Annotated in this window: 45 protein-coding genes and 6 pseudogenes (1 of these 51 running past the window's edge); 27 read left to right on the top strand and 24 right to left on the bottom strand. The window is 69.5% G+C overall.

Annotated features, from left to right (window positions below; all coding sequences use genetic code 11):
- A partial coding sequence (locus F1643_RS13530) for a TIGR02302 family protein (RefSeq protein ID WP_194913707.1) occupies positions 1–2,393 on the top strand: 2,393 nt, incomplete at its 5' end.
- A gap of 27 nt (positions 2,394–2,420) precedes the next feature.
- Here the strand turns inward: F1643_RS13530 and gloB are convergent.
- Positions 2,421–3,189 (bottom strand): annotated as a pseudogene (gloB, locus tag F1643_RS13535) (hydroxyacylglutathione hydrolase).
- Between the two features lie 54 nt (positions 3,190–3,243).
- On the opposite strand from gloB, the pseudogene F1643_RS24790 reads away from it, so the two are divergent.
- A pseudogene (locus tag F1643_RS24790) lies at positions 3,244–4,054 on the top strand (class I SAM-dependent methyltransferase).
- A gap of 348 nt (positions 4,055–4,402) precedes the next feature.
- Here the strand turns inward: F1643_RS24790 and F1643_RS21745 are convergent.
- A pseudogene (locus F1643_RS21745) lies at positions 4,403–5,200 on the bottom strand (methyl-accepting chemotaxis protein); the annotation flags it as partial.
- A 194-nt stretch (positions 5,201–5,394) separates the two neighbouring features.
- On the opposite strand from F1643_RS21745, the gene F1643_RS13545 reads away from it, so the two are divergent.
- Both F1643_RS13545 and F1643_RS13550 read left to right on the top strand, forming a co-directional pair.
- Entirely contained in the window at positions 5,395–5,955 is a 561-nt protein-coding gene (locus F1643_RS13545; protein WP_194913708.1) for an alpha/beta hydrolase, read from the top strand.
- A gap of 77 nt (positions 5,956–6,032) precedes the next feature.
- On the top strand, positions 6,033–7,106 hold the full coding sequence (locus F1643_RS13550; RefSeq protein ID WP_255542755.1) for a 4-(cytidine 5'-diphospho)-2-C-methyl-D-erythritol kinase: 1,074 nt from the start codon (positions 6,033–6,035) through the stop codon (positions 7,104–7,106).
- Here F1643_RS13550 and F1643_RS13555 read toward each other — a convergent pair.
- The 4 genes from F1643_RS13555 to F1643_RS13565 form a co-directional block, all read right to left on the bottom strand.
- Positions 7,091–7,405 carry a hypothetical protein gene (locus F1643_RS13555; RefSeq protein WP_255542756.1) on the bottom strand — a complete coding sequence of 105 codons (315 nt, stop codon included), beginning with the start codon at positions 7,403–7,405 and terminating at the stop codon, positions 7,091–7,093. The genes F1643_RS13550 and F1643_RS13555 overlap by 16 nt on opposite strands.
- A 5-nt stretch (positions 7,406–7,410) precedes the next feature.
- Positions 7,411–8,280: an ABC transporter substrate-binding protein gene (locus F1643_RS13560; RefSeq protein ID WP_255542757.1), complete on the bottom strand. Its 870-nt coding sequence runs from the start codon at positions 8,278–8,280 to the stop codon at positions 7,411–7,413.
- A complete protein-coding gene (locus tag F1643_RS23205; protein ID WP_255542758.1) occupies positions 8,220–8,507 on the bottom strand; it encodes a hypothetical protein in 288 nt (95 codons plus the stop codon). Before F1643_RS23205 ends, F1643_RS13560 begins: the two co-directional genes overlap by 61 nt.
- Positions 8,508–8,610: 103 nt before the next feature.
- Complete coding sequence (locus tag F1643_RS13565) at positions 8,611–9,843, bottom strand: Bcr/CflA family multidrug efflux MFS transporter (protein WP_194913710.1); 1,233 nt, start codon at positions 9,841–9,843, stop codon at positions 8,611–8,613.
- A 288-nt stretch (positions 9,844–10,131) separates the two neighbouring features.
- Here F1643_RS13565 and F1643_RS13570 point away from each other — a divergent pair, with 288 nt between their 5' ends.
- Complete coding sequence (locus F1643_RS13570) at positions 10,132–11,139, top strand: BMP family protein (protein WP_194913711.1); 1,008 nt, start codon at positions 10,132–10,134, stop codon at positions 11,137–11,139.
- Positions 11,140–11,157: 18 nt separating this feature from the next.
- On the opposite strand, the gene F1643_RS13575 is transcribed toward F1643_RS13570, so the two are convergent.
- A complete protein-coding gene (locus F1643_RS13575; protein WP_255542759.1) occupies positions 11,158–12,345 on the bottom strand; it encodes a pentapeptide repeat-containing protein in 1,188 nt (395 codons plus the stop codon).
- Positions 12,346–12,630: 285 nt separating this feature from the next.
- On the opposite strand from F1643_RS13575, the gene msrB reads away from it, so the two are divergent.
- From msrB to F1643_RS13590, 4 genes are all read left to right on the top strand, one after another.
- Positions 12,631–13,047 (top strand): peptide-methionine (R)-S-oxide reductase MsrB, encoded by a 417-nt coding sequence (msrB, locus tag F1643_RS13580; RefSeq protein ID WP_194913712.1) that lies wholly within the window; start codon positions 12,631–12,633, stop codon positions 13,045–13,047.
- A gap of 241 nt (positions 13,048–13,288) precedes the next feature.
- Positions 13,289–13,855 (top strand): hypothetical protein, encoded by a 567-nt coding sequence (locus F1643_RS13585; RefSeq protein WP_194913714.1) that lies wholly within the window; start codon positions 13,289–13,291, stop codon positions 13,853–13,855.
- Positions 13,856–13,868: 13 nt separating this feature from the next.
- Complete coding sequence (locus tag F1643_RS23210) at positions 13,869–14,018, top strand: hypothetical protein (protein ID WP_255542760.1); 150 nt, start codon at positions 13,869–13,871, stop codon at positions 14,016–14,018.
- Positions 14,019–14,061: 43 nt separating this feature from the next.
- The gene (locus F1643_RS13590; RefSeq protein ID WP_255542761.1) at positions 14,062–14,496 is read left to right on the top strand and encodes a hypothetical protein; all 435 of its coding nucleotides are present in this window, start codon (positions 14,062–14,064) and stop codon (positions 14,494–14,496) included.
- Positions 14,497–14,516: 20 nt separating this feature from the next.
- On the opposite strand, the gene F1643_RS13595 is transcribed toward F1643_RS13590, so the two are convergent.
- A complete protein-coding gene (locus tag F1643_RS13595) occupies positions 14,517–15,212 on the bottom strand; it encodes a response regulator (protein ID WP_194913716.1) in 696 nt (231 codons plus the stop codon).
- A 206-nt stretch (positions 15,213–15,418) separates the two neighbouring features.
- Between F1643_RS13595 and F1643_RS13600 the strand changes: the two genes are divergently transcribed.
- Positions 15,419–16,840 (top strand): PLP-dependent aminotransferase family protein, encoded by a 1,422-nt coding sequence (locus F1643_RS13600; protein ID WP_194913718.1) that lies wholly within the window; start codon positions 15,419–15,421, stop codon positions 16,838–16,840.
- A gap of 11 nt (positions 16,841–16,851) precedes the next feature.
- Here the strand turns inward: F1643_RS13600 and F1643_RS13605 are convergent, their stop codons facing one another.
- On the bottom strand, positions 16,852–20,433 hold the full coding sequence (locus tag F1643_RS13605; RefSeq protein ID WP_370540587.1) for a PAS domain-containing protein: 3,582 nt from the start codon (positions 20,431–20,433) through the stop codon (positions 16,852–16,854).
- A 65-nt stretch (positions 20,434–20,498) separates the two neighbouring features.
- Here F1643_RS13605 and F1643_RS23215 point away from each other — a divergent pair, with 65 nt between their 5' ends.
- The 3 genes and pseudogenes from F1643_RS23215 to F1643_RS13615 all read left to right on the top strand — a co-directional run bounded on the left by F1643_RS23215 (position 20,499) and on the right by F1643_RS13615 (position 23,522).
- A complete protein-coding gene (locus F1643_RS23215; protein ID WP_255542763.1) occupies positions 20,499–21,155 on the top strand; it encodes a transporter substrate-binding domain-containing protein in 657 nt (218 codons plus the stop codon).
- Between the two features lie 121 nt (positions 21,156–21,276).
- Positions 21,277–21,576 carry a hypothetical protein gene (locus F1643_RS23220; protein ID WP_255542764.1) on the top strand — a complete coding sequence of 100 codons (300 nt, stop codon included), beginning with the start codon at positions 21,277–21,279 and terminating at the stop codon, positions 21,574–21,576.
- Positions 21,577–21,807: 231 nt separating this feature from the next.
- Positions 21,808–23,522: pseudogene (locus F1643_RS13615) on the top strand (MFS transporter).
- Between the two features lie 102 nt (positions 23,523–23,624).
- Here F1643_RS13615 and F1643_RS23225 read toward each other — a convergent pair.
- Together F1643_RS23225 and F1643_RS24795 are read right to left on the bottom strand one after the other, a co-directional pair.
- Positions 23,625–24,239 (bottom strand): hypothetical protein, encoded by a 615-nt coding sequence (locus F1643_RS23225; RefSeq protein ID WP_194913720.1) that lies wholly within the window; start codon positions 24,237–24,239, stop codon positions 23,625–23,627.
- Between the two features lie 190 nt (positions 24,240–24,429).
- Positions 24,430–24,807, bottom strand: a pseudogene (locus F1643_RS24795) (hypothetical protein); the annotation flags it as partial.
- A gap of 255 nt (positions 24,808–25,062) precedes the next feature.
- On the opposite strand from F1643_RS24795, the gene F1643_RS23235 reads away from it, so the two are divergent.
- Together F1643_RS23235 and F1643_RS23240 are read left to right on the top strand one after the other, a co-directional pair.
- Complete coding sequence (locus tag F1643_RS23235) at positions 25,063–26,502, top strand: sodium:solute symporter (RefSeq protein WP_255542766.1); 1,440 nt, start codon at positions 25,063–25,065, stop codon at positions 26,500–26,502.
- A complete protein-coding gene (locus tag F1643_RS23240; protein WP_255542767.1) occupies positions 26,430–28,559 on the top strand; it encodes a NahK/ErcS family hybrid sensor histidine kinase/response regulator in 2,130 nt (709 codons plus the stop codon). Before F1643_RS23235 ends, F1643_RS23240 begins: the two co-directional genes overlap by 73 nt.
- Before the next feature lie 146 nt (positions 28,560–28,705).
- Here F1643_RS23240 and F1643_RS13635 read toward each other — a convergent pair whose 3' ends face one another.
- The 10 genes and pseudogenes from F1643_RS13635 to F1643_RS13665 form a co-directional block, all read right to left on the bottom strand.
- Positions 28,706–29,173, bottom strand: a complete 468-nt coding sequence (locus F1643_RS13635; RefSeq protein ID WP_255542768.1) for a response regulator transcription factor — start codon at positions 29,171–29,173, stop codon at positions 28,706–28,708.
- On the bottom strand, positions 29,170–29,355 hold the full coding sequence (locus F1643_RS23245) for a hypothetical protein (protein WP_255542769.1): 186 nt from the start codon (positions 29,353–29,355) through the stop codon (positions 29,170–29,172). Before F1643_RS23245 ends, F1643_RS13635 begins: the two co-directional genes overlap by 4 nt.
- A 127-nt stretch (positions 29,356–29,482) precedes the next feature.
- Positions 29,483–30,496, bottom strand: a complete 1,014-nt coding sequence (locus F1643_RS13640; protein ID WP_194913724.1) for a hypothetical protein — start codon at positions 30,494–30,496, stop codon at positions 29,483–29,485.
- A 49-nt stretch (positions 30,497–30,545) separates the two neighbouring features.
- Complete coding sequence (gltA, locus tag F1643_RS13645; RefSeq protein ID WP_194913737.1) at positions 30,546–31,877, bottom strand: citrate synthase; 1,332 nt, start codon at positions 31,875–31,877, stop codon at positions 30,546–30,548.
- A 526-nt stretch (positions 31,878–32,403) separates the two neighbouring features.
- A complete protein-coding gene (locus F1643_RS23250) occupies positions 32,404–34,152 on the bottom strand; it encodes a response regulator (protein ID WP_370540588.1) in 1,749 nt (582 codons plus the stop codon).
- A 163-nt stretch (positions 34,153–34,315) separates the two neighbouring features.
- Positions 34,316–34,381: pseudogene (locus F1643_RS24800) on the bottom strand (histidine kinase dimerization/phospho-acceptor domain-containing protein); the annotation flags it as partial.
- A complete protein-coding gene (locus F1643_RS23255) occupies positions 34,378–36,210 on the bottom strand; it encodes a PAS domain-containing protein (protein WP_255542770.1) in 1,833 nt (610 codons plus the stop codon). The gene F1643_RS23255 and the pseudogene F1643_RS24800, both read right to left, overlap by 4 nt.
- Positions 36,207–36,899, bottom strand: coding sequence for a sigma 54-interacting transcriptional regulator (locus F1643_RS24805; protein WP_370540589.1), 693 nt, complete (start codon positions 36,897–36,899; stop codon positions 36,207–36,209). Before F1643_RS24805 ends, F1643_RS23255 begins: the two co-directional genes overlap by 4 nt.
- A gap of 34 nt (positions 36,900–36,933) precedes the next feature.
- The gene (locus F1643_RS24810) at positions 36,934–37,728 is read right to left on the bottom strand and encodes a sigma-54-dependent transcriptional regulator (RefSeq protein ID WP_370540590.1); all 795 of its coding nucleotides are present in this window, start codon (positions 37,726–37,728) and stop codon (positions 36,934–36,936) included.
- A 96-nt stretch (positions 37,729–37,824) separates the two neighbouring features.
- Positions 37,825–38,595, bottom strand: coding sequence for an FCD domain-containing protein (locus F1643_RS13665; protein ID WP_194913741.1), 771 nt, complete (start codon positions 38,593–38,595; stop codon positions 37,825–37,827).
- Between the two features lie 296 nt (positions 38,596–38,891).
- On the opposite strand from F1643_RS13665, the gene F1643_RS13670 reads away from it, so the two are divergent.
- The 5 genes from F1643_RS13670 to F1643_RS13695 all read left to right on the top strand — a co-directional run bounded on the left by F1643_RS13670 (position 38,892) and on the right by F1643_RS13695 (position 45,192).
- Entirely contained in the window at positions 38,892–41,774 is a 2,883-nt protein-coding gene (locus tag F1643_RS13670; protein WP_194913743.1) for an FAD-binding and (Fe-S)-binding domain-containing protein, read from the top strand.
- A gap of 162 nt (positions 41,775–41,936) precedes the next feature.
- The gene (locus F1643_RS13675; RefSeq protein ID WP_194913744.1) at positions 41,937–42,689 is read left to right on the top strand and encodes a (Fe-S)-binding protein; all 753 of its coding nucleotides are present in this window, start codon (positions 41,937–41,939) and stop codon (positions 42,687–42,689) included.
- Complete coding sequence (locus F1643_RS13680; protein ID WP_194913745.1) at positions 42,679–44,103, top strand: LutB/LldF family L-lactate oxidation iron-sulfur protein; 1,425 nt, start codon at positions 42,679–42,681, stop codon at positions 44,101–44,103. Before F1643_RS13675 ends, F1643_RS13680 begins: the two co-directional genes overlap by 11 nt.
- Positions 44,096–44,938 (top strand): lactate utilization protein, encoded by an 843-nt coding sequence (locus F1643_RS23260; RefSeq protein WP_255542771.1) that lies wholly within the window; start codon positions 44,096–44,098, stop codon positions 44,936–44,938. Before F1643_RS13680 ends, F1643_RS23260 begins: the two co-directional genes overlap by 8 nt.
- Entirely contained in the window at positions 44,935–45,192 is a 258-nt protein-coding gene (locus F1643_RS13695; protein WP_194913746.1) for a hypothetical protein, read from the top strand. Before F1643_RS23260 ends, F1643_RS13695 begins: the two co-directional genes overlap by 4 nt.
- Here F1643_RS13695 and F1643_RS13700 read toward each other — a convergent pair.
- Positions 45,135–46,436, bottom strand: a complete 1,302-nt coding sequence (locus tag F1643_RS13700; protein ID WP_194913747.1) for a D-amino acid dehydrogenase — start codon at positions 46,434–46,436, stop codon at positions 45,135–45,137. The genes F1643_RS13695 and F1643_RS13700 overlap by 58 nt on opposite strands.
- 381 nt (positions 46,437–46,817) lie before the next feature.
- On the opposite strand from F1643_RS13700, the gene F1643_RS13705 reads away from it, so the two are divergent.
- On the top strand, positions 46,818–48,347 hold the full coding sequence (locus F1643_RS13705; RefSeq protein ID WP_194913749.1) for a sigma 54-interacting transcriptional regulator: 1,530 nt from the start codon (positions 46,818–46,820) through the stop codon (positions 48,345–48,347).
- Between the two features lie 21 nt (positions 48,348–48,368).
- Here the strand turns inward: F1643_RS13705 and F1643_RS13710 are convergent, their stop codons facing one another.
- Together F1643_RS13710 and F1643_RS13715 are read right to left on the bottom strand one after the other, a co-directional pair.
- Positions 48,369–49,139 carry an MJ0042-type zinc finger domain-containing protein gene (locus F1643_RS13710; protein ID WP_194913750.1) on the bottom strand — a complete coding sequence of 257 codons (771 nt, stop codon included), beginning with the start codon at positions 49,137–49,139 and terminating at the stop codon, positions 48,369–48,371.
- Positions 49,140–49,414: 275 nt separating this feature from the next.
- On the bottom strand, positions 49,415–51,079 hold the full coding sequence (locus F1643_RS13715) for an electron transfer flavoprotein-ubiquinone oxidoreductase (protein WP_194913751.1): 1,665 nt from the start codon (positions 51,077–51,079) through the stop codon (positions 49,415–49,417).
- A gap of 151 nt (positions 51,080–51,230) precedes the next feature.
- Between F1643_RS13715 and F1643_RS13720 the strand changes: the two genes are divergently transcribed.
- From F1643_RS13720 to F1643_RS23270, 6 genes are all read left to right on the top strand, one after another.
- Positions 51,231–52,112 carry a uracil-DNA glycosylase family protein gene (locus tag F1643_RS13720; protein WP_194913752.1) on the top strand — a complete coding sequence of 294 codons (882 nt, stop codon included), beginning with the start codon at positions 51,231–51,233 and terminating at the stop codon, positions 52,110–52,112.
- 420 nt (positions 52,113–52,532) lie between these two features.
- The gene (locus F1643_RS13725; protein WP_370540591.1) at positions 52,533–54,554 is read left to right on the top strand and encodes a lytic transglycosylase domain-containing protein; all 2,022 of its coding nucleotides are present in this window, start codon (positions 52,533–52,535) and stop codon (positions 54,552–54,554) included.
- 54 nt (positions 54,555–54,608) lie between these two features.
- The gene (moaB, locus tag F1643_RS13730; RefSeq protein WP_194913754.1) at positions 54,609–55,145 is read left to right on the top strand and encodes a molybdenum cofactor biosynthesis protein B; all 537 of its coding nucleotides are present in this window, start codon (positions 54,609–54,611) and stop codon (positions 55,143–55,145) included.
- Positions 55,142–56,248, top strand: coding sequence for an aminoglycoside phosphotransferase family protein (locus F1643_RS13735; protein ID WP_370540592.1), 1,107 nt, complete (start codon positions 55,142–55,144; stop codon positions 56,246–56,248). The genes moaB and F1643_RS13735 overlap by 4 nt, the downstream gene beginning before the upstream one ends.
- 96 nt (positions 56,249–56,344) lie before the next feature.
- A complete protein-coding gene (locus F1643_RS23265; protein ID WP_255542772.1) occupies positions 56,345–57,280 on the top strand; it encodes a hypothetical protein in 936 nt (311 codons plus the stop codon).
- Positions 57,281–57,291: 11 nt separating this feature from the next.
- Positions 57,292–57,671, top strand: partial view of a tetratricopeptide repeat protein gene (locus F1643_RS23270; protein ID WP_370540593.1) — the start only. The gene runs 388 nt beyond the window's last position; 380 of the gene's 768 nt are visible here — the first part of the coding sequence; the start codon lies at positions 57,292–57,294; its stop codon lies off the right edge, out of view.

A 57,671-nucleotide genomic window follows, 5' to 3' on the forward strand; every position in this document is an offset into this window, starting at 1 on the left:
TTCGCACCCCGGCCGAGGATGAGGCGCGACGGCGGCTGGAGCGCGACAGCGGCCTGGACCACCGTCCGCTGCACACCCTTCGCGACCGTCCGGCCGGCAACGACCCGATGGCCCAGGCCCTGTGGCGCCTGCACCAGGAGCGCGCCCGCGCCGCGATGCGCAGCCTCCGCGTCGCCTGGCCGGGGACCGAGGTGCCGTCGCATGACCGCTACGCCCTGCGGGCCCTCGTGATCCTGGCGCTGGTGGTGGCGGGGGCCGCCGCCTGGGGCGATTGGCGCCCGCGGGTGGCCGCCGCCCTGACCCCGCGGTTCGATGGCGGCTCCGCCACGGCCACGGCGACGCTCGATCTCTGGATCAACCCGCCCGAGTACACCGGCCTGCCGCCGGTCTTCCTGAAATCCGGCTCCACCGCCACACCAGCCGGCACGCCCGGACCTACGCCCCCCGGCCAGCAGCCGGCCGACCAGCCGGTCCAGGTTCCGCAGGGCAGCCTCGTGCTGGCCCGCGTCACCGGCGGCAACGGAACGCCCAGCCTGGAGGCCGGCGACCAGACCGGCCCGTTCGAGGCGGTGGATTCCGCCAATTTCCAGGTGCAACGGCCGGTGACCGGCGGCACCCGCATCTCCGTCACCCAGGGCGGCCGCACGCTCGGCTCCTGGCCGATCCAGGTGGTGCCGGACCGCGCGCCCATCATCGCCCATGCCAGCCCACCCTCGGCTGCGGAGCGCGGCGCCCTGAAGCTGGACTATGCCGCCCGCGACGATTACGGCCTGACCGAGGTGAAGGCGCAAATCCGCCTCGCCCCCGCCGTTCCGCCGGCAACCGACGCGGACAGGAAAGCCGCGGAGGAGAAGGCGGACGGCGCCGAGATGCTTGAGCTTCCGCTGTCGCTGCCCGGAATCCGCCCGAAGGAGGCGCACAGCACCGCCTTCCAGGACCTGACCGCCCACCCCTGGGCCGGCATGCCGGTGACCGTGCGCCTGACCGCCACCGACGGTGCCGGCCAGACCGGCCGGTCGGAGGACGCGGCGATCACCCTGCCGGAACGGACCTTCAACCACCCGGTCGCCCGCGCCATCGTGAACCAGCGCAAGATCCTGACCCGCAACCCGCAGGGTTCGCGGGTGCAGGTCGCCCGCGCGCTGGCCGAGATCTCCGCCCGGCCCGGCACCTATGGCGACGACATCGTCGCCTTCCTGTCGATGCGCACCGCCATCGCCCGGCTGATGCTGGATGAGAGCGCCGAGGCCATCCCCCCGCTGCAGCAGCTGATGTGGGAAACCGCGCTGCGCATCGAGGACGGCGGCCTGTCGTTGGCCGAGAAGGATCTGCGCGACGCCGAGAAGCGGCTGTCCGAGGCGCTGGACAAGAACGCATCGGACGAGGAGCTGAACCGCCTGATGGACGAGCTGCAGGCGGCGCTCGACAAGTTCCTGGACGCCATGGAACAGCGGATGATGGAAGCCCTGCAGCGCGGCGAGCAGCTGCCCATGGTTCCGCCGGAGATGGCCGACCAGATGACGGACCGCAACGACCTGCAGCAGATGCTCGACCAGATGCGCGAGATGGCGCAGACGGGATCGCGTGACGCCGCGCGCCAGATGCTGTCCCAGCTGCAGCAGATGCTGGAGAACATGCGCTCCGGCGCCATGGCCCAGATGAACCAGCAGAACGGCCAGCAGCAGAACCAGAACTGGGAGATGATGCAGCAGTTGCAGAAGCTGGCGCAGCAGCAGCAGCAGCTTCTGGACCAGAGCTTCCGCCAGTCGCAGGAGTCGATGGACCAGCAACAGCAGGGCCAGCAGGGCGAACAGCCGCGCAACCGCCAGCCCAACCAGCGCCGCAACCAGAACGGCCAACAGCAGAACGGCCAACAGAACCCCGGTAGCCCGACCCTGCAGAAGCAGGCCGAACAGCAGGAGGCCCTGCGCCGCCAGCTGGGCGAGCTGATGCGCCGCATGGGCGAGCAGCAGGGCGGCGAAATTCCCCAGCCGCTTGGCCGTGCCGAACGCGCCATGCGCGATGCCGCCCAGGCCCTGCAGCGGGGCGCCCCCGGCGCCGCCGTACCGTCGCAGACCGAAGCGATGGAACAGCTTCAGCAGGGGATGCAGGGCATGGCCGAACAGATGGCCCAGCAGATGATGATGGGCCAGGGACCGGCCATGATGGGCCAGCAAGGCCAGATGCCGCGCCAGAACGGCCGAGGCCGCGATCCGCTGGGCCGCCGCCCGTCCGGCTACGGCATGCAGGATTCCAACGACGTGAAGATCCCGGAACAGTCGGAGCTTCAGCGCGCCCGCGAAATCCTCGACGAGCTCCGCCGCCGCTCCGGCCAGTACGGCCGACCGCAGGAGGAACGCAACTACATCGACCGCCTGCTGAAGCAGTTCTGACCGGGACCTGCGGCCGAGCGACGGCTCCTACCCGCGGAAATGGTCCTTGCGGTGGCGGAGTTCGGTGAAGACGTCCACCGCCGGGGCGCCGGACATGCCGATGGCGGACTGGACGCCGGGGTCGTCGGCGCGCAGGAAGGGGTTGGTCCGGCGTTCCAGGCCGATGGTGGTCGGGATGGTCGGCTGGTTCCGCTCGCGCAATGCCGCGACTTCCTCCATGCGCTGCCGCAGGGCCGAATTGTCCGGGTCGACGGTCAGGGCGAAGCGGCCGTTGGACTGGGTGTATTCGTGGCCGCAATAGACGCGGGTCGAATCGGTCAGCGACCGCAGACCCTGCAGCGACTCCCACATCTGGGCCGGCGTGCCCTCGAACAGGCGGCCGCAGCCGAGCGAGAACAGGGTATCGCCGCTGAAACAGCGTCTCCGCCGCCTCGAACCAGAAGGCGATGTGGCCGCTGGTGTGGCCGGGAACGGCGATGACGCGGGCGGTTTGCTCCCCGAACACCGTGCGGTCGCCGTCGCCGAGCGCCACGTCGAGGTCGGGAATGCGGTGGGCGTCGGCGCGGGCGCCGATCACGGTGGCGCGGTGGCGGGTCTTCAACTCAGCCACGCCGCCGATATGGTCGTTGTGGTGGTGGGTCAGGAAGATGTGGCTCAGGGTCCAGCCGCGCCGCTCCAGCTCGGCCTGCACCGGGGCGGCGTCGCCGGGATCGACAACGCCGACCTTGCCGGATGCCGCGTCGCGCAGCACATAGATGTAATTGTCGGCGAAAGCCGGAACGAGAATGACCTCCACGGCAGCGGACTCCCTGCTGTTGCGATACGAAACCCGTGTTACGCTTGGGATACCATGTACACAGATATCGTCGATCTGAGGGAGTTCTACGAGTCCGGATTGGGCAGGACGGCCCAGCGGATGATCCGCCGCCGCATCCGCACCATCTGGCCGGACGTGCGCGACCAGATCGTGCTCGGCGTCGGCTATACCACTCCGTACCTGCGTCCCTTCATGGGCGAGGCGGACCGGGTGGTCGCCGTGATGCCGGCCAGCCAGGGCGTCAGCTTCTGGCCGGCGGAAGGGCCGGGCATGGTGGCGCTGGGCGACGAGGCCGACCTGCCCTTCGGCGACAACACCATCGACCGCGTCCTGCTGGTCCACGGGCTGGAGGGCACGGAACAGCTGCGGCCGATGATGCGCGAGATCTGGCGCGTGCTGGCCGGCGGCGGCCGGGTGCTGGCGGTGGTGCCGAACCGCCGCGGCCTGTGGGCGCGCGCCCGACTGGACGCCCTTCGGCCACGGCTTCCCCTATTCCGCCTCGCAGCTGAAGCAGGTGCTGCGCGACACCATGTTCGTGCCGGAACGCACCCGCCACGCCCTGTTCATCCCGCCGCTGCGCTCGCATTTCCTGCAGAAGACGGCGCCGGCCTGGGAAGAGGTCGGCGTGCGCTGGTTCAAGGCCTTCGCCGGGGTGACGATGATCGAGGCGTCGAAGCAGATCTTCGCCGGCGTGTCGCGCCGGGCGGCGCAGCAGCCGGTCAAGCGCCGGCTGATCGTGCCCCTGCCGGGCGGTGCGGCCCCCGCCGCGCGAAGCGGCAGCGCCCGCATCATCACCGGCCCGGGCGGCGACCCGGCGGACGGGCAACCCTACCCGCGGACCTGACGCAGGGCGTCGGACAACCGGCTGCCCAGCCCGCTGCCCAGGCTTCCCGCCCGCGCCGCGATGGTCTGGCTCAGCGTCGCCAGTTCGTCCAGCGTGCGCGTCACCTCGCCCAGCGTCTGTTCGGCGTCGCCGATCCGCTGTTCCGCCGCCATGGCGTCCCTGGCGGGAGCGGTCGAGCGAGCGCGCCACCTCGGCGGTCAGCGAGCCTGCTCGTCGATGGCGGCGGCGACGGTGCCGTTGATCGCCTGGATCGAGCCGATGGTGGAATGGATGCGGCCCCAGCGCCTCGTCCACCGCAGCGGTCTCCTTCTGGAGGTTGGCGACCTGATCGGCGATCTGCTTGGTGGCGTCGGCGGTCTGGCGCGACAGGGCCTTCACCTCGTTGGCGACGACGGCGAAACCGCGCCCGGCCTCGCCCGCGCGGGCCGCCTCGATGGTGGCGTTGAGCGCCAAAAGGTTGGTCTGGCTGGCGATGGCGTTGATCAGCTTCACCACGCTGGCGATCTGCTCCGCCGCCGAGCGCAGGGAGTTCATGACGGTGGTGGCGCGGTCGCTGTCGGACGCCGCAGCCAGGCTGATCTCCCGCGCCTTGCTGGTGTCGCCGGAGATCTGGTCGGAGGTGGAGGCCAGCCGGTCGAGCATGCCGGCGATGGCGCCGACCGACCCGTCGACGGCCCGCGCGGCACCGGCGGCATCGGCGGTCTGGCGCAGCCCCTCGGTCCCGGCGGTGCGGACGGAGGCGACCGCCGCGTCCAGCCGGCGCCCGGCATCGGCCAGATCGGCGGCCAGCCCGCCGACCTCCCGCTCCACCCGGTCGGACAGGTCGCGCATCAGGGCGACGCGGCGCGTCTCCGCCGTCTCGGCCCGCAGGGTCGCCACCGCCCAATGGCGGGCGAGCCGGGCGAAACGGCGGGCCTGATCGGCCGGTCCGGCAACGGCCAGCGCCCCCACCCGCTCCCCGTCCAGGTCGATGGCGATGGCGTATCCCTCGCGCATCGTCCCGCCCGACTTGGTCGCCTCCTCCCGGCTGACGGCACGTTCGTCCAGCCGCCGCGCGACGATGTCGGCCGCGGCCGGGTGGCCGGTACCGATCCGCTCGCGCGCGGTGGAGGCGGCGACGGTGCCGGCCTTGCCGATGAAGGACACGACGGCGTCCAGCTCACGGCCGATGGCATCGCAGAGATCCTGTGCGATGGTAGCGCTGATGTCCAAGGCGCTTCTCCCCTATCTTCGGTTGGTGCTTCCCGGCCCTGCCCCGCCCACCGGACGGAGAGCATCTGCCATGTTTTTGGTTGTCTTCCGACACTACACGCAACATTTACAAACGCAGAGTTGAAAGAATGACGCAGTCGACCGTTCTGGTTCTTCCCGGCCTGGGCAATTCCGGTCCGGGGCATTGGCAGAGCTGGCTGGAAGCCCGGCTGCCGGCGCTGAACCGCGTCGACCTCGGCGACTGGGACGCACCGGAGCCTGAGCGGTGGGTGGCGCGGCTCGACGCGGCGGTCCGCGCCGCAGCCCTCGCCGCACCGGGCCCGGTGGTCTTGGTCGCGCACAGCCTGTCCTGCATCCTGGTCGCGCGCTGGGCGGCGACATCCGACGCCGCGGACAAGGTGGCGGCGGCCCTGCTCGTCGCCCCGCCCGACGTCGAGTCGCCGGATCGCGTGCCGGCGGTCGTCCGCCGCTTCGCGCCGGTGCCGAGCGATCCGCTGCCCTTCACAGCCGTGATGGTCGGCAGCCGCAACGACCCCTACTGCTCCGCCGCCCGCGCCTGCGGCTTTGCCGCCCTGTGGGGCGCCGACTTCATCGATGCGGGCGAGGTCGGACACATCAACGACGACAGCGGCCACGGCCCCTGGCCGATGGGCGAGACTCTGCTGAAGGATCTGCTGGCGCAGCTGTGAAGCAACCCCTTGCCGCTGCGGGGGCAAGGGTGCGACACAGGGCGCGTCGTCGCGCGCCCGCCAGCGGATTGGAGCTTATGACCGGCATTCCCATCGTCGAGGCCGCCCCGGCCAAGCTGAACCTGTACCTGCATGTCACCGGCCGGCGCGCCGACGGCTATCACGAGCTCGACAGCCTCGTCGCCTTCGCCGAGCTCGGCGACGTCATCACCCTGACCGCGGGCGCCGCACGGGTGGCGCTGCGCGGCATCGATTTGCCGCCGGCCGGGCCGCGGCTGGCCATCGCCGGTCCCTTCGGCCCAGTGCTGATGGGCGAGAATCCGGCCGACAATCTGGTGATCCGCGCCGCTCATTCACTGGCCACCCGGCTGGGACGCCCGGCCGACGTGATGATCGCGCTGACCAAGGCGCTGCCGGTGGCGTCGGGCATCGGCGGCGGATCGGCCGATGCCGCCGCCTGCCTGCGGGCGCTGGCCCGCCTGTGGGGGGTGCCGGCCGACGATCCGGCACTGTTCGCGGTGGCCGCCGGGCTGGGCGCCGACGTGCCGGTCTGCGTCGCCGGACGCAGCTGCTATTTCGGCGGCATCGGCGACATGCTGGACGAGGCGCCGGAGTTGCCGGAAACCCATGTGGTGCTGGTCAACCCGAACCTGCCGGTGCCGACGCCGGCGGTGTTCAAGGCGATGGCCGCCGCAAGGGCGCAGAATGGCGCCCGCTTCTCCGCCCCCGCCCGCTTCACCCGCAAGCCGGCGGAGGCTTGTGATCTGGCCGCGCTGCTGCTGGAGCGGACCAACGACCTCACCGCCCCGGCCCTGACGGTCGCCCCGGTGATCGCCGACGTGCTGGCGGCGCTGGAGCGCAGCGCCGGTTGCCTGCTGCCCCGCCTGTCGGGCAGCGGCGCCACCTGCTTCGGCCTCTATGGCACGGCGCAGCAGGCGGAGGGTGCGGCGAAGGCCATTGCCGCAGCGGAGCCGGGCTGGTGGGTCAAGCCGACACGTCTGCGCCCCACCCCGCCCGACGCCCCGGCCCTGCCGCGCGGCATCGTCGCCGATCCTGTTGCCCGCCGCCCCGCCGCCGGCCGCTCCCTTCCCCGACACCGGCGGCTGGGGAGTCGGCTGACCGGGGGCGATGCGGCTCAGGCCCGCATGTAGCCCCAGCCCTCCGCCTGCGCCTCGGCGATGTCGAGGACGCCGGCGGGGACCACCGTCAGCCCTTGCGCCGACCGGCCGGTCTTCGCCAGCGTGTTGCCGCAGACGCGCAGAAGCCGGTCGGTCTCCGCATCCGGGCCGTCCAGAGCCGCGGCCACCGCACCGGCGTTCACCACGATCCGAACCTCGGCGTCCGGTCGCGCCTTCAGCAGGTTGCGGGCGTTGTTCCGCGCCCGTTCAAGCGCCGCCTGGGTGGGAGCATGGATGACCAGACGCAGGGGGCCGTTCGGGTGCGGGGTCATGGCCGTCATTTCCCCACGGCGGCGTCGTGGAAGGACAGGTCGAACAGCGCGTCCACGTCGACCGGCTCGGTGATCTGGCCCAATTTCTGCTGGAAAGCCTGCATCCGCTTGGTGGAGTCCAGGATCACCCTGGGGTCGTCGACGAAAGTCGTCGCGTCGGAGGTCAGCGCCGCCCGCATCACGTCGCGCTCGACCAGTCCCTTGCCGATGATCTCCGTCACCAGCTCCGCCGTGCGGTCGGGATTGGACTTGGCGAAGGCGGTCGCGCGGATGTGCAGCTTGACCAGATCGGCGACGGCGGCACGGTTGTTGGCGATGGCGTCCTCCGTCACCGCCAGGACGGCACCCGGCTGCTTGGGGAACATGGTGCCGGCCTTGGCGATGATGGCGGCGTCCGGTAGACGCGACTGAACCAGCGTCAGAATCGGCTCCAGGATCGAGGCACCGTCGATGGCGCCGGTCAGCAGCGCCTGCTGCAGGGGCTGCTCGCCCATGCCGACGATCTCGACATCGGCCGCACCGATCCCGGCAACCTCCGCCATCCAATAGCGCAGCACCGTGTCGGGCACCGAACCGGCCGGCAGCGAGCCGATCTTGGGCCGCCGGCCGTTGGCCGCGCGGAAGGCCTTGATCCCCTCCGCCGGGCTGGCGGCACCGGCCATCGCCTTGGCCAGCGGACCGCCGCCGATCAGCGCCACCTGATCGATGACGTTGGCGGCGACGACCTTCAGCTTCACCCCCTTCGACCGCGCGATCATCGCCGGGCCGATGCCGACATAGGCAACGTCCAGCGTCCCCGACGCCAGCGCCTGGATCATCGCCGGACCCGACTGGAAGCCGGTGGTCTGCAGGGCCAGCCCGGCATCCTTCGCCATCCCTCCCCCGTCAGCACATAGAGCTGGGTCATGGGGATGATCGGGATATAGCCGACACGCAGGGTCGTCGCGGCGAAGGCCGGAAGCGGCAGCGCCATCGCGGCACCGGCGGCGGCGGCGCCCAATGCCGCGGCACCCAATACGGCGGCACCCAATACGGCGGCACCGGCCAGCAGCCGGCGGCGGGCGATGGGAAGGGTGGTGTTGGAACGGCTGGTCGTCGGCATTGCGGTCTCCCTTTGCCGGGCAAAGCTAGCCTGCCCGGCCGGGAAACTCAATTCACAACATCCTCAAATGACGCATCCCGGTATTCCACAAAAGGATTCTGTCTTACTGTTCGCCATGCTGCCGGCGACGGACGGGTCTGATCAGCCACAGGTTCAGCACCAAGCTGACCAGGGCCGCGCCGCCGATCACCGCCGCCATCGGCAAGGCGGTGCCGTTGGCCATCAGCCCGACCGCCCAGCCCGATGCCGCGCCGATGCTGAACTGCATCATGCCCGCAAGCGCAGACGCCGTGCCGGCCATCTGCGGGAAGGACTGCAGCGCCCCGGCCATGGAGTTGGCGAAACAGAAGCCGGTCAGCGACATGAACAGGAACAGGCAGCCGACCAGCCCCCACAAGCCTCCCCAGCCGCTCGCCACGACGACGACCAGCAGGATCCCGCTCGCCGCCGAAAGCCAGACACCGGTCCGCAGCATCACGTCGGACCCGAAGTGCATCACCGCGCGGCTGTTCAGCGTGTTGACGATGATCATGCCGACGATGTTCAGCCCGAACAGAAAGCCGTAATTCTCCGGCTGCACCCCGAACAGCTCGATGTAGACGAAGGGCGAGCCGGAGATGAAGGCGAACATCCCCGCATAGATGAAGGACGATCCGACCGCATAGCCGAGATAGCGGCGGTTGGTCAGCAGCTTGCGGTAGGACTCCGCCAGCACCCCCGGGCGCAGGCTGGTGCGCCGCGTTTCAGGGTGGGTTTCCGGCAGTGTGGCGAGCGCCAGCATGGCGATGACGCCGAAGATCGCCTGCGCCCAGAAGATCCAGCGCCAGTTCGCCCAGATCAGGATCTGCCCGCCGATCAGCGGGGCGATGATCGGGGCGGCGCCCATCACCAGCATCATCATCGACAACACGCTGGCGGCGCGGTCGCGTTCGAACACATCGCGGATCATGGCGCGGACCAGCACCGGCCCGGCGCAGGCCCCAACCGCCTGGACGAAGCGCCACGCCGCCAGATGGCCGACATCGGTCGTCAGCGAGCAACCGACGCAGCCCACGGCGTAAAGCAGGATGCCGGTCGCCACCGGGATCCGCCGGCCGAACCGGTCGCTCAACGCCCCCCACAGCAGTTGCCCGACGCCGAAGCCCAGGAAGAAGGCGGACAGCGTCCATTGCACCTGATCCTGCGGCGCATGCAGGTCGCGCCCGATTTGCGGCATGCCGGGCAGATACATGTCGGTGCCCATCGGACCGAACGACATCAGCACGCCCAGCGCCGCGATGAAGAAGGGGCTTTCGGCAGGCAAACGGGAACGGACGGCGGCGAGGCGCGCGAGCATCAGTAAATCCGAATAAGGAGGGATGGGGAATCGGCCGGACGGAATCCGCAGCCTTTAAGCTGATCCGTCACCCGCCTTGCGCAAAGTCCCGTCTCGTCATGGCTGCCCTGATCGGCGTGCGACGAGCCGGACCCGCGACAATCCGGACTTTGGCCGGTTTGCCGCCCGATCCCTGGATGCGGCAATTCAGCCGCGGCTTGCGGCGCAACAAAATCCTGGTTCCGGCGGCGGGCCCGTGTCTAAAATTGAGTCCGCATACCGGGATTTCCACCCAGCGGAGGCAGCGTCATGCCGCACCCCAACCGCCGGTCGGTCCTGTCCTGCGCCGCCGCCGGGGCCGCCGCCGGGGCCACCCTATCCCTGCTGCCGCGACACCCGCGGGCGGCGGACATCCGGCCGGGGCTGGTCTATGCGGCGGGCCAGAAATTCGACAAGAGCTTCAACGAAGGCGCCTTTGCCGGAGCGGAGCGGTTCAAGGCGGCCAGCGGAATTCCGGTGGTCGAGTTTCTGCCGTCCAATCCGGCGCAGTTCGGCCAGGGGGTGGCATCGCTGTTGCGGCGCGGTGTGACCGATCTGGTCGCCATCGGCTTCTACTATGCGACGCCGCTGGCCCGGCTGGCCCCGGCGCACCCGGCCGTGCGCTTCACCCTGGTCGATGCGGTGGCGGAGGCGCCGAACATCCGCTGCGTCACCTTCAAGGAACAGGAGGGCGCCTTCCTGGTCGGCGTGCTGGCGGCGCTGGCGTCGAAGAGCGGGACCGTCGGATTCGTCGGCGCCGTGGACATCCCGCTGATCCGCAAATTCATCGCCGGCTTCGAACAGGGCGCGCGCCATGCCCGCGGCGACATCCGGGTGGTGGTGAACTTCGTCGGCACCACGCCAGCCGCCTTCAACGACCCCACCGCCGGAGCGGAGGTGGCCCGCAGCCAGTTCCAGCGCGGGGCCGACGTGGTCTTCGCCGGGGCGGGCGTGTCGAATTTCGGCATCTTCGCCGCGGCGAGCGAGGCGCGTCGGCTGGCCATCGGCGTCGACAGCAACCAGAACTACCTCTATCCCGGCTCCATCCTCACCTCCATGCTGAAGCGGGTCGATCTGGCGGTGGACTCGACCTTCCAGGCGGCGCTCCAGGGGCGGTGGAGCGCCGGCACGGTGGCGCTGGGGCTGGCCGAGGGCGCCGTCGATTACGCGGTGGACGAAAACAACCGGGAGCTTCTGACCCCCGCCATGCTGGACGCGGCGGAGGCGGCCCGCCGCGCCATCGTCGCCGGCCGCATTCCCGTTGCGGATGGCAGCTGAATAGAAGTCGGGGCAGGCTCAGGCCGGCGCCTCGCAAGGCTGCCATCCACGGGCGGCGGACAGGTCGGCGCCCTTAAGCGTGGCGAAACTGGTCTTGATCGCCGTCAGGTCGGTGCCGCGCAGCACCACCCCGGCAAGGCTGGCGTCGCGCAGGTCGGCGCCGGTCAGCCGCGCCTTGGCGAAACTGGTCGGCCACAGGCGGCTGCCGTCGCCGCTGAGATCCACCTTGCGGAACTTGGCCCGCCACAGCTTGGCGCCGGCCAGATTGGCGCCTTCCAAATTGCAGCCGGACAGGTCGGCGCTGGTGAAGTCGGCATCACGCAGGTCGCTGTAGGACAGGTCGGCCATCATCAGCTTGGCGCCGGAAAAGTCCGCCCCGCGCAGACCGCTGAAGCGCATCACCGCCCCGCACAGCAGCTGGTTGGCAAAATTGTAGCCGCGCAGGTCGATGCGCTGCAGCTGGATGCGCTCGCCGCCCTTCCCCAGCTTCTCCACCCAAATCTGATGCTCGGCGATCAGGTCGGTCATCCGCGCCGCGGTGGTGGTCAGGCCGGTTCCGTCCACATCGACGCCGTGCCGCTCCAGCGCCACCCGCAATTCCTCGTGCAGGCGGGCGCCGCACATCAGCACGCCGTCCAGCGTGGCCTTGCGCATGGTGGCCCCGGTCAGATCCGCCCCGATCAGGATGGCGCCGCTGAGGTCGCTGCCGCTGAGATCGGTGCCCGTCAGGTCGCTGCCGCTGAAATCGCACTGCGCCATCCGGCAATCGGTCAGGACCGCCTGCGTCAGGCTGCAGCCGACGAAGGTCGTGGTTCCGTCGCTGTTGCCGGCCGCCCGGAATTCACCCGCGTCCAGCACCATGCCACGGCGCAGGTCGGCGCCCTGCAGGTTGGCGTTCTGCAGCTTCGCACCGTCGACCCTGGCCCCGCGCAGATCGGCGCCCTGCAACTGCGCGCCGGTCAAATCGGCCTTCGACAGGTCGGCGCCGTAGAGATCGGCCTTCGACAGCACGGTGCCGACCATCCGCGCCCGCGCCAGACTGGCGCCCGTCATCTTGGCGCCCGACAGGTTGACGCGGTTGAGGCCCAGCCCGCCCAGATCGTAAAAGCTGAGATTGGCGCGGCGCCCCCCGTCCGGCCGGGTCGCGCAGCAGCCATTGCTGGTGCCGCACCAACGCGTCGCGAACCGCCCGAAGGTAGCGTTCATCCGTCATGCGGCGCGTCGATGCCCCGGCATTGCCGTCCCGGACACGCTGTCCCGGACTGTTGGCAAGCGGGATGTTACCGAAACCGATTCAATTTCGAAAGGCATGTCCCTTCGAACCTTCGCCAGACCGGCAAGATTCTTTTGTCGCAGCCTCAGATCCGGTCCGGCATAGGACCGCCGCCGTCACAGCCGCGTGATCGCCCTCCCGACCCGCTTGGGCCGGCGGCAAGTCCGACCAATATAGTGGGTCTGGAACACCGACCACCACCAACGGAGACCGGCGGCATGCCCGAATCGGACAAGACCAACACGGCCAAGAGCGAACAGGACTGGAGGCAGGAGTTGTCGCCCAATCAGTTCAAGGTTCTGCGCGAACACGCGACCGAGTATCCCGGCACCAGCCCGCTCAACGACGAGAAGCGCCAGGGCGTCTATCGCTGCGCCGGCTGCGGGCAGCCCCTCTATGCCAGCGACACCAAATACGAGAGCGGGTCGGGCTGGCCCAGCTTCTGGGAGCCGATTCCCGGAGCGGTGGAGACCTCCACCGACTACAAGTTGGCCTATCCGCGGACCGAGGTTCATTGCGCCAGCTGCAAAGGCCATCTCGGCCATGTCTTCGATGACGGGCCGCAGCCGACAGGGAAGCGCTACTGCATGAACGGTATCGCCATGACTTTCGCGCCCTCGGAAAAGTCCGGCTGACCCGCAGAACTATGACCGGGCGCCGGAGTCCTTTGCCTGATCGGCGTCTGGTCATAAACCCTCCCAAAAAAGGCGGGTTTACCCCTAATTGAGCTAAAAATGACAACCTTGGCGCAGAGCGCGATGGTATGATCGGGGCCCGTGCGGCGGGTTGTCGCGAGGGCATCGCGACCCTCCGCCGTCCATGGCACCATGCGTCGTCGAAGCGGCGCGGGCATTCGGTGCGGCTGGCGGAGGGCGAATGGTCATTTCGGCCGAGTTCCTGGGGATGCTGCTTCTGATCACCAGCGCCCGCCGCGCTTGGTCTGTCGATCGTGGGTCGATGTCGGCCGCGTCAAGCGCCGAAAAGGCGCGCGAGGCGATGAACCAGAGACAGTACGACAAGAAGCGCGCCGCGCTGGCCGAATGGCGCCAGAAGACGGAGCGCAAGCGCGTCGACGTCACCACCCTGCAAGCCCGCCTGACCGAATTTAACGGCCGCCGCCAGAAGGCGCTGACCGAGTTGCGGGCGCTGGAATTCTCCAAGATCGAACTGGTGCACGAACTGGGCGAGCAGGACTCCGACGGCGACGTCTACTGGGCGCAGTTGGCGGTCGGCCCCAATTTCAACGAGCTGGATCGCAAGGACATCGTCTTTTCGCGCCAGATCTGGGAATACCGCAACGTCGCGCACATCACGGCGCCGTCGGCCGAACAGGCGCACGGCACCGTGCGGACCAGCTTTTCCCAGCGCAACGGACTGATCAGTTCGCCGGTTGTGCCGCTGGCACTGGCCCCCGATCCCGAGGCCGAGGCGACCGCAGCATGATGGGAACGGCCTGATGACCGGCATGATGCTGTATTTCGCGCTTGGCCTGATGGTGCTGACCGTCCTGTCCAACCGCTACTGGCGCCGCCAGCTGACCCTGACCCGGATCGCCATGTCCAAGTTGAAGGAGAGGGTGGACGACGTGGACCAAGGAGGTCGCTGACGTCGCCTCCGACTATGCCCAGCTGGCCCACCACCATGCGGACATGGAAAAGCGCGTCCAGAAGGCGGAAATCGACATGCAGGCCGCCATCCTGGAGCTGGACCAGAAGAAGGGCGCCGCCATGCAGCGCTACTTCGTGTTCGACCGGAACGAGCCGCGCCCCGGCCGCTTCTGGGAGGTCGCCGTGCGCTTCCACCCGACCGCGGTCAGCTTCGCCGATCAGCGCGGCCATCGCGGCTGGTCCGGCATCCGCCGCTTCCTGCTGATCGCCGACGGCGAACGGGACGCGCGCGAGCGGGTGGCCGCCCGTTACCCCCGCAAGGCCGGCTTCGAGATCCTGGAGGTTGCCGGCTGCCGCCTGAACGGGCTGACGGTCAACCGCATTTCCGAACTCAGCACCTTCCGCAAGCCCGGCAAGCCGGAGGAGGACGCCGCTGCCGCCCGTCCGCAGCGCCGGACCTCGCCCGCCCAATCCTGACTTGAGCGCGATGGACGCGATCAGTCCACCGCAGCCTGGAACATGTACCCCATGCCATGGACGGTGACGATGCGGGTCGGGTCGGCAGGGTCGGGCTCCACCACCCGGCGCAGGCGGCGGACCAGCCGGTCGATGGAGCGGTCGTAGGGCACCGAGTCGCCCCGCAGCGTCAGGTCCAGCAGATCGTCGCGGCTCAGCACCCGCCCCGGATTCTCGACGAAGGCGGTCAGCAGTTCGAATTCGGCCGAGGTCAGGCGCGCATCCTCGCCGCCGGGATCGCGCAGTCGGCGCTTGTCGAGATGCAGTTCCCACCCGTCGAACCGCTTCACCCGTCCGCCCGCCGGCCGGGTCGGCTTGGCGATGCGGCGCAGGAGGCTGCGGGTGCGGGCCAGGATCTCGCGCGGTTCGAACGGCTTGGTGATGTAGTCGTCGGCACCCAGTTCCAGCCCGATCAGCCGGTCCATCCGGTCGGAGCGGCCGGTGATCAGGATGATGCCGATGTTGGAGGTGGCCCGCAGTTCCCGCGTCACCGCCAGCCCGTCCTTGCCGGGAAGCCGGATATCCAGCAGCAGCAGGTCGATCCGCCCGCGCGCCAGCAGCGCCGACAGCTGATCGCCGTCGCGCGCCAGCATCACCCGATACCCCTCGCCTTCCAGATAGGCCTTCAGGGTCTCGCGGGTGATGGGATCGTCGTCGACCACCGCGATGGTGTTCATTGTCCCCCGTGACGGAGTCCTATGGTCGGCGGATTGTCTGCCGGCCTCTCATACCAAAGCTATCGGTTCCGCCAACCGGATACAAGGTGGAGCATACGGGTCCTCCCAAGCGGCATCCGCTGATTGTGCGACGCACCGAGGTGCTGCCAATGGGGACAATCGCGCCGAACTTGCCAGATGGTGGGGACAATGCCACATTTGTACTCATGACAAATTGGACCCCGAACCTGGAGGGCCGCGCCGGCCCGCTCTATCGCGTCATCGCCGATGCGCTGGCCGACGACATCGCGGAGGGCGCGCTGGCGGTCGGCACCCGCCTGCCCACCCACCGCGACCTCGCCTTCCGCCTCGGCGTCACGGTGGGAACGGTGACGCGCGCCTATACGGAAGCGGAAAAGCGCGGCCTGATCGGCGGCGAGGTCGGCCGCGGCACCTTCGTGCAAGGTCAGCGCCCGCCGGCGACACCCCTGCCGCTCGGCTGGCCGCCGGCCGGAGAATCGTCCGCCGGGGAGACGGGCAACGGCTCCGCCATCGTCAACATGACGACGGTCCACCCAGAACATGCCGTCGCGGTGCAGGCCTTCGGCCAGACGCTTGCGGCCATCGGCACCTCCGGCCGCGCGGCGGCGCTGATCGGCTACGGCCCGCATGCCGGGCTGCCCGACCATCGCGCCGCCGCCGCCGCCTGGCTGGAGCGCCAGCACCGGGTGCAGGCGACGCCCGACTCGGTGCTGCTCACCACCGGGGCGCAGAACGCGCTGGCGGTGGCGCTGGCCGCCGTCGCCCGCCCCGGCGACGTCATCCTGGCGGAACGGCTGACCAACATCGGCACCAAGGCGCTGGCGGCCACCCAGGGCTACCATCTGGAAGGTGTCGCCATCGACGAGCATGGGCTGGTGCCCGACGCCTTCGACAGCGCCTGCCGGCGGCTGGGGCCGAAGGCGGTCTATCTGGTGCCGACCCTGCAGAACCCGACGGCGGTGGTGATGCCCGCCGCCCGCCGCCGCGAGATCGCGGAGATCGCCCGCCGCCATGGCGTGATCCTGATCGAGGACGACGTGTTCGGCTTCATGGAGCCCGACGCCCGGCCGATCCAGACCATCGCCCCCGACATCACCCTGTATGTGTCGAGCGTGTCCAAGAGCTTGGCCGCCGGGCTGCGGCTGGGCTTCGTCGTCGCCCCGGCGGAGCTGCGCTCCCGCGTCGAGACGGCCATCCGCGCCCTGCAATATTCCGCCCCCGCTCTGCCGGCGGAGGTGGTGGCGCGCTGGATCCAGGACGGCACCGCCGACCGCATCGTCGCCACCCAGCGGGAGGAGGATCTGGCCCGTCAGCGGCTTGCCCGCTCCATCCTGCCGGCCGGGACCGTCTACGGCAGTTCGGCGGGACAGCATCTGTGGCTGGTCCTTCCGGAGCCCTGGCGGCGCGAGGATTTCGTCGGCGAGGCGCGCCGCCGCGGCGTGATCGTCACCGGCGCCGACGCCTTCGCCGTGGGCCGCGCCAGCGCCCCCCATGCGGTGCGCGTGGGGTTGTGCATGCCGCGCAGCCGCGACGAGGCCGCGCGCGGCCTGCGTGCGCTGGCCGATACGCTGGACGCACCGGCGGCGGCGATGCTGTCGATCGTGTAGGGACCGGCTGTTTACGCCCCCTGCAGCATCCCCTGCACCGCATCCATCGCCGCAAGCCCGCGGCCGAACACCGATTCCGCGGTCGCGGCAAGCTCCTGGGCTTCGACGCGGCGGCCTTCGCGCATGCCGTCCTCCACCGCGCGCATCAGGCCGACGAAGCGGGTCAGGCCGAAATGGCTGGCGGCCCCAGCCAGCCGATGGGCGATGTCCTCGATCTCGTCGTCGGGCGTATCGGCGGCGGTCAGGCGGGGCAGCCCCTCCTGCGCCGAATCCAGCAGCAGCCCGCGGATGGTGGCGAAGCGCGCCGGGCCGAGGGAGCGGATATAGCGCTCCAGGATTTCGTCGCTCACATCCTCCTCCACGAGCAGCGGGCGGGAAGGGATCGTGACGGCGGTCTCGTCGCCGCCCGTGTCCTCACCATCGCCGCCGCCATCACCGCCGCCATCACCGCGCGAGGCGACGGCGTTGGACAGCAGGTGCATCAGCCGCTCCGGGAAGATCGGCTTTTCGATCACCGCGTCGATGCCGGCGGTGATATAGCGGGCGCGGTCGGCGGCGAAGACGTTGGCCGTCACCGCGACGATCGGCACCGCCGCCCGGTCGGCATCCGCGAAGGCCCGGATGCGGCGCGCCACCTCCGGCCCGTCGATGTCGGCAGGCGGATGTCGAGCAGCACGGCGTCGAAGCGCCGCCGGGCCGCCAGTTCCAGCGCCTTCTCCCCCGTTCGGCGACGGTGATGCGGTGGCCGGCGTCGGACAGCAGGCCCAGCGCCACCTCCCGGTTGATCGCGTCGTCTTCCACCAGCAGCAGGGCCAGCGACCGCACCCGGCTGATCGGCAGGAGCCGGCCGGGCCGCCGCGCCGGCAGGGCGGTTTCCTCCACCCGCTGCAGCGGGATGGTGACGGTGAAGACGCTGCCCAGCCCGACCGCGCTGTCGACCCGGATGCTGCCCTGCATGGCGTCCAGCAGGTGCCGCACGATGGCGAGCCCCCAGCCCGCTGCCGCCGAAGCGCCGGGCGATGGTCGGGTCGGCCTGTTCCAGCTTCTCGAAGAATGGCGGCGCGGCGTTCCGGCGGCACGCCGATGCCGGTGTCGCGCACGGCGAGCCTCAGCATTTCCCCGGTCTCACCGATCCCGGAACGTTCCGGAGCCGGTTCGATATCGACGCGCAGATCGACCCCACCGCGTTCCGTGAACTTCACCGCATTGCCGACGAGGTTCACCAGGATCTGGCGCAGCCGCTGGCGGTCGATCACCACCAGTTCCGGCACCTCCGGCGCGATGTCGAGGTCGAGGTCGATGCCCTTCTCGTTCGCCAGTCCTTCCACCGTCGCAACGACCTCTTCCAGCACCGGCAGCAGGGCGCAGGGAGCGGGGTCGAGATCGAGCTTGCCGTCCTCGATCTTGCGCAGATCGAGGATGTCGTTGACCTGATCGAGCAGCCCGTGGCCGCAGCGCATGATCGACATGGCATAGCGCCGCTCGCCGGCATGCAGCTGCCCGGTCAGCAGAAGCCGGCACAGGCCGAGGATGCCGTTCAGCGGGGTGCGCATCTCGTGGCTGACGGTGGCGAGGAATTCGGTCTTGGCGGCGTCGGCGCGCTCCGCCCGCTCCTTGGCCTGCCTCAGCTCCTCGCGCGCCCGGCGTGAGGCGGTGACGTCGTTGGCGACGCAGATGATGCGGCAGCGGCCGTCGCCCGACCATTCGAAGGGATGGCGCTGCAGGGCGAAGACGGCAGTTTCACCGTTGCGGGCGAGAACGAGCTCCTCCACACCCAGCGACCGCATGGAGCCGGGATCGCCGCCGGCCAGCGCCCGCCCGGTCTCCGGACCCAGCACCTCAGCCAGGGTGCGGTCCTCGATGTCGGCGCGGCGGGTGCCGAAGCAATCCTCCGCCGCCCGGTTCCACAGCACGACGCGGCCGGTATCGCCATCCAGCACGTAGAGCACGCTCGGCACATTGTCGATCACGGCGTCCAGGAAGGCCTGGGTCCGGCGCAGCAGTTCCTCCGCCTCGCGGCGGCGGGTGATGTCGACCACCGAACTCAGCAGCACCTCCTCCCCCTGGAATTCGAAGGCGATGCCGGACAGCAGGCCCCACAGCCGCCGGCCGGTGCGGGTCACCAACTCCGTCTCCACGTCCAGAGCCAGACCGCTGGCGAAGACGTCGCGGACGAACTCCTCCCGCACCGCCGGCACATACCAGACGGTGGCGGCCGGCCGGCCCAGCAGTTCGCCGGCATCGGCGGCCTCGAACAGGTCGGCGGCGCGGCGATTGACGAAGCGGATCTGGCCATCGGCGCGGCCGGAGATCACCAGAGGGACCGGCGCCGCCTCCAGCACCGTGCGCAGCCACTGCTCGTTGCGGCGCAGCGCCTCGCTCTTGTCCTCCGTCTCCTGGATGTAGAAGCGCAGCGCGCGGGCCAACTCGCCGATCTCGTCGGCGCCGGTCGCCGGCACCTCCGCCCTGCCCCCCCCGGTGCGGTCGCGGATCGCCTCGCTGACCGCCCACAGACGGGCCAGCACCTTGCGCCGGACATACAGCACCGACAGCACCATACCCAGCACCACCACCCCGACGGAGGCGAAGAACAGGCGGGTGTAGGTGGTCGATACCTCGATCACCTGCTGGCGGCTTTCCTCCGCCGCCTTGGTCTGCTCGACGAAGATGCCGGTGTTGAGGCCGGTGTTGACCAGCGACACCTGATTGGCGCGGTCGACCAACCCGTTCAGCGCCTCCGACGCCTGCAACTCGGCCTGACGCTGGCGGAAGACGGAGCGGTCGCCCTCCACCACCGCGCGCATGCCCTCGGCCAGACGGGCCAGCCGGTCCGATACGCCATCGACAGACACTCCCGGTACCGATGCGGCGAGGCTCTCCAGCTGCGCCGCCGCGCCGTCGGCCAGCCGGGCCAGGGCGAAGCTGTTCTCCGCCTGATGGACCGACGCGATCAGGAACAGAAGCCGCTCGGCCATCGCCAGCCAGCGCTGAACGCCCACGTCCTCGACCCCGCGCAGTCCCGGTTCCGCCAGGGCATCGGCCATCCGCCGCACGTCGCGGGTGCGGTCGGCCAAGGCGCGGCGGGCGGCGACGCGGGCGGTCACGCCGCGGTCGATGGCGTCGCGCAGCCGCAGGATCTCGTCGCGCTGCTGCTTCAGCCCGGCGATCCGCCTTGCCTGGGGGGCGTCGGACGAGTCCATCTCCGCCAGCAGTCGATCATAGCCGTCCAGCTGGTCCGCCAACCCCTGCTTGATCGTTTCACGGCCGAAATTGTCGTCCGACAGGGCCAATTGTTCCAGGGTCCGCATGATCCGCTGATGCTGGCGCTCCAGCTTGGCGGAGGCGACGACGGCCGGAAACTGCTCCGACGTCACCTTGGTGATCCCGGCGTGCAGGCCGTCGAAGGCGATGTAGGCACCAAGCCCGATCAGGAAGGCGACCAGACCATTGAAGGCGAGCGCGCCGAACAGTCGCGCGCCGACGCCGATCCTCACCACGCCCGCCTTGCCGGCTTCGGACCTGCCGGCCTCCGACTTGCTGCCGCCCGCCATTCCCAATCCCGCCAGTCCCGTCCAGACGCCCAGCCCCGACACCCCCAATCGTTTGCGCGGTGCCGTGGGCAGCGTATCATAGCGACGCCGTAGGATAAGGGAGAAGGATGGGGCTGAAGCCTGTTGCCGCCGCGCTGGGACTGATTATGGCGCTCGTCCCGGCGGTCGGCGGAACCGCCGCCGGGGCACAGCCGGATGCCCAGCTGGACGCGCAGCCCGTGCCGACCGGCGACCGCCCCGTCCTGGCGGAAATCGAGAGGCGGGGGGTGGTTCGCTGCGGCGTGTCCTTCAATCCCGGCTTCGCCGCCAACGACGACAACGGGCGGCCGGTCGGCTTCATGGTCGATCTGTGCCGGGCACTGGCCGCCGCCGTCCTGGGCAAGGCCGACGCCGTGGAGATCCGCCGCCTGTCCAAGCCGCAGGAATTCGACGCCGTCGCCGCCGGCGAGGTCGACGTCTCCTTCGCCCAGACCTCCTGGACGCTGAGCCGCGACGCGACCTACGCCGTCGATTTCGGCCCGCCGGTCTTCCATGACGTGCACGGAATCGCCGCGTGGCGCCTGCCCGACGGCCGGTCGGCGCTGGACGGAACGGAGCTGACGGTCTGCGTCCCGTCCGGAACCACAACCCAGGCCGAGTTGGAGGCGCTGGTCGCCGGCGGAAAGCGGCCCTGGAAGCTGCGGAGCTTCCCGGCTGGCCCGATGCGCTGGAGGCCTTTCTCAGCCGCGACTGCGCGGCACTCAGCGCCGACCGGGCCCTGCTGACCACCGCGCTGCATATGCTGGAGTCGCCGAAGGAGGCGCTGGAGATCGCCGACGCCCCACTCCCGTCACGCGAGCCGCTGGCGCCGCTGACGCGAATGCCGACCGCATGTGGATGGCGGCGGTGCGCTGGACCATCTATGCGCTGTTCCTGGCCGAGGATGCCGGCGTGACCGGCGCCAACGCCAATTTCCAGCGGATCACCGGCAACAGCGAGATGCGGCGCCTGCTGTCCGGCCTGCCGGAGGTCGCGGCGAAGGCGGGCCTGCGCCCGGACTGGGCCTATCAGGCGGTGGTGCAGGTCGGGAATTACGGCGAGATCTTCGAACGCAACCTGGGAAGCAGGTCGCCATACAAGCTGGACCGCGGACCGAACCGGCCCTGGACCCAGGGCGGACTGCTCTACGCCCCCGTTTTCCAGTAGGCGTCACCGTTCGGGCGGAGGCGTCGCACCTGCCCAAAAGATCACTGTATTCCAATACCGCAACGCCTGATACCCCCGACCATGGTAGGGGGTGACGCGGATAATTTGGTAAGCACACTATCGGTCAGAAAACCAAGGAGCGGGCTCGGTCATCAGTTCATATGACTGCAATGCACCGCTCGCTAAAAACCAACCGTTATGCATGACTATTCACTTGGGAGGGTGAAGACCATGGCCTATGCGGCTTCGTCGGGCGATGCCGTCCGACCGATGACAGGCGAGGAGAAGAAAGTCATCTTCGCGTCCTCGCTCGGAACCGTTTTCGAGTGGTACGACTTCTATCTCTACGGTTCGCTCAGCGCGGTTATCGCCGCGCAGTTCTTTTCCGGGGTCAACCCGACCGCGGCCTTCATCTTCGCGCTGATGGCCTTTGCCGCCGGCTTCGCCGTCCGGCCCTTCGGCGCCCTGGTCTTCGGCCGCCTCGGCGACATGATCGGCCGCAAATACACTTTCCTGGTCACCATCCTGATCATGGGCGTGTCGACCTTCATCGTCGGCATCCTGCCCAACTACGCATCCATCGGCATCGCCGCCCCGATCATCCTGATCATCCTGCGCCTGCTGCAGGGCCTGGCGCTGGGCGGCGAATACGGCGGCGCCGCGACCTACGTGCCGAACATGCGCCGCACGGCCGCCGCGGCAACTACACCTCCTGGATCCAGACCACCGCGACTCTCGGCCTGTTCCTGTCGCTGCTGGTCATCCTGGGCTGCCGGGTGTCGATGTCGCCGGAGGATTTCAACGCCTGGGGCTGGCGCATCCCGTTCCTGATCTCCATCGTGCTGCTCGGCATCTCGGTGTGGATCCGCCTGATGCTGAACGAATCGCCTGCCTTCAAGAAGATGAAGGACGAGGGCAAGCACTCCAAGGCGCCGCTGACCGAATCCTTCGGTGAATGGAAGAACCTGAAGATCGTGCTGCTCGCCCTGTTCGGCCTCGTCGCCGGCCAGGCCGTGGTGTGGTACACGGGCCAGTTCTACGCCCTGTTCTTCCTGACCCAGACGCTGAAGGTCGATGCCCAGGCGGCCAACCTGATGATCGCGGCGGCCCTGCTGATCGGCACGCCCTTCTTCGTGATCTTCGGCACGCTGGCCGACAAGATCGGCCGCAAGCCGATCATCATGGCCGGCCTGCTGCTGGCCTGCCTGACCTACTTCCCGCTTTTCAAGGGCATCACCCACTACGCCAACCCGGCGCTGGAGGAAGCCATCGCGACCTCGCCGGTCGTCGTGGTCGCCGATCCGAACGAATGCTCGTTCCAGTTCAACCCGGTCGGCACCAGCCAGTTCACCAGCTCCTGCGACATCGCCAAGAGCGCGCTGGTCCGGCGCGGCATCCCCTACACCAACGAAGCGGCCCCGGCGGGCACCGTCGCCTCGATCAAGGTCGGCAGCACGGTCATCCCCAGCTACACCGCAGCCCCGCAGGCCAGCACGACCGTGTCGCTCAGCCACGGCCCGACCGCCTCGCACGCGCCGACCGACGCCAAGGCCGCCGGCGCCGCCTTCGACAAGGGCCTGGGCGATGCGCTGAAGACCGCCAACTATCCGCCGAAGGCCGATCCGGCCCGCATCGACACGGTGATGGTCGTCGCCCTGCTGACCGTCCTGGTCATCTACGTGACCATGGTCTACGGCCCGATCGCCGCGATGCTGGTGGAGATGTTCCCGACCCGCATCCGCTACACCTCGATGTCGCTGCCCTACCACATCGGCAACGGCTGGTTCGGCGGCTTCCTGCCGACCACCTCCTTCGCCATCGTGGCGGCGACCGGCGACATCTACTCGGGCCTCTGGTACCCGATCATCATCGCCGCCGCGACCCTGGTGATCGGCCTCCTGTTCGTCCGCGAAACCAAGGACGTGGACATCTACCAGCACGACTGAGGCGGATTTGACCGGGACGCAGATTTGACCGGGCCATAATTCGGCAAAAGGAAACGGGCGGAGGGGATGACCCTCCGCCCGCTTGCCGTTCGCAATCCGCCGTCAGGCGATGGACAGCGTCGCCTGCTGCTGCAGGGCATCGGACGAGGCGAAAGCCGTGCCGGTGCTGGTGCCGAGCGGGGCGGCGCTGCGGCCCTCCTCATAGCCCTGGGCGACGTAATGGGCGGTCGCCGCCTGCAGGTCGCCGCCGAAGGCCGCCTGCAGGTCCGGATAGCGCGCCAGATAGGCGGAGGCGTCGAAGTCCAGGCTCCGCCCCTCGTTCCGGCCGTAGGTCGCGTAATGCAGCGCCGCCGCCGTCGGATCGTTGCCGAAGGCCTGGATCAGGTCCGGATTGGCCGCCAGATAGCTGGTGGCGTCGAAGTCGGCCTGACGGTTCTCGTTGCGGCCGACCTCGATGTAGTGGCGGGTCGCCTCCGCCGTGTCGGTGCCGAAGGCCGCGGCAAGATCGGGGTTGTCGGCCAGATAGCCGGCGGCGTTGAAGGTCAGGGCGCGCCCTTCGCTCCAGCCGAAGGTCCGGTAATGGTCGAAGGCGGCGTCGCTTTCGGTGTTGTAGACGGCGGCGAGGTCCGGGTTGGCCGCGAGGTAGGACAAGGCGTCGAACACCGGGGCGGTGGCGCTGGCAACCGTCTGGTCGGTGTACTGGATGAACTCGGACATTGGACAGCCGGTCGTAGCCGCCGGCGTCGATCACGTAGATCTCGCCGTTGTGTTTGACGGCACCGCTGTCTGCGAGCGATGCGCTGCGGGCGACCGTGTCGATCCCGTCGCTGCCGTCGATGATGTTCACGCCGCTGCCGCCATCCAGCAGATCGTCGCCCATGCCGCCGTTGATGGTGTCGTCGCCGGCATAGGCGCGGATCGTGTCGTTGAAGTCCGACCCGGTAAAGCTGTCGTTGCCGCCCAGCAGCGCGGCGCGGATCGCTTCCGGATCGGTGCCGGCGGCCTCCCAGTCCAGCGCCGTCGCGACCGGCAGGTTCAACTGCGACACCGACAGTCCGGGAATGCCGTTCGTCGAGTTGGTGACGCTGGAGATCGTTCCTCCGGTCAAGGACTGGCCGGCGGCGTCATAGGTGAAATTGCCGCGGAAATCGGTGGAGCGGCCATCGGCATAGTTGATGACGAGCTGGTTGGGTGTGGCCACGGCAACCGTGCCGCCCCGGATGCCCGTAACCCCGAGATCGTCGGTGTTGATGCTGGTCTGGGGACCGGCGCTGACCGATACCATTCGGACTCTCCTTAACCTTGCGTGTTCGACCAAAGGCTTCACAGCCCGGCAGAAAGAACAACGGAAGACCGGATGTGTCCCGGCATCTCCGGGCGTGCGGTCGGACGGCCCCCCTTTGCCCCGCTCGGTGGCGAGGCCATTCTTTTGCGCGGGGTCGAAGGTGGGAGCCGAACGGGGGCGCGGCGCCGGCACGCGCTCTGTGCTAGGCTGCCGCCCGCAGGGAGAGAAAATCAAAAGCGGGATGCGAAAAGCCCCATGGAAAGCTGGTTCATCCTGGCCGCGTCGATGGCCTATCTGCTGTCGCTGTTCGCCATCGCGTGGTACGGCGACCGGACCGGCGATCAGGGCGCCGAGCGGCGCACGCCCTGGCTCTATGCTCTGAGCTTCGGCGTCTACTGCACCTCCTGGACCTTCTACGGCGCGGTGGGGCGGGCGGCCACCGGGGGCTTCTATTTCCTGCCGATCTATATCGGGCCGATCCTGATGATCGGTTTGGGCTGGCCGGTGCTGGCCCGCATCGTGCGGGTGGCGAAATCGGAGAATGTCGTCTCCATCTCCGACTTCCTGTCGGCCCGCTACGGCAAGAGCCGCAGCCTGGCCGCTCTCGTCACCGTCGCCGCGGTGATCGGGCTGCTGCCCTACATCGCCCTCCAATTGAAGGCGATCAGCGTCAGCTTCGAGATTTTGGCCGGGGCGTCGCTGGGCACCGACCTCAACCAGATGCCGGGCGGCACCGCGCTGATGGCCGCCTTGCTGATGGCGGCTTTCGCCATCCTGTTCGGCGTGCGCAGCGTGTCGGCCAACGAACACCACCGCGGCCTGATGATGGCCATCGCCGCGGAATCGGTGGTGAAGCTGGCGGCGGCGCTGGCGGTGGGCGGCGCCATCGCCTATTCGGTCTTCGGCGACCCGGCCACCTTCTTCGAAGCGGCGGCGAACCATCCCGGCTTCCTCGACCTGATCCGCTTGGACAGCATCGGCGCGGACTGGTGGGTGGCCTGCCTCCTGTCGGCGCTGGCGATCCTGTGCCTGCCGCGCCAGTTCCATGTCGCGGTGGTGGAGAACACCCATGGCGGCGACGTGCGGTCGTCGGCCAAGCTGTTTCCGGCCTATCTGGTCGCCATCAACCTGTTCGTGCTGCCGGTGGCGCTGGCCGGGCTGATGCTGTTCCCGGACGGCACGACCAATGCCGACACCTTCATGGTCTCCATCCCCTTGAGCCAGGGCTGGCCGTGGCTGGCGCTGGCCGCCTTCATCGGCGGCCTGTCGGCGGCCACCAGCATGATCCTGGTGGAGATGGTGGCGCTCAGCACCATGATCTGCAACGACGTCGCCGTGCCGCTGCTGATGGCGCTGCGCCCCGACGACCGGCGGCTGCGCGACGACCCGGCGGGCATCCTGCTGCTGATCCGCCGGTCGGCGGTGATCGTGCTGGTCCTGCTGTCCTACGGCTGCTACCGGCTGATCGGCCCGGCCTTTCCGCTGGCGACCATCGGCATGATGAGCTTCACCGCGGTGGCACAGTTCGCCCCCGCCCTGCTCGGCGGCCTGATCTGGAGCCGCGCCAGCCGAAGCGGCGCCTTCGCCGGCATCTGCGCCGGCTTCCTCGGCTGGCCTACACCATGCTGCTGCCGTCCTTCGCCGATGCGGGATGGCTGGCTTCCAGCGCCTTGCGGGAGGGGCCGTTCGGCCTGACCGGCCTCAGCCCGGTGGCGCTGGCCGGCATCGCCGGCATCGACCCGCTGACCAATGCCGCGCTGTGGAGCCTGGGGCCGAACATCCTGCTGTTCGTGCTGGTCTCTCTGCTGACCCGACCGTCGACGCTGGAGCGCCAGCAGGCCGCGCGCTTCATCAGCCTGCGCCGCTCCGCCGACGGCGAGGCTACCGGGCCGCGCGGCGCCACGCTGGCCGACCTGCACGATCTCGCGGTGCGCTATGTCGGGCAGGCCCGCGCCGACACCGCCTTCTGCCGCTTCACCGGGGTGGAGGACGGCGATCTGCGCACCGCGCTGCTGACCCGCACCGATGGCGAGGCGATCCAGCTGACCGAGCGGCTGCTCGCCGGCGCCGTCGGCTCCGCCTCGGCCCGCGTGGTGGTGGCCGGCCTCTTGTCCGACCGCCGGCTGTCGCGCACCGATGCGCGGTCCATCATCGACGAGGCGTCGCGCGCCATCCTGAAGCAGCATGAGCTGCTGCGCGCCACCGTGGAAAACGTGCCGCAGGGCATCGCCGTGTTCGACGAGGATTGGCGCGTCGCCACCTGGAACAACCAGTTCCTGGTCCTGCTGGACCTGCCCGACGGCTTCGTGCAGGTCGGCACCTCGCTGCAGGAGATCGTCGGGCTGATCGCGCGGCGCGGCGAATATGGCCGCAACGGCGAGATCGAAACCCTGCTGGAGCGCCGTTCCGACCCGCGCCGCCGCAACAAGCCGGACGTCTACGAGCGGGTGCGTCCCGACGGCACGGTGCTGGAGATCGCCACCAACCCGATGCCGGGTCCGAAGCCCGGCGGCGGTGGCTTCGTCGCCGTCTACACCGACGTCACCGAACGCCACCGTGCCGCCGCCGCCCTGCGCGAAGCCAACGAGACCTTGGAACGCCGTATCGAGGAGCGCACCCACGCCCTGTCCGAAGCAAAGGCGGAGGCCGAGCGCGCCAACCGCGGCAAGACCCGCTTCCTCGCCGCCGCCAGCCACGACCTGCTGCAGCCGCTGCACGCCGCCCGCCTGTTCCTGTCCGCGCTGGCCGAGCGCAACGGCGACAGCGCCATCCGCCAGATCGACACCTCCTTGCGGTCGGTGGAGCAGATCCTGGGCGACCTGCTGGACGTCTCCAAGATCGACAGCGGCGTGGTGAAGCCGAACCCGGTGCCGATGCGCATCGAGGATCTGCTGAAGCCGCTGGGCGAGGAGTTCACCGTGCTGGCAAGCCGCCACGGGCTGGCGCTGCGCGTGGTGGAGTGTTCGGCCATCGTGCACAGCGACCCGACGCTGCTGCGGCGCATCCTGCAGAACTACCTCGCCAACGCGGTGCGCTACACCCGGACCGGCCGCATCCTGCTGGGCTGCCGCCGCCGTGGAAATTTCCTGTCGATCGAGGTGTGGGACACCGGCCCCGGCATCCCCGAGCACAAGGTGCCGGAAATCTTCATGGAGTTCCGGCAGCTCGACAACGACGCCGACGACCGCGGCAAGGGTCTGGGGCTCGGCCTCGCCATCGTCGAGCGTCTGGCCGGCATCCTCGGCCATACGGTGCAGGTGCGCTCCAGGGTCGGGCGCGGCAGCGCCTTTTCGGTCCTGGTGCCGCTGACCGACGAGCCGGTCGCCGCCCGCGCCGTGGTGGTCCGCCCGCGCGGCCGCGACCTGAGCGGCGTCCTTGTGCTCTGCCTGGAGAACGAGCCCGCCATCGCCCGCGCCACCGAGGATCTGCTGTCGAGCTGGTCCTGCCGCGTCGTCACCGCGGCGTCCCCCGACCTCGCCCTGGCGAAGCTGGGAGGACGCACGCCCGACGTGATCCTGACCGACTACCACCTCGACCGCAGCCTGACGGGGGTGGAGGCCTTGGCGACCCTGCGCGCGGCGCTGGGCAGCGACCTTCCCGCCGCCGTCGTCACCGCCGACCGCGACGCCGCCGTGCGCGAGGACATCGAAGGCGCCGGCTGCCGACTGCTCTACAAGCCGGTGCGTCCAGGCGCGCTACGGGCGCTGCTGGGGCAGTTACTGGCGGAGGGGCAGCGGATGGCGGGCGACTGACGCGCCATGCACCTCCACAACCCTCCCCCTCTTCGAGGGAGAGGGTGCCTTATGCTAAGCGGCGGCAGTCCCCTCTCCCGCGATCGGACCGGCCTTTGGCCGGCCGAGGGCGGGGGAGGGTTAGGGAGGGGCACCCGTCGCTTCCCTCACTCCACCGGCGGCGGCGGAGCCGACGACAGCGCCAACTGGCTCGCCAGAACCGCGGCCTGCGTCCTCGTCAGCACGCCCAGCTTGCGCAGGATCGTCGTGACGTGGGCCTTCACCGTCGTCTCGGCGACGTTCATCTCGTAAGCGATCTGCTTGTTCAGCTTGCCTTCGGCGATGCCGGCCAGGACGCGGAGCTGCTGGGGGGTCAGGGTGGCGGCGCGCTGGGCGGGGTCGGGGGCGTCGGTCTCGGGACCGCCCTTGATCTCCGGCAGCCACAGCTCACCATCCAGGACGGCATGGATCGCCTCGACGATCTGGGTGTTGGGGGCGGATTTCGGCACGAAGCCGGAGGCGCCATAGTCGATGGCGCGCTGGATCGTCACCGGATCCTCGGACGCCGACACCACGATCACCGGGATCGCCGGATGTTCGGAGCGCAGCATCATCAGCCCGATCAGGCCGCTCATGCCGGGCATGTGCAGGTCGAGCAGGATGATGTCCGGCGGCTCCCGGTGTCCAGCAGCGGCTTGATCTGCTCGAATCGCGACGCCTCCAGGATCACGGCGCCGGGGATCGCCTGCCCGATGGTCTGGGTCAGGGCGGTGCGCATCAGCGGGTGGTCGTCGGCGATCAGAATGCGGTGCGACATCGGCCTACTTGGACTTTCCGGGTATGGACATTCCGGGTTTAAAACCGTTCCAGCAGTATCCGCTTGCAGCCACCCGTTGACAACTGCGCCCAATGCCGCGCGTCGACGTTTCCGAGAGATTTTACCCTTATCCGTCCGCGGACGGAATGGCCCCGGCGCTGGTGCGTTCGTGAATGGCCTGTCGCCGGAAGCGGTACAACTCCGCCGGCCGGCCGCCGGTCTGGCTTTCATAGCGCCCGGTGGGCTCGACGAAGCCGCCGGAGATCATCAGACGCCGGAAATTCTGCTTGTGCACCCGCTCGCCAGACAACGCCTCCACCACCAGCTGCAGCTGGTGCAGGGTGAAGGTCGGCGGCAGCAGTTCGAAGACGATGGGACGGTAGCGCAGCTTGCCGCGCAGCCGTTCCAGCGCGGTGGCCAGGATGCGCCGGCCGTCGCGCGCCATCGGCCGGCCGAGCGCCCGCGGCATCGGTCCGCCGGCCTGTACCGACGCATCGACCCGCGCGGCGAGGTCGCGGTCGCGGAAGGACTCCACCACCAGCCCGGCCTCGTAAAGCAGTTCGAAGCGCTCCAGGACCCGCTCCATGTCCCACTCGGCCCCGTCCAGGCCGAAAGCCATCTGGGCGCGCTCGGCCCGGCGCAGGCGGGTCTCCTCGTCGGGGGCCGAGGCGATCCAGCCGCCGAGCGCCGGGGCGATCACCCCGTCCAGCAGCGGCGGGCGCCGGTCGCGCCAGTCCTCCCACGGAAAATGGTCGTAGAGGTCGCGCCACTCGGCCGCGGCGTCGCCGCCCAGTGGGCCGTCGCGGACCAGGGCCAGATAGCCGACCACGACCGAGCGCGGACCGCCGAACAGTTCGTGCGGATCGCGGTAGCGGTCGCCGAAGGTGTAGAGCTGCTCGACATAGCGCAGCGCGAGGCCCGACAGCCCCTCCGCCACCGCGCGCACGCCCTCCTGCAGGGTGCGGAAACGGTCGGGCTCGAATGGCGCGCCGGGCAGGGCGTCGCGATGCGGCAACGGCTCGTCGCCGCGCCGGTGGTCTTCCGGCACGGAGAAGCCGCTGCGCACCGTCACCACGCGCGGCGTCCCGCCGGCCACCGCCACGATGGCGACCGACAGGCCGAGTTGGAGGGGCTGGGTCACGGTGCGCCCCTCTCCTTGCACCGGAGAGGAGACCACCGACTCTGTGGCTTCAACGCTTGTCCAGCGGCACGAAGGGGCGGGCGGGGTTGCCGGTGAAGAGCTGACGCGGACGGCCGATCTTCTGGGCCGGATCCTCGATCATCTCCTTCCACTGGCTGATCCAGCCGACGGTGCGGGCCAGCGCGAACAGCACGGTGAACATGCTGGTCGGGAAGCCCATCGCCTTCAGGATGATGCCCGAATAGAAATCGACGTTCGGATAGAGCTTCTTCTCGATGAAATACTCGTCCGACAGGGCGATCCTCTCCAGCTCCATGGCGATGGCCAGATGCGGCTCGTCATGGATGCCCAGGCGGTCGAGAACCTGATAGCAGGTCTCGCGCATGATCTTGGCGCGCGGGTCGTAGTTCTTGTAGACCCGGTGGCCGAAGCCCATCAGGCGGAAGCTGTCGTTCTTGTCCTTGGCGCGGCGGACGAATTCGGGGATGCGGTCGACCGAGCCGATCTCCTCCAGCATCTTCAGCACGGCTTCGTTGGCGCCGCCATGGGCCGGACCCCACAGCGCGGCGATGCCCGACGCGATGCAGGCGAACGGGTTGGCGTGGGACGAGCCGGCGAGGCGGACGGTGGAGGTCGAGGCGTTCTGCTCGTGGTCGGCATGCAGGATGAAGATCTTGTCCATCGCCTCGGACAGGACCGGATCGACCGTCCATTCCTCGCAGGGCGTGCCGAAGGTCATGTAGAGGAAGTTTTCCGCATAGGTCAGGTCGTTGCGCGGATACATGAACGGTTCGCCGACCGTGTACTTGTGGGCCATGGCGGCCATGGTCGGCATCTTGGCGATCAGACGGTGCGCGGCGATCTTGCGCTGCACCGGATCGAAGATGTCGGTCGAATCATGGTAGAAGGCCGACAGGGCGCCGACGACGCCGCACATGATCGCCATCGGGTGGGCGTCGCGGCGGAAGCCGCTGTAGAACTTGGTCAGCTGTTCGTGCACCATCGTGTGGTAGGTGATGGTGCGCTCGAAATCGGCCTTCTGCTGCGGGTTCGGCAGCTCGCCGTTCAGCAGCAGGTGGCAGACCTCCAGGAAATCGCAGTTCTCGGCCAGATCGGCGATGGCGTAGCCGCGGTGCAGCAGGACGCCCTCGTCGCCGTCGATGTAGGTGATGGCCGAATCGCAGGCGGCGGTGGAGGTAAAGCCGGGATCGTAGGTGAAATAGCCGGTCTCGGCATAGAGCTTGCGGATGTCGATCACGTGGGGACCGGTGGACCCGCCCAGCAGCGGCAGCTTCAGCGTCTTGCCGGTGGCGTCATCGGTCAGCGTGACGGTGCCGACCTGGGTCACATCGCCGTGCGGCGTATGCTTGCTCGATTCCATGACCTTATCACACTCCTTGCTGTCCGGCCGCGCGGCGCCTTCCGGTCTCCGCCGCCGGACCATGGTGGTTGGCCCGTTCTTCGCGCGCTTTGGCACCTCGCGGCGCCGCGCCGTCTTCTCCCGGTCTCCGAAGGATCGGTCAGGATCGGAACCCGCACCCGTCCACTGTCGTTGACTCCTCCGGAAGATAGCAGAGGACATCATGACCGACACGCCTCAAACGCGCATCCCCTCCGAAGGAATGCCCCACCCAAACAAATCCGCATCGGGCAAATCCGCATCGGACAAACCCGCATCGGGCAAATCCGGTTCCGATACCCACGACCAGACGCCGGCGGGCGATCGCTCCCCGCGCGAGGACATGACCAAGACGCCCGGCGACGGCACCCTGCAGGACGCCACCCCGGCCGGCATGTCGTCGAAGGAACTGCGGGAACGGGCCGAGGACACCGACGGCTCGACCCAGCCCGGCACCGGCTGAGGTCCTTCCGGCAGGCGGGATGCCGGCAGGCGGGAGTCCGGGGGCTCAGGCCGCCGGCCGCTCCACGCCGGTGCGCTCGCGCAAGGAACGCTCCAGGCGGGCGGCCTCGCGCAGCAGCACCGGCAGAAGCTGGGCGGCCTGCGCCGTGTCGCCGTTGCGGCAGATCACCTCCATCCGCCAGGCGAGGTGCATGACCGCCATCCCGCCGAAACTGCCGGCGAGGCTGGACAGGTCGTGCGCCTCCCCGGCCAGCGCCCGCATGTCGAGGGCGCCGGCCGGGACCGACCGTGCCATCGCCGAAAGCCTTTCCAGCCGGCGGGACACGTCGTCGAGGAAGCTGTCGACGATCAGGGCGAGATTGTCGGCACCCACCGTCTCGACCAGATCGGCCAGCACCGTTTCGTCCAGAACCTCGCCGTCATCGCCGTCGCCGCTGCCGTCGCCGCTGCCATTGCCGCCGTCGACACCGCCATCCGCCGCCGCATGTGCGCCCCCCGCCTCCGCCATCCAGCGGTCCAGCGCCGCCAGCAGTCCGGCGCGGCTGATCGGCTTGGTCAGATAATCGCTCATGCCCGCGCGCAGGCACAGCTCGCGCGTGCCCGGCATGGCGTCCGCGGTGAGGGCGATGATCGGCAGGCCGGCGAGCCGCCCGCCGCGCGCGCGGATCGCCTGCGCGGCCTCCAACCCGTCCATGCCCGGCATCTGCACGTCCATCAGCACCAGATCGATGCCGCCGCGGCAGGCCGCCGCCACCGCCTGCTCCCCATCCTCCGCCACCTCGACCGTGTAGCCCAGCTTGCGCAGCAGGGTGGTGGCGAACAGCTGGTTGGTGCGGTTGTCCTCCGCCAGCAGGATGCTGCCGCTGCGCGCCAGCTCCTCGTTGCGGTCGGCGGGCTGTCCCTCGGCGGGCTGCCTGTCCGCCGAAGAGGGCGGTACGGCCGCCTGGAACAGTCCGGTCAGGCAGCCGGCCAGCGCACTCTGGCGCAGCGGGCGGTTGAGGATGGCATGCGCCAGCCCCTGGACCGGGCCGCAGTCGGCCCGCGCCGCCGGTCCCAGTCCGGCGATCAGCACGCGCCGGGTGCCGGACAGCATCGGATTGCCGGCAATGGCCGCCAGCAGGGCGTCGCCGCCCATGCACGGCATGGTCTGGTCCACCAGCACCACGTCGAAGGGCCGCCCACCGGCCGCCGCGCGGGTCAGCGCCTCCAGCGCATCGGGACCGTTGTCGACCGCCGTCGGCCGGGCGCCCAGGCTGTCGAGCATCGCCGCCAGCACCCGGCGGTTCACCGCCAGATCGTCCACCACCAAAGCACGGCGCCCGGCCAGCGGCAGTTCGGCCGGCTGCGGCGCCTCGTCGAGCAGGGCCAGCGGCAGATCGACCAGGAAGCGGCTGCCGGTGCCCAGGCTGCTCTCCACCGCGATGCTGCCGCCCATCAGTTCCGACAGCTGGCGGCAGATCGCCAGCCCCAGCCCGGTTCCGCCGAACTTCCGGGTGATCGACCCGTCCACCTGCTGGAACTTGCTGAACAGGATGGGCAGCGCCTCCGCCGGAATGCCGATGCCGGTATCGGTCACCGTCATGCGCAGAACCAGATGGGCCTCGGTGGCGTCCAGCGCCTCCAGTTCCACCGCGACCGACCCCTGGTCGGTGAACTTCACCGCATTGCCGACCAGGTTGACCAGGATCTGCCGGATGCGCGTCGGATCGCCCAGCAGGGTGCGGCGCAGGAACGGGTCGATGTAGAAGCCGATCTCGATCCCCTTCTCGTGGGCGCGGGGGGTCAGCAGTTCCACCACCCCCTCCACCAGATCGGCGGGGTCGAAGGGCAGCGTTTCGACGGTGACGCGGCCGGCCTCCAGCTTCGAGATGTCGAGGATGTCGTTGATGATGGTCAGCAGCGCGTTGGAGGGAGCTGCGGATGGCCTGGGCGAACTGGTGCTGCTCCGCCGTCAGGGGCGTGTCGAACAGCAGCTCCGTCATGCCCATGATGCCGTTCATCGGCGTGCGGATCTCGTGGCTCATCGCCGCCAGGAATTCCGATTTCGCCTGGGTCGCCGCCTCGGCGCGGGGCGCGCAGGGCGTCGGCCTCCTCGCGGGCGGCGTCCAGACCTTCGGCGAGCGCGCACATGTCGGCCGCCTGACGCTGCAGCTCCGCCTCGAAGCGCTTGCGTTCGGTGATGTCGGTGCGGGTGCACACCAGCGCCCCCGCTGCTGGTGCGGTTCTCCGCCACCAGGATCCAGCGGCCATCGGGCAGTTCCCGCTCGAAAGGCGGGCCGGGATTGCGGTGCTGGGCCAGCTCCGCCCGGATCCACGCCTCGTCGCTGGGGCCGTCCGGGTTGGCCGCGAATTCGCCATTTGCGATGGCCGCGCGCAGGATCTCCTCGAAGGGGCGGCCGGGCGTCAGCAGCGGGGCGGTCAGCGGATGCGCCTCCCGGTAGCGCTGGTTGCACAGGATCAGCCGGTCGTCGGAATCGAAATAGGCCAGACCTTCCGGCACCGCCTCGATGGCGTCGTCCAGGGTCTGCTTGGCGAGGCGAAGCTCCTCCTCCGTCATCTTGTCGCGCGTGATGTCGGTATGGGCGCCGACCATGCGCACCACCCGACCCTCGGCATCGCGGATGTGAATGGCGCGGCTCAGGATGTAGACGGTGTGGCCCTGCTTGTGGCGGAAGCGCTGCACCGCCTCGAATTTCGGGATCAGGCCGGCATTGTAGGCCCGCACCATCTCCAGGGCGGCGATGCGGTCCTCCTCGAAGATCAGGCCCGCCCACATGTTCAGGCTGTTCTCCAGCTCGTCGTCCTGGTAGCCCAGCTGCTCCTTCCAGGTGGGAGAGAACCAGATGGCGCCGGTGTCCAGCGCCCAGTCCCAGATGCCGTCCCGCGTCGCCTGGACGGTGAGGTCCAGCAATTCGCGGTTCGACCGCAGTTCCGCCTCTTCCCGCTTCGCGTCGGTGATGTCCTGGACGACGCCCAGCAGCCCGATCGGCCGGCCGGCCACACCCCATTCGGCCATGCCGCGGATGAAGACGTGGCGCAGCGTGCCGTCCGGACGGATGATCCGCGCCTCGACGGAGAACCCCTCGCCGGTCGCCCGCGCCCGCTCGACCAGCGGGACGATCTTCGGCAGATCGTCGGGATGGTAGGCGCCGCGCGACATGTCGACGGTCGGCGGACCGTCCTGCGGGCTAAGGCCCATGATGCGGTAGACCTCGTCCGACCAGCGGCGGGTGTCGGTGACGAAGTCGATGTACCAGTGCCCGAACTGGCCGATCTCCTCGGCCAGGTTCAACAGCCGGGAGCGGTCGCGCAATTCGGCTTCCGCCTGCTGGCGCCGGGTCACCTCGCGGCGAAGCTCCAGCTCGTCCACCACCAGCCGGGCGAGCTGGGTCAGGGTTTCCGCCTCCCGCGCGTCGAACCCGCCGCGGGGGGCGTCGTCGATCACGCACAGGGTCCCCAGCTTGTTGCCGTCCGCCACAAGCGGCGCACCGGCATAGAAGCGGATGTTGGGAGCCCCGGTGACCAGCGGATTGCCGGCGAAGCGCGGGTCCTTCGTCGCGTCCGGCACCACCAGGACGCCGTCGTCGAGGATGGCGTGGGCGCAGAAGGCGAGGTCGCGGTGCGTCTCCTCCACGTCCAGCCCGATGCGGCTCTTGAACCATTGGCGGTTCCGGTCGATCAGCGAGACCAGCGCGATGCGGGTGCCGAAGAAATGCCGGGCGAGCCGCGTGATGTTGTCGAAGCCGGACTCCGCCGGGGTATCGAGGACGCAATAGGACTCCAGAACCGCCAGCCGCCTCTCCTCGTCCGGGGGCAGCGCCGCAGGAACCGCAACGGCCGCGTCCCCGCTCAAGTGGCGTTCCCCTGGGCGCCGTTTCCCTGTGCAGCAACCCCATCCGCGGCGCGCCACTGCTGCAGTTTGCGGTAGATGGTGGACGGGCTGATCTCCAGCATCAGGGCGGCGCGCGGCACGTCGTCGCCGCTGAGGCGCAGGGCCTTGAGGATCATCTCCTTCTCCACCTGCCACAGCGGAAGGACGGCACCGTCCTCTTCCGGTCCGCCGTCCGCCGGGGCTCCGGCAGCGGCAGCGGCGTCGGCGCCGATCCCGCCGGCCCCGGTCAGGGGCGGCAGCATCTCCAGCACCACCTGCGGCCCGTCGTTCAGCACGACGACGTTGCGCAGCACGTTCTGGAGCTGCCGCACGTTGCCCGGCCAATCATGGGCGCGCAGCCGCGCCTCCACCTCCGGAGCGAAGGCCGACAGCGACTTCCCCTCCTCCCGCGCATAGTCGATCAGGAAGGAGCGGGCGATCTCGATCACGTCGTCGCCGCGGTCGCGCAACGGCGGCAGGGCGAGCGGAATGACGTGCAGCCGGTAATAGAGGTCTTCGCGGAAACGGCCCGCCTGCACCTCGGCCAGCGGATCGCGGTTGGTGGCGGCGACGAATCGCACGTCCACCCGCTCCTCCCGCCCGCTGCCCACCGGACTGACGGTGCCGGTCTGGACGAAGCGCAACAGCTTGCTCTGCAGTTCCACCGGCATTTCGCAGATCTCGTCCAGGAACAGCGTACCGCCGTCAGCCAGCAGCGCCGCACCCGGCCGGTCGCCCGCCGCCCCCGGTGAAGGCGCCCTTCACATGGCCGAAAATCTCCGATTCCAGCAGTTCCTTCGGAATGGCGGCGCAGTTCAGCGCGATGAAGGCGCGATCGCGCCGCGGGCTGGCACGGTGAATCGCCTGGGCCGCCACCTCCTTGCCGGTCCCGCTCTCCCCCGTGATGAAGACGTTGGCGCGGCTCGCCGCCACGCTTTCGATGGTGCGGTAGACCGCCTGCATCTCCGGCGAGCTGCCGATGAAGCCGTGGAAGCGCCCGCGGTCCAGATCCTTGCGGTATCCTTCCACCATGCGCGCCAGCGTCCGCCGCTCCAGCGCGTTGCGCAGGGTCAGGTTCAGCCGGTCGGCATTGAAGGGCTTCACGATGAAGTCGAAGGCGCCCAGCTTCATCGCCTCCACCGCCAGATCGATGGAGCCGTGGGCGGTGATGATGACCACCGACACGCTTGCGTCGCGGGCGTGCAGAGCCTGCAGCACCTCCAGCCCGTCCATGTCCGGCAGCTTCAGGTCCAGGATCACCGCGTCGAGCGGCGATGCCGCCGCGGCGTCCAGCGCTTCGCGCCCGCGGGTGCAATGCACGACCTCATGGGCATCCGCGCGCAGGAACTCGATATACAGCTTGGCGAGCGGGACCGTATCCTCGATCAGCAGGATGCGGTGCTTCTTGGGGGAGGACACGGGCGCGACACTCGGGCAGTCGGTGGGGCAGTCGGTGGGGCAGTCGGTGGGGCAGTCGGTGGCGGGCGGAAATTCGTCCACACTGTAACCCGGCAAAAGCCCTGCCGCCAGTCGGGGCGAGCCCTCCGGCATATGACCTTCGATGGAGACCGCCCGCCCCCGAAGGTTCCTGCCCCCCTATGCCCCGCTGTCGATCAGGTCGATCCGCCCGATTCGCCGCAGCGAGACCTGGACGCGGGCATTGTGTTCCCGGATCTCGCGCAAGGTCTGCAGCGTGAATTCCACATGAGCGTCGGCCGCTGCGCTCGCAGCATCCGCGTCGCCGGCCAGCACCGCGTCGGCGATGGCCAGATGCTGCCGCAGCAGCAACTCGCGCACCCCCGGCCGGGAATAGAGGTCGGCGCGGTTGTAGAACACGTCGTTGCGCAGCAGGTCGGACAGGGTCCGCATGATGTGCAGCATGACGACGTTGTGCGCCGCCTCGTAGATCGCCAGATGCAGGTCGGCATCGGCCTCCGCCTCTTCCGAACTGTCGTCCTTGCCGTGAGCGGCCTGCATGCGGGCGACGATTGCACGGATGCCGTCACGGTCGAGGTCGGTCGCCCGCTGTGCCGCCAACCCGGCGGCGGCCGCCTCGATGGAGCGGCGGAACTCCAGATAGTCGAAGGACGCATCCGGCTTGTTGCGCATCAGCGTCATCAGCGGGTCGGCGATCTGCGACAGGAAGGTGGCGACATGGGTGCCGCCGCGCCCGGTGACCAGCAGGCCGCGCTCCTCCAGCTTGGCGATGGCATCGCGCAACGACGGGCGCGACACGTCCAGCTTCACCGCCAGTTCGCGTTCGGCCAGCAGCTTTTCCCCCGGACGGAGTGCGCCTTCCAGGATCAGCCGTTCCAGATGCTCGGCAATGGCGTCGGCCAGCTTGGCCGGTTTGATCGTCCCCTGCATTGGATCGGCGGCCCCTCCCTGCACCTCTCGGTCCCCCTTCTACCGGTGGACGGAACATACGTCCAGTGCGGCCATCCGGAACAGGATATCGGACATCGGGCGCACCGCGGACATCGTCGCCTACCGAAGCGGATCGCATGGCAAACGATTCAGCCATTGCACAATGTGGTAAAATCTTTTATCCACATTTTGCCGCATGGAAGAGTGATGTCCGCAGCCGCCGGTCCGCAAGGGAACGCCCCTGCCGCGGGGAGGACGCCGTCGCCACGCCATCCCCTCTGCAGGAGCAGCCGCCGATGCCGTCCGCCTCCCTGGCCAACCCCCTGGCCGCCCCATACGACCATGTCCTGGCCGAGCTTCAGGCCGTCCTCCCGCAGGCCCGGCTGGTCACCGACCCGCTGCGCACGCTGGCCTACGGCACCGACGCCAGCTTCTACCGCCTGATCCCGAAGATCGTGGCGCTGGTGGAGACGGAGGAGGAGGTGGTGCGGCTGCTGCGCATCACCCGCACTCACAAGGTGCCGGTGACCTTCCGCGCCGCCGGCACCAGCCTGTCGGGGCAGGCGGTCAGCGACAGCGTCCTGGTGGTGCTGGGCGACGGCTGGCGCGGCTGCAGCATCGGCGCCGCCGCGGCCACCGTCACCCTGCAGCCCGGCGTAATCGGGGCGGAGGCGAACCGGCGCCTCGCCCCGCTGGGGCGCAAGATCGGTCCCGACCCGGCTTCCATCGCCACCGCCAAGATCGGTGGGATCGCCGCCAACAATGCCAGCGGCATGTGCTGCGGCACCGCGCAGAACAGCTACCGCACACTGGAGTCGATGCGGCTGGTGCTGGCCGACGGCACGGTTCTGGACACCGCCGACCCGGCCAGCCGCAGCCGCTTCCGCGACAGCCACGCAGCACTGCTCGACCGGCTGGCGGATCTGGGATCCCGCACCCGCGCCGACGCGGCGCTGGCGGGCCGCATCCGCGACAAGTTCCGCATCAAGAACACCACCGGCTACAGCCTGAACGCGCTGGTGGACTACGAGGATCCGGTCGATATCCTCCAGCACCTGATGATCGGATCGGAAGGGACGCTGGGCTTCATCTCCGCCATCACGCTGCGCACCGTGCCGGAGCATCCGCACAAGGCCAGCGCGCTCCTGTTCTTCCCCGACATCGGCGAAGCCTGCCACGCCGTATCCCTGCTGAAGGCCGCTCCGGTCGATGCGGCGGAGCTGATGGACCGCGCCTCGCTCCGCTCCATCCAGGACAAGACGGGCATGCCGCCGCAGATCCGCGGCTTCGGCCCCGAGGCGGCCGCGGTGCTGGTGGAAACCCGCGCCGAGAGTGCCGCCGCCCTGGAGGCCAATGTGGCGGAGATCGCCGCGGTTCTGGCCGACTGCATCACCATCGGCGACACCCGCTTCACCACCGACGCCAAGGCCTGCGAGGGCTTCTGGAAGATCCGCAAGGGCCTGTTCCCTGCGGTCGGCGCCATCCGCCAGACCGGCACCACCGTCATCATCGAGGATGTCGCCTTTCCCCTGCCCCGGCTGGCCGAGGCGACGCGCGAACTGCAGGACCTGTTCGTCCGCCACGGCTATCACGAAGCGATCATCTTCGGACACGCGCTGGAAGGGAACCTGCACTTCGTCTTCACCCAGGCCTTCGACACCCAGGCTGAGATCGACCGCTACCGCCGCTTCATGGACGATGTAGCTGTTCTGGTGGTCAACCGCTATGACGGCTCGCTGAAGGCGGAGCACGGCACCGGCCGCAACATGGCCCCCTTCGTCGAGATGGAATGGGGACCGCAGGCCTATGGGCTGATGAAGGAGATCAAGGATCTCTTCGATCCCGACGGGCTGCTGAACCCCGGCGTCATCCTGAACGGCGACCCCGAGGCCCATCTGAAGAACCTGAAGCCGATGCCCGCGGCCGATCCGCTGGTCGACACCTGCATCGAATGCGGCTTCTGCGAGCCGACCTGCCCGTCCCACCGCCTCACCCTGTCGCCGCGCCAGCGCATCGTCGGCCGGCGAGAGATGGCACGGCTGGCGGCTTCCGGCGACGACGCCCCCCGCTTGGCCGAGATCGGCGCCGCCTACGACTATCAAGGCATCGACACCTGTGCCGCCTGCGGCCTCTGCGCCACCGCCTGCCCGGTGGGGATCGAGACCGGGCTGCTGATCAAGGCCATGCGCGGCGAGCGGCGCGGCGCCACCGCCCGCAAGGCGGGGGCGCTGGTCGCCGACCATATGGAGGGCACGCTGGGCCTCGCCCGCACCGGCCTGCGGCTGGCCGACCTCGCCCGCCGCACGGTCGGGCACGGCGCCACCCAGGCGGCGGCCCGCGTCCTGACCTGCGGCAGCCTGCCGGCCCTGCCCCGCAGCATGCCCACCGCCACGACCTTTACCGCACATTCGGACATCCCCAGCGACGACCTGCCGACAGTGGTCTACGCTCCCAGCTGCGTCAGCCGCAGCATGGGTCCCGCCGCCGCCGACCCGCAGCAGCGTCCCTTGCCGGAGGTCGTCGAATCGGTGATGCGCAAGGCCGGCTTCCGCATCCTCTATCCGGAGGCGGCGGACGGCCACTGCTGCGGCATGCCGCTGGAGAGCAAGGGCCTGATCGAGGCCGCCGACGCCAAGGCCGACGCCATGCTGGCCGCGCTGTCGCAGGCGAGCCGGGGCGGCCGTTTTCCGGTGGTGATGGACACCAGCCCCTGCGCCCTGCGTTTGAAGAAGCGGCTGACCGACGCCGGCTTGCGCATCCTCGACGTGGCGGAATTCCTGAGCGAGTTCGCCCTGCCCCGCCTGGACATCGCCAAGTCGGCGGAGCCGGTGATGCTGCACCTGACCTGCTCCACCCGCCGCATGGGTCTGGACGGCGCGCTGACCGCGGTGGCGAAGGCCTGTGCCGAGACGGTGGTGGTCCCGCCCGATGTCGGCTGCTGCGGCTTCGCCGGCGACAAGGGCTTCACCACGCCGGAACTGAACGCCCACGCCCTGCGCCACCTGCCGACCGCGGTGCCGGAGGGCTGCGCGTCGGGCTATTCCACCAGCCGCACCTGCGAGATCGGCCTGTCCGACAAGGCGGGCGTGCCCTACCGGTCGATCGTCTATCTGGTCGACGCCTGCGCGACGGCGAAGGCGGGTGCGACGGCGGTGCGGGTGGCGGAGGCGGCTTTTTGAGCGACACTTACCCCCACAAACACTTACCCCCACCCTAACCCTCCCCCGCTGGGCGGGGGAGGGGACTGCCGCTAGAGCGCCGACAAAGCTCCTGTCCCCCTCCCTCGCCCAGCGGGGGAGGGTCGGGGTGGGGGCAATAACTAAGACGCTGAGGAAACGCCCATGGACCACCAGCCCCCCAAACCCACCCGCGTCTATTACTTCGGCACCTGCCTCGTCGACCTGTTCTTCCCCGACGCCGGCATGGCGGGGATCGAGCTGCTGCAGTCCCAGGGCCTGACCGTCGTCTTCCCCCAGGGCCAAAGCTGCTGCGGCCAGCCCGCCTACAATTCCGGCTACCGGGCCGATGCCCTGAAGGTCGCCCGTGCCCAGCTGGACCTGTTCCCCGGCGACGATCCCATCGTCGTGCCGTCCGGTTCCTGCGCCGGCATGATGAAGAAGCACTGGCCCGACCTGTTCCGCGGCGAGGCGGACGAGGCCAAGGCCGTGCAGGTTGCGTCCCGCGTGTGGGAGCTGACGCAGTTCCTGGTCCATGTGCTGGACGTCCGCCTCACCGACCAGGGCGAGCCGCTGCGCGTCACCTGGCACGCCTCCTGCCATGCCCAGCGCGAGATGGGCGTGGTGGAGGAACCGAAGGCGCTGCTGCGCCAGCTCGCCAATGTCGAGCTGGTCGAACTGAAGCGGGAGAAGGAATGCTGCGGCTTCGGCGGCACCTTCGCCGTGCGCCATCCGGAGATCTCCGCCGCGATGGTCGGCGACAAGGTGGCGGACATCGAGGGCACCGGCGCCGCCCGCGTGGTGTCGGGCGACTGCGGCTGCCTGCTGAACATCGGCGGCGCGCTGGAGGCCGGAGCCAAGGCCGCGCGCGGCCAGCACATCGCCCAGTTCCTGAAGGAGCGCATCCATGGACGGTAACGCACCGGATTTCGCCGCCGCCTCCCGCGCGGCGCTGGCCGACCCGCAGCTGCGCGGCAACTTCCGCCGCGCCATGGACGGGCTGATGACCAAGCGCGCCGCCCAGTTCGCCGACGCGGGCGAATGGCATGGCGTGCGGGCGCTGGCCGCCTCGGTCCGGCTGCGCGCCCTGTCGAAGCTGCCGGAGCTGCTGGAAAAGCTGGAGGAGAACTGCACCCGCAACGGCATCACCGTCCATTGGGCCGCCACGACGGACGAAGCCAACGCCATCGCGCTCGACATCCTGCACAAGACCAACGCCAAGCTGGTGGTCAAGGGCAAGTCGATGGTGACGGAGGAGATGCACCTGAACGCCGTCCTGGAAAAGGACGGCATCGAGGTTTTGGAAAGCGACCTCGGCGAATACATCGTGCAGCTGGACGGCACCATGCCGTCGCACATCATCATGCCGGCGATCCACCTGAACACCAAGCAGATCGCCCATCTGTTCAAGCGCAAGATCAAGGATGCCGAAAGCCGGGAGGATGCAGCCTATCTGACCGACCTCGCCCGCCGGGTGCTGCGCGCCAAGTTCCAGGCCGCCGACGTCGGCATGTCCGGAGTCAACGCCGCGGTGGCGGAGACCGGCACCCTCTGCCTGATCGAGAATGAGGGCAACGGCCGCATGTGCACCACGGTGCCGCCGGTCCACATCGCCTTCATGGGGCTGGAGAAGGTGGTGGAAAAGCTGGAGGACGTGCCGCCGGTCATCAGCCTGCTGCCGCGCTCCGCCACCGGCCAGCCGATCACCACCTACGTCAACATGATCTCCGGCCCCCGCAAGGACGGAGAGAAGGATGGCCCGCGCGAGGTGCATCTGGTCATCCTCGACAATGGCCGTTCCAGCATCTACGCCGACCCGGAACTGCGCGACACCCTGCGCTGCATCCGCTGCGGCGCCTGCATGAACCACTGCCCGGTCTACACCAAGGTCGGCGGCCATGCCTATGAGGCGCCCTATCCCGGCCCCATCGGCAAGATCCTGGTGCCGCAGATCGAGGGATTGGCCAAGCGCGGCGCCATGCCCCACGCCTGCACCATGTGCAACGCCTGCGTCGAGATCTGCCCGGTGAAGATCCCCATCGTCGAGATCATGGGCCGGCTGCGGGTGGAGGCGGTGAAGCCCGGCGGCGCGGTGAAGGACGGCGGCGCCAAGGCCAGCCGGGCGGAAGCGATGGTGTGGAGCGGCTGGGCGGCGATGAACGCCTCCCCCACCGCCTACCGCGTCGCGACGCTGGCGATGAGCAAACTCGGCAATGCGGCACCGTCGTCGCTGCCCATGCTGAAGGAGTGGACCAACGTCCGCACCAAGCCGCGCTTCGCCGGCCGCACCCTGCACGACCTCGCCCGCGCCAAGGGGGTTCCCGATGTCTGATGCCCGCAACTCGATCCTGACGAAGCTGCGCGCCACCCGCGACGCCCACCCGCTGACCCCGCCCGCCTCGGACTTCGCGCCCATCGAGGCGAAGCAGTGGGCGGCGGAGGAGCGCCTGCCGCGCATCCGCCGCCTGATGGAGGCGGTGCATACGGAATTCCTCGACGCGACCGAGGCCGACTGGCCGGCGGTGCTAAGGGAGTTCCTGGCGCGGGAGGGCGTGGAGTCGCTGCTCTACGCGCCGGCGACTGAGGCCGGGAAACGGTTGGTCGAGGGGTGGAACGCCGTATCCCCCTCTCCCCCCCGGGGAGAGGGTCGGGGTGAGGGGGATGCATCGCATGATTCCCCCGAAGGTCCCGCCGCGCATCCCCCTAACCCTCTCCCCGCCTTTCAGCGAAGCTGCGCTTCGCCTGTCGGCAACGCGAGCAAAGCTCGCGTTGGGGGGGAGAGGGAATCAACGCCGACGCCGACCCCCACCCTGATCCCCTACGACCGTCCGCTCGAAGACCTCAAGCCCCAGCTGTTCGAGTCCATCGACGCCGGCCTGACCACCACCCGCGGCGCCATCGCCGAGACCGGCAGCCTGATCCTGTGGCCGACGGCGGACGAGCCGCGCACCCTGTCGCTGATCCCGCACATCCACATCGCGCTGCTGCGCACCGACGCCCTCTACGACACCTTCCTGCAGGCCATGCGCGAGCAGGGGTGGGCGCAGGCAATGCCGACCAACGTGCTGCTGGTGTCCGGCCCCAGCAAGACCGCCGACATCGAGCAGACGCTGGCCTACGGCGTCCACGGCCCGAAGCGGCTGGTCGTCCTGGTGGTCCACCCATGACGGCCCGTCCAGCGGCAGAGCCGGCGACCCGGCTCTACGAGGCGATCCTGCATCTCAGGCGCCTCGGCCACCGGGTGGAGAAATGCGAGGGGCGGCGCGGGCGACATCGGCTGGATGGAGCCGAAATCGCCGACGCCGCCCTGCTCGAGCTGGCGATGACCCGCGTCCGCCGCGCGGTGCGGGTGCCGTATTCGGGTCAGGCCGGACGCACCGCCGCCGGGCGCGACACCGCCACCGACGGCTTGCGGCCGTAGCGCTCGACGCTGAGGCCTTCCATGTCGATCTCGGTCTGGCGGCCGCTGACCACGTCGGCCAGCACGCGGGCCGAGCCGGCGGACATCGTCCAGCCCAGCGTGCCGTGGCCGGTGTTGAGGTACAGGTTGCGGATGTCGGTCGGCCCCAGGATCGGCGTGCCGTCCGGCGTGTTCGGGCGCAGGCCGGTCCAGAACTCCGCCTTCGACAGGTCGCCGCCCTTCGGGAAGAGGTCGCTGACCACATGGTCCAGCGGACCACGGCGGCTTTCGCGCAAGGTCAGGTCGAAGCCGGTCAGCTCCGCCGTACCGCCGACGCGGATGCGGTCGCCCAGGCGGGTGACGGCGATCTTGTGCGTCTCGTCCATCACCGTCGATTCCGGCGCGTGGGCGGCGTCGGTGATCGGCAGGGTCAGCGAATAGCCCTTCACCGGATAGACCGGCAGGTCGATGCCCAGCGGCTTTACCAGCTTGGGCGAATAGCTGCCCATGGCGACGATGTAGCTGTCGGCGGTCAGCGTGCCCTGATCGGTCAGCACGCCGGTGATCCTGCGCCCGTCGCTCTCCAACCCGCGGATGGAGACGCCGTAACGGAACTCCACCCCGCGCTTGGCGGCATAGGCGGCCAGCTTTCCGGTGAACTGGAAGCAGTCGCCGGTCTCGTCGCCCGGCAGGTGCAGCGCACCGACCAGCTTGTCCTTCACATGGGCCAGAGCCGGCTCGACCGAGGTCAGGCCGTCGCGGTCGAACAGGCTGTAGGGAACGCCGTAGCGCTCCAGCACCGCCATGTCGTAGCCGGCGGCGTCCATCTGCTTCTGGGTGCGGAAGACCTGCAGCGTGCCCTGGGTGCGCTCGTCATAGGTGATGCCGGTTTCGGCGCGCAGAGCCTTCAGGCAATCGCGGCTGTATTCGGCGACGCGGACCATGCGGCTCTTGTTCAGCTGGTAGCTCGCCTCGTTGGCGTTGGCCAGCAGCTTCAGGCACCAGGACCACATCGCCGGATCCAGCTTCGGCCGGATCACCAGCGGCGAATGCTTCATCATCATCCATTTGGCGGCCTTCAGCATCAGCCCCGGCGCCGCCCAGGGAGCGGAATAGCCCGGCGACACCTCGCCCGCGTTGGCATAGCTGGTCTCCAGCGCCGGGCCGGCCTGACGGTCCAGCACGGTCACCTCATGCCCGGCACGCGCCAGATAATAGGCGGTGGTGACACCGATGACGCCGCTGCCCAGAACGATCACGCGCATGAGACTGGCTCCCAAGGGGATGGATGACTTCGCTTGGGGGAGAGTTCGCAAAGGGCGTGCCAAAGGCGGAAATGGCGGATTTGCTGCCGTGTGGGGGGAGTGATGGGGCGTTGGGTGTATGCGGATGTTTACAGGAGGATGGATTTGAGGGTGATGAGTGTTGAAGAGCAAGGGGTTGGAGTGGTGTAAAGATTTTGATACGGCGTAACGAATTGTGTACAGTGGTTGCCACGAACCCCCACCCTAACCCTCCCCCGCTGGGCGGGAGAGGGGACTACCGCCGCTCTCCCGCCTAAGAACCTGCTCCCTCCCCCGCCCAGCGGGGGAGGGTTGGGGTGGGGGCAAGTGTTTGCCACTCCAGCACCCCCAACAGCCACCCCCATGCGCATCGAAGTCACCTTCACCGACCGCGTCGGCATCGCCCATGAGATCCTCGCCGTGCTGGCGCTGCGCCGGCTCAACGTCGTCGGCGTCGAGGTCGATCCGCCGCTGATCCACATCGACGCCCCCGGCCTCGATCCGGCGGCGCTCCCCGCCCTGTCGGACGCGCTGCAACGCATCGCCGGCGTGCAGGCGGTGGCCGCCATCGACATGCTGCCAGGCACGCGGCGGCGCCTGCACTTGGACGCCCTGCTCGCCGCCCTGCCCGACCCGGTGCTGGCGGTCGACCGCGCGGCCTGCGTCGTGGTGGCGAGCGCCGCCGCCGCGCAGGTCGCCGGGTTGCCGGAATCGCGGCTGGCCGGGCTCGACCTCGGCGATCTGTTCGGCGAACCGGGCCTGACGCGCGAACTGACCGATGGCGGCTTCCGCATGTCGGGTCGCGAGGTGACGCTGAACGGTCAGCCCTTCCTGCTGGAGGTGACGCCCATCGTCGATGTCGAGGCCGCGGGCGCCGTCATCACCCTGTTCACCCCGTCTCGCCTGGGCGAGCGCCTGAATGCGATCCAGAATTTCGATGAAGGCGGCTTCGACCGCATCCTCGGCGAATCGCCGCCGGTGCGGGCGTTGAAGGCGCGGGCCGCACGCGTCGCCGCGATGGAGGCGCCGTTGCTGATCCTGGGCGAGACCGGCACCGGCAAGGAGCTGATCGCCCATGCCTGCCACCGCGCCAGTCCACGCCGCGACAAGCCCTTCCTGGCGCTGAACTGCGCCGCCGTGCCGGAAAATCTGGCGGAGAGCGAGCTGTTCGGCTACGCCCCCGGTTCCTTCACCGGGGCGCAGCGCGGCGGCAAGCCCGGCCTGCTGGAACTTGCCCATGGCGGCACCGTGTTCCTCGACGAGATCGGCGAGATGTCGGCCTATCTCCAGGCCAAGCTGCTGCGCTTCCTCAATGACGGCAGCTTCCGCCGGGTCGGCGGCGAGCGTGAGCAGAAGGTGGACGTCCGCGTCATCAGCGCCACCCACCGCTCGCTGGAGGCGATGGTCGCCGACCACAGCTTCCGCGAGGATCTGTTCTACCGCCTGAACGTGCTGACGCTGAGCGTGCCGCCGCTGCGGGAGCGCGGGCATGACATCCTGCTGCTGGCCCGCCATTTCATCGCCCGCGCCGCGGCGCAGGCCCGCCGTCCGCCCGGCCGGCTGACACCGGCGGCGGCGGCGGCACTGCTCGCCAACCGCTGGCCGGGCAATGTGCGCCAGTTGGAGAACGTCATCTTCCGCGCCGTCACCATGAGCGACGGCGGCGCGCTGGATGCCGCGGACCTGGAACTGGCCGGGGCCGGCATGCAGTCGGCAGAGGTGCCGGCAGAGGATGCCGAAAGCTGGGAGGACGCGGTGGACGGCTTCGAACGGTCGCTGCTGCGCCGGCTCTACCCGCGCTTCCCCTCCAGCCGCAAGCTGGCGGCACGGCTGAACACCTCGCACACCATGATCGCCAACAAGCTGCGGAAGTACGGCATTCCGGAGCGGTGACGCGGCGGGGCGGCGACCGGATCAGTGACCGGAGGGCTTGGCCGCAGCGGCGGGCTTTTCAGCAGCATGCTTTTCAGCCGGCTTTTCGGTGGCCGGCGCATCCAGCCCCGGCGGCGGACCGCCGAAGGTGATGGTCACCTCGGTCACCGGGCCGGGATCCGGCTGGCTGTGATGGAAGCTCACCACCGCACCCGGCAGCAGCACGGGCGCAGACGGTTCGATGGTCCAGCTCTGCAGCGGCTTGTGCTCGGCGCCGAAGGTGATGGCGCGCAGCGGCGGCAGCGCGCGCTCGACATCGGTGGTGTTGGCGATCTCGCCGTCCAGCAGCAGGACGGTCTTGCCGCCCTCCAGCTTCTGTTCGGAACGGATGCTGCGCAGCTCCAGTCCGAAGCCCGGCGGCTCGGCCTGTATCCCGATGGTCTCGTAGAAGAGGGCTGCGGGCGGCCAGCCGCGGACGATGGCATCGCGGCCGAAATAGCCGCCGGCCACGGTCCCGGCGACGAGCACCCCCAGCAGGGCGAAGCCGATCACCGTGCTGCGCGCCGGCTTGGCGCGTGGAGCCTTCGGCGGCTTGGGCTTGCTCTTTCCCGCCGCGTCCACTGCGACCCTTGCCGGTTTCGCCGGCCGTATTTCCGTCGGTGCGTCGGGAACCACCGGCTCGGGGTCCGCCCATTCCGGCATCTGCCACCATGTGTGGCCGCAGCGGGCACAACGCACCTTCCGGCCGTCGGTGCCGAGCGACTCGTCGGACAGGGTGTAGCGCGTTGAACAGGTCGGACAGGAAACGATCATCGCGCCGTCGCAGAGAGGTTACCGCTTGCGTTATAGATAGGAGTGACCGGCGGCGCAACCGGCACCCGCGTGCCGGCACCGTTCATCCTTTTGCATGCGGCGAAGGGCGCGTGCGTTTGCCCCCTCCCTAACCCTCCCCCGCCCTCGGCCGGCCAGAGGCCGGTCCGATCGCGGGAGAGGGAACTGCCGCTGCTTCGCAAATCCATCCCTCTCCCGCAAAGCGGGGGAGGGAGGGACCTGCGGCGAAGCCGTGGGAGGGAGGGGGCAACGCCCCCTTACATCCCGCCCGGATAGTTCGGCCCCCCGCCGCCTTCCGGCACGACCCAGTTGATGTTCTGGGTGGGATCCTTGATGTCGCAGGTCTTGCAGTGGACGCAGTTCTGCGCGTTGATCTGCAGCCGCGGATCGCTGCCGTCGTCGTTGCGGACGATCTCGTAGACGCCGGCCGGGCAATAGCGCTGCTCCGGCGCGTCGTAGAGCGCCAGATTGACGCTGATCGGGACCGACTTGTCCTTCAGCGTCAGGTGCGCCGGCTGGTCTTCCTCATGGTTGGTGTTGGAGAGGTAGACCGAGGACAGGCGGTCGAAGGTGACCTTGCCGTCCGGCTTGGGGTAGGCGATCTTCGGCGCCTCGCCGGCCTTCACCAGGGTGGTGTGGTCGGCGTGGTGCTTCAGCGTCCAGGGCGACTTGCCCTTCAGCGCCGTCTCGTAGGCGGCGTTCGCCAGACCGGCCCACAGGCCCTTCTGGAAGCCGGGACGGATGTTGCGCACGGCATGCAGCTCCGGCCAGACCCAGGACTGCTTCAGCCGCTCCGGATAGGCGATGACCTCCGGGCTATTCTGGGCGGGACCATTGTCGGCGCCGCCGGTCAGGTGGTCGAACACCGCCTCGGCCGCGACCATGCCCGACTTCATGGCGGTGTGGTTGCCCTTGATCTTCGGCACGTTCAGGAAGCCGGCACCGTCGCCGACGATCAGGCCGCCGGGGAAGGTCAGCTTCGGGATCGACTGGAAGCCGCCTTCCGACAGGGCGCGGGCGCCATAGGACAGACGCCGGCCGCCCTCGAAGGTCGGGCGGATCGCCGGGTGGGTCTTGTAGCGCTGGAACTCCTCGAACGGGCTCATGTGCGGGTTCCAATAGTCGAGGCCGACGACGAAGCCGACCGACACCAGGTTCCCTTCCATGTGATACAGCCACGACCCGCCATAGGTCTTGGGGTCCATCGGCCAGCCGATCGTGTGGACGATCAGGCCGGGCTTCGACTGCGACGGATCGACCTCCCACAGCTCCTTGATGCCGATGCCGTAGGTCTGCGGCTGGCAATCGCGGCGCAGGTCGAACCGCTCGAACAGCGTCTTGGTCAGCGAGCCGCGGCAGCCCTCGGCGAAGATGGTCTGCTTGGCGTGCAGTTCCATGCCGGGCGTGTAGTTGCCGGTCTTCTCGCCGTCCTTGCCGATGCCCATGTCGCCGGTGGCGACGCCCTTCACCGCACCGTTGTCGTCATACAGCACCTCGGCCGCGGCGAAGCCGGGGTAGATCTCCACCCCCAGCTCCTCGGCCTGGGTCGCCATCCAGCGGGCCAGGTTGCCCAGGCTGATGATGTAGTTGCCGTGGTTGTTCATCTGCGGCGGGGCGAAGGGCGACTTGTAGGCCTTCGTTTCCGTCAGGAAGAGGAAATGGTCCTCGCGCGCCGGGGTGGTGAGGGGCGCGCCCTTTTCCTTCCAGTCGGGAATCAGCTCCTGCAGCGCATGCGGCTCGAAGACGGCGCCGGACAGCAGGTGGGCGCCGACCTCCGACCCCTTCTCGATAACGCAGACGCTGAGTTCCTGCCCGGTCTCGACCGCGCGCTGCCGCAGGCGGATCGCAGCACTCAGGCCCGATGGGCCGGCGCCGACGATCAGAACATCGTATTCCATGACCTCGCGCGGTTCGCGTTCCATCACCACACTCCCCCACCGTCTTGTTTTGGTACTGTTTCCCTCGGGACGCCCTATGGTGTTTTGCGGGCGCGTGCTTGTAGCACGGTTTGCACCGCACCCAAATTGGGTATCTGGACATGTAAGACCACACGATCTGTGGTAAGGTCAAACGATGATTGACGTATGCGACATCCTCGACGCGCTGCGCTGGCATGCCGACATCGGCTGCGACGAGGCCATCGGCGACGAGCCGATCGACTGGGCCGCCTTCTCCGCCCGGCCGGCGGCGCGCGCCATGCCCGCGGGCGCCGGTGCGGCGCCAAATGCCGGTATGGGCGCCGGTATGGCGCGCGGTCCGGCACCGACTCGGGCACCCGCCCCCGCCGCGCCGCGCCCGGCCGCACTCTTCCCATCGCCCGACCAGCCGCTGGGCGCCAGCGAGGCCGGCATCCAGGCCCGTGCCCGCGCGCATGAGGCGCAGACCCTGGAAGCGCTTGAAGCGGCGTTGCGCTCCTTCGACGGCTGTCCTTTGAAGGCCACCGCGATGAACACCGTCTTCGCCGACGGCAATCCGCAGGCTCCGATCATGCTGATCGGCGAGGCGCCGGGCGAGGACGAGGACCGGCAGGGCAAGCCCTTCGTCGGGGTCAGCGGCAAGCTGCTGGACCGCATGCTGGCGCAGATCGGCCTGGACCGCGGCAAGGTCTACATCACCAACATCCTACCCTGGCGGCCGCCCGGCAACCGGAGCCCGACCCAGGCCGAGATCGCCGCCTGCCTGCCCTTCCTGGAACGGCATGTCGAGTTGGTCCGCCCGAAGCTGCTGGTGGCGCTGGGCGGCGTGTCGGCCAAGACCCTGCTGAACCGGGCGGAGGGAATCACCCGCCTGCGCGGGCAATGGCGGTCCTATGAGGGAGCCGGCGCACCGGTGCCGCTGATGCCGATGCTCCATCCGGCGTACCTCTTGCGCAACCCTATCGCAAAGCGGGAAGCATGGCGGGACATGCTTGCGCTGCGGCAAAAGATCGACGAAGAAGGAAACAAGTATTCGTAAGCAAAAAATCGACACGGCGGCTCCTCCTAAATCGTTGGTATGACTGTGCCGACTGCATGACACAAATGTAATGCCGCCATGCCGAAAGGCACCTTCCCAACGGGCTAAGGCCATTTTCCCACCCCCCTTAACCCGTTGTAGAGACTGGCGAATACCGGCGACGACACATTCCGTGCGAATCCGTTGCTTGCGGTTCGCAGGTGCTTGCGCTATTTCGGAACAATGCTCCGGATATTTTGCAGTGCAGCATACCGGGCCGCGAATGCGGTCCCGCTGCGGCGGAACCTTCTGGGGGTGCTGGGTCTCGCGGTGGCTTACACCCTGGGACCCGACGGTGCGGTCGGGTTCCGGCCCGCTTGCGCCGCCCTCATTATTCACGCGCCGGACGGTCACGCCGTCGTCCCGCCCGGCCCGGATTCCGTGCCTGACCCCGATACCCCCGATTTCGGCGTGCCGACCGATAACACGGTCACCGGCGACCCGGTCATGGGGCTCCCCGACCCGGCCATTCCCGGCGACCCGTCTTTCGGCGCGCCGGCGGCCGATGCGTCCACCGGCCCGACCGGTTCCCCGCTGCTGCTCGCCGGCGACGACGAGGCCCGCGCCGTCCAGCTGGACGAGGAGGATGCCGGCCGCTACCGCCGCATCTTCGCGCTGCAGGACCGGGCGGAGTGGGACGCCGCCGATGCCGAGATGGCGAAGCTGAAGGACCGCCGGCTGATCGGCTATGTCCTGCGCCAGCGCTATCTCCACCCCGACCGCCGCGCCGGCTACGAGGAACTCGCCCGCTGGATGCAGGATTACGGCGACCTCGCCGGGGCGGAGCGGGTGCACAGCCTGGCGCAGAAGCGCCAGCCCGCCGGCCAGCGGGCGCCGAAGCCCCCGCGGGGGGAGGAGCGCGTGCGCCTCGTCGGCTCGCTGGAACGGCTGGGCGGCTTGCGCACCGTCGCCGCGAACGAGGACGACGAGGACGACAGCGTCACCGTCGCCCCGCGCAGCCGCACCGTGTCGCGCGCCCGCAGCGACCGCGCCGCCATGGCGCGGGTGGATGAGCTGCTGCGTTCCGGCCGCGCCGGCAACGCGCTGACCCTGCTGAACCAGGACGAATTCGGCGGCAAGCTCGACACCGTGCAGTACGACGCCGCCCGCGTCCGCATCGCGACATCGCTCTATTATTCGGGCGAGACGGCGCAGGCGCTGACACTTGCCTCCGCCAGCGCCGCCCGGTCGGGCGACATGCTGCCGGAGGCGCATTGGATCGCCGGGCTGTCCGCATGGCGGCTGAAGCAGACCGACCGTGCCGCCCGCCATTTCCAGGGCATGGCTGCCGCCGGTCCGCGCTCCCCCTGGAAGGCGGCGGCCGCCGACTATTGGGCAGCCCGCGCGCTGTCCCGCAAGCCCGGCAAGGAGAAGGAGGCGGCGGAGCATCTGGCCGCCGCGGCCCGCTATCCCCACACCTTCTATGGGCTGATCGCGCTGCGCACCCTGGGCACGCTGCACGACGTGCGCTGGCTGGCGCCGGAGCTGAGCGGGAAGAGTTTGGCGGCGATGGCGGCCAAGCCGGCAGGATCCCGCGCCATCGCCCTGCTGCAGGTGGACCAGCGCGAACTGGCGGGCATGGAGCTGCAACGCATCCATCCCCAGGGCGACCCGCTGGTCGAACAGGCGATGGTGGCGCTGGCCGACCGCGCCGGAGTGGCGACCCTCTCGCTGCGGCTGGGCAACGCGGTGGCCGGGCCGGACGGCGCGCCCTATGCCGCCGCCCTCTACCCGCTGCCGCACTGGACACCGCGCGACGGCTTCGCCGTGGACCGGGCGCTGGTCTTCGCGGTGATGCGCCAGGAATCGCGCTTCGACCCGCGTCTGGTCAGCTCCGCCGGGGCGACCGGGCTGATGCAGATCCTGCCCAGCACCGCCCAGCATGTGCGCGAACGCCACGCCGACATCGGCAGCGAGGACGCCAACCGCGACGCCCTGTTCGATCCGTCCCGCAACATGGAGTTGGGCCAGCGTTACCTGAACGAGCTGCTGGGCATGCCGGAGATCGACGGCAACCTGTTCCTGGCCGCCGCCGCCTACAATGCCGGACCGGGCACGCTGGCGCGCTGGCGGCGGGAGCTGAGCGACATCACCGATCCGCTGCTGTTCATCGAAAGCCTTTCCTTCGGCGAGACGCGCGACTATGTGGAGAAGGTGATGGCGAACTTCTGGATCTACCAGCTTCGGCTGGGCCAGGAGACCGCCTCGCTCGATGCCGTCGCCGACGGGAAATGGCCGTCCTACATCCCGGTGGAGGCCCCTGCGACCCAGGTCGCGGCCCAGCCGGACCCGCTGCCGGCGTCGAAGCCGGCGGTCCCGGCTGCGGTGACCGCGGACGCTCCGGCCGTTCCGGCCCGGGTGGAGACGGTGGCGGAGCGGGGGGAGGCCAGCCCGATACCCTGACCGCCGGTGCGCCCTTGCCGGGCTCCGGCCCGACTTGAGGACACGCCTGCCGCCATGCCGAAGATCGACGAGAGCCGCCCCTTCCTTCCCGTGAACATCGCGGTGATCACGGTGTCCGACACCCGCGGCGCCGCCGACGACCGCTCCGGCGATGCACTGGCGGAGCGGATCGCCGGGGCCGGCCACAGGCTCGCCGCCCGGACCATCGTCCGCGACGACATCGCGGCGATCCGCGCGCAGGTGCAGGCGTACATCGCCGATCCGCAGATCGACGTGGTTCTGACCACCGGCGGCACCGGGGTCACCGGCCGCGACGTGACGCCGGAAGCGGTCGAGGCGCTCTATGAAAAGGCGATCCCCGGCTTCGGCGAGCTGTTCCGTTACCTCAGCTACGCCAAGGTCGGCACCTCCACCATTCAGAGCCGTGCGACCGGCGGCGTCGCCAACGGCACCTACATCTTCGCCCTGCCGGGTTCGCCCAGCGCCTGCCGTGACGCCTGGGACGACATCCTGGTCTGGCAGCTCGACAACCGCCACCGCCCCTGCAACCTCGTGGAGCTGATGCCCCGCCTGCGCGAGCATATGGCGTGAGCGAACCGGCTGGCTATTCGACGGAGGCCCTGCACGCCGCCCTGATCCGGCTGCCGCGCCTTGCCGACCTCCCCCCCGACGCGCTGGAGCCGATGCCGCTGAAGGGCGTCGCCCATGATCATGTCCGCCTGCAAGGCCGCCGCCTGGTCGCCCGCATTCCGCGTTGGAGCCAGCTTGGCCTCGACGCCTGGACAGCGCTGGACCGGCAGGCCGCCGCCTTCCGCCGGGCGGAAATGTCGGGCCACACCCCGCGCTTCGCCGGCCTGCTGCCGCCGGGCGAGGGGCTGCCGCTGGGCGCGCTGGTGGTCGGCGAGGTGGAGGGCCGCACCCCCGTCCTGCCGGACGACATGCCGGCCATCGCCCGTGCGCTGGCCGCGATCCACCGCATGGCCCCGCCGGACTTCTACGAGCCGCTGCCCGCCCCGCCCGATCCGGTCGCTGCATTGCTGGCCCAGGTGGAACGGCAGGCGGAGTGGTTCGACCGTGCCGCGCTGGACGCCGGCGCCCGCGCCCTGTTCGCGGAAGAGCTTGCCGCCGCCAGAGCCGGCGACCTCGCCCCGCCGCCGGAGACCCCGATGCCGCTGACCGCGGTGGGGGTGGACGTGCATCCCGGAAATTTCCTGATCGACGGCCATGGCAAGGCCTGGTTCACCGACCTGGAAAAACTGCAATACGGCCACCCGGCCAGCGATCTCGCCCATGCCAGCCTCTACACCTCCACCAAATGGGATCCGGCGGTGAATGCGGAACTGGCCCCGGCCGACATCGACGCCTTCGTCGAGGCCTGGGCGATGGCGGTTCCCGGCGACCTCGCCGACGAGGTGCGGCCCTGGCTGAAGCCGCTGCGCCGGCTGACCTGGCTGCGCACCCTGTCCTGGATGGCCCGCTGGTCGGTGGAGGGCGCCACGCTGTCGCCGGGCATGCCGGAGGGTTTGCGCGCCCATATGGACGCCCACGCCACCGACATCCTGCGCGCCGGACGGATCGAACAGGTCCGGCGGGATTGGGCACCAGTCCCCTCTCCCCCCCGCTCTCGCGCAAACGAAGTTTGCGCTGACGCGGCAGGCGGACCGAAGGTCCGCCGAAAGCGGGGAGAGGGTTAGGGTGAGGGGGGAGAAGGAGAGGGAGCGCGAAAGTCTCTTGCCCGCGCCCTGCCGAAAATGATGGGATACCGACTCGGAAAACGAGGTGACGAGAGCATGACGAGTTTCCGACGCCGGTTGCTGCCGACCTCCCTGGCCGCCCTGCTGGCTGGGGGTGTATTAGCAGGCGCCGTTCCGGCCCCGGCCTTCGCCGCCGGCCCGCCCGGCGAGACCGCCGGCTCCGCCACCGGCAGCTATCTGGCCGGCCGCTACGCCCAGCACCAGGACGACTGGACGGCGGCGGCGCGCTTCACCGCCCAGGCCCTGGCCGCCGATCCCGACGACCAGGCCCTGCTGCGCCGCACCTTCCTGCTGCGGCTGGGCGAGGGGCAGGTCGACACCGCCATCGGCTATGCCACCCGCCTGCTGGGCGAGCAGGGCGAGCCGCAGATGGCGCTGACCCTGCTGGCCGCCGATGCGCTCGCCAAGGGCAAGCTGGACGAGGCCGACGGCTATGCCGCGCGCCTGCCGGCCGATGGGCTGGGCCGCTTCATCACCCCGCTGACCCGCGCCTGGCTGGCCACCGCCCGCGGCAAGACGGACGAAGCGCTCGCCGCGCTGGAGCCGCTGGCGGCCGTCCAGGGCTTCGGCGCGCTCTACAACCTGCATGCCGCCCTGATCCTCGACCTCGCCGGCCGCAGCGAGGATGCCGCCGCCCACTATGTCAAGGTGACGGACACCGAGGCGCCGCTGCGGGTGGTGCAGATCGTCGGCAACTTCATGATGCGCACCGGTAAGACGGACGAGGCGCGCAAGCTCTACGAGACCTTCCAGATCAACAACCCCGACGGGCTGCTGGTGGAGCCGGCGCTGGACGCCATGGCGAAGGCACCGTCCGACACCCGCCCGGTGCCCGACGCCCGTTCGGGTCTGGCGGAAGCGCTGTTCGACCTGGGCAGCGCCTGCATCACGAGAATGCCGACGAGCCGGCGCTTCTGTTCGGTCGCATCGCGCTGCACCTGCGCGGGGATCTGGCGCTGGCCCATCTGCTGATCGGCGACATCGTGGCCTCCCGCGACCATCATGAGGAGGCTCTGACCGCCTACCGGCTGCTGGCGAAGGACCCGCTGCTGGGCTGGACCGCCCGCATGCGCGAAGCCGACAGCCTCGCCCGCATGAACCGCAACGACGACGCCATCGCGGTTCTCAAGGCCCTGTCCGCCGAACGGCCGGAGCGGACCGACGCGGTGACCCGGCTGGGCGACATCTACCGCTACGCCAAGCGGTACGACGAGGCCATTCCCGCCTACACGACCGCGCTGGAGCGGATCGGCGCGCCGCAGGAACGGCATTGGCCGCTGCTGTACGCCCGCGCCATGAGCTACGAGAAGACCAAGCAGTGGCCGCAGGCGGAGGCCGACCTGCAGACCGCGCTGACGCTACG

The organism is Azospirillum sp. INR13, from assembly GCF_015390205.1.
Taxonomy (GTDB): Bacteria; Pseudomonadota; Alphaproteobacteria; order Azospirillales; family Azospirillaceae; genus Azospirillum.

Excerpts from the sequence above, each read along its gene's own strand:
- F1643_RS13675 (WP_194913744.1), top strand. The coding sequence starts at position 41,937 with ATGGACCACCAGCCCCCCAAACCCACCCGCGTCTATTACTTCGGCACC.
- F1643_RS13635 (WP_255542768.1), bottom strand. The coding sequence starts at position 29,173 with ATGAGCGGCCTGATCGGGCTGATGATGCTGCGCTCCGAACATCCGGCG.
- F1643_RS13570 (WP_194913711.1), top strand. The coding sequence starts at position 10,132 with ATGCCGCACCCCAACCGCCGGTCGGTCCTGTCCTGCGCCGCCGCCGGG.
- F1643_RS13590 (WP_255542761.1), top strand. The coding sequence starts at position 14,062 with ATGGAAAAGCGCGTCCAGAAGGCGGAAATCGACATGCAGGCCGCCATC.
- gltA (WP_194913737.1), bottom strand. The coding sequence starts at position 31,877 with ATGGAATCGAGCAAGCATACGCCGCACGGCGATGTGACCCAGGTCGGC.
- F1643_RS23210 (WP_255542760.1), top strand. The coding sequence starts at position 13,869 with ATGACCGGCATGATGCTGTATTTCGCGCTTGGCCTGATGGTGCTGACC.
- F1643_RS23205 (WP_255542758.1), bottom strand. The coding sequence starts at position 8,507 with ATGCCGACGACCAGCCGTTCCAACACCACCCTTCCCATCGCCCGCCGC.
- F1643_RS23235 (WP_255542766.1), top strand. The coding sequence starts at position 25,063 with ATGGAAAGCTGGTTCATCCTGGCCGCGTCGATGGCCTATCTGCTGTCG.
- F1643_RS13560 (WP_255542757.1), bottom strand. The coding sequence starts at position 8,280 with ATGGCGAAGGATGCCGGGCTGGCCCTGCAGACCACCGGCTTCCAGTCG.
- F1643_RS13600 (WP_194913718.1), top strand. The coding sequence starts at position 15,419 with ATGACAAATTGGACCCCGAACCTGGAGGGCCGCGCCGGCCCGCTCTAT.
- F1643_RS23265 (WP_255542772.1), top strand. The coding sequence starts at position 56,345 with ATGACGAGTTTCCGACGCCGGTTGCTGCCGACCTCCCTGGCCGCCCTG.
- F1643_RS13585 (WP_194913714.1), top strand. The coding sequence starts at position 13,289 with ATGGTCATTTCGGCCGAGTTCCTGGGGATGCTGCTTCTGATCACCAGC.
- F1643_RS13700 (WP_194913747.1), bottom strand. The coding sequence starts at position 46,436 with ATGCGCGTGATCGTTCTGGGCAGCGGCGTCATCGGTGTCACCACCGCC.
- F1643_RS13705 (WP_194913749.1), top strand. The coding sequence starts at position 46,818 with ATGCGCATCGAAGTCACCTTCACCGACCGCGTCGGCATCGCCCATGAG.
- F1643_RS13715 (WP_194913751.1), bottom strand. The coding sequence starts at position 51,079 with ATGGAACGCGAACCGCGCGAGGTCATGGAATACGATGTTCTGATCGTC.
- F1643_RS23240 (WP_255542767.1), top strand. The coding sequence starts at position 26,430 with ATGCTGCTGCCGTCCTTCGCCGATGCGGGATGGCTGGCTTCCAGCGCC.
- F1643_RS13665 (WP_194913741.1), bottom strand. The coding sequence starts at position 38,595 with ATGCAGGGGACGATCAAACCGGCCAAGCTGGCCGACGCCATTGCCGAG.
- F1643_RS13555 (WP_255542756.1), bottom strand. The coding sequence starts at position 7,405 with ATGACCCCGCACCCGAACGGCCCCCTGCGTCTGGTCATCCATGCTCCC.
- F1643_RS13710 (WP_194913750.1), bottom strand. The coding sequence starts at position 49,139 with ATGATCGTTTCCTGTCCGACCTGTTCAACGCGCTACACCCTGTCCGAC.
- F1643_RS13575 (WP_255542759.1), bottom strand. The coding sequence starts at position 12,345 with ATGAACGCTACCTTCGGGCGGTTCGCGACGCGTTGGTGCGGCACCAGC.
- F1643_RS13670 (WP_194913743.1), top strand. The coding sequence starts at position 38,892 with ATGCCGTCCGCCTCCCTGGCCAACCCCCTGGCCGCCCCATACGACCAT.
- msrB (WP_194913712.1), top strand. The coding sequence starts at position 12,631 with ATGCCCGAATCGGACAAGACCAACACGGCCAAGAGCGAACAGGACTGG.
- F1643_RS23225 (WP_194913720.1), bottom strand. The coding sequence starts at position 24,239 with ATGTCCGAGTTCATCCAGTACACCGACCAGACGGTTGCCAGCGCCACC.
- F1643_RS13595 (WP_194913716.1), bottom strand. The coding sequence starts at position 15,212 with ATGAACACCATCGCGGTGGTCGACGACGATCCCATCACCCGCGAGACC.
- moaB (WP_194913754.1), top strand. The coding sequence starts at position 54,609 with ATGCCGAAGATCGACGAGAGCCGCCCCTTCCTTCCCGTGAACATCGCG.
- F1643_RS13720 (WP_194913752.1), top strand. The coding sequence starts at position 51,231 with ATGATTGACGTATGCGACATCCTCGACGCGCTGCGCTGGCATGCCGAC.
- F1643_RS13550 (WP_255542755.1), top strand. The coding sequence starts at position 6,033 with ATGACCGGCATTCCCATCGTCGAGGCCGCCCCGGCCAAGCTGAACCTG.
- F1643_RS13680 (WP_194913745.1), top strand. The coding sequence starts at position 42,679 with ATGGACGGTAACGCACCGGATTTCGCCGCCGCCTCCCGCGCGGCGCTG.
- F1643_RS13695 (WP_194913746.1), top strand. The coding sequence starts at position 44,935 with ATGACGGCCCGTCCAGCGGCAGAGCCGGCGACCCGGCTCTACGAGGCG.
- F1643_RS23245 (WP_255542769.1), bottom strand. The coding sequence starts at position 29,355 with ATGTCGCACCGCATTCTGATCGCCGACGACCACCCGCTGATGCGCACC.
- F1643_RS13565 (WP_194913710.1), bottom strand. The coding sequence starts at position 9,843 with ATGCTCGCGCGCCTCGCCGCCGTCCGTTCCCGTTTGCCTGCCGAAAGC.
- F1643_RS13545 (WP_194913708.1), top strand. The coding sequence starts at position 5,395 with ATGACGCAGTCGACCGTTCTGGTTCTTCCCGGCCTGGGCAATTCCGGT.
- F1643_RS23215 (WP_255542763.1), top strand. The coding sequence starts at position 20,499 with ATGGGGCTGAAGCCTGTTGCCGCCGCGCTGGGACTGATTATGGCGCTC.
- F1643_RS23260 (WP_255542771.1), top strand. The coding sequence starts at position 44,096 with ATGTCTGATGCCCGCAACTCGATCCTGACGAAGCTGCGCGCCACCCGC.
- F1643_RS24805 (WP_370540589.1), bottom strand. The coding sequence starts at position 36,899 with ATGCCGGTGGAACTGCAGAGCAAGCTGTTGCGCTTCGTCCAGACCGGC.